The organism is Cytobacillus sp. FSL R7-0696 (assembly GCF_038006865.1).
In the GTDB taxonomy this organism is placed as follows: domain Bacteria; phylum Bacillota; class Bacilli; order Bacillales; family Cytobacillaceae; genus Cytobacillus; species Cytobacillus kochii.
The window spans coordinates 1-55,218 of sequence record NZ_JBBOWA010000002.1; the positions used below are offsets into that span (position 1 = coordinate 1).

Here is a 55,218-nt window from a genome sequence, read left to right on the forward strand (position 1 = left end):
AACATTGACTAAGGAGGCGAACGCAATTGCAATACGGAACATTTTTGCTATCAAAGGTAATTGACGCCAACGATCTGTCAGCCTTCATGCGCTTTGGCATCACGGAGCGCGACTTCCCAACAGAAAGCGAGCGAGCCGTTTTCCGGTTCGTTCGTGACTATGCGGAACGCAATCGGGGCCAGGCGCCAAGCATCGCGACAGTGGCGTCCGAGCATCCAACTTTTGCGGACTGGTATCAGCCGGAAATTAGCGACAGTTACGAACACTTGGCGGGAAAAATTAAAAGCGCGTCGGCTAAGGCGGAAGTTATTGAAATGGTTAATAGTGGCTGGCTTGAGCGCGAGTTGACCGAGAATGCGGACGGAAATGACGTAATTAAGAAGTTGCAAGAACGACTTCAACAAGCTATAATTAGAACAAACGTTCGATGTAAAGTGGGAACGGACGTTAAGCAGGACGCAACAACCTTCCTCGATGAATACCTTAAGCGTAAGGATGGCGAGTCATTCAAGATTTGGCGGTCAAAATTCGCGACAATTAATGAGCAAATAGGCGGTTACTTAAGCGGAAACATGTATACGTGGTACGGTCGATCAGGGCGCGGTAAATCCGTATTCACAATGGAGGAAATCATCGAATCCGCAGCGCAAGGAGCGAACGTGCTCGTTTGGTCAATGGAAATGTCGCGATTTGAATGGATGGCGCGGGCATATAGTTCCATTAGCGCAAGAGCCGGCGTGGCGGTTGAGCAGATAGGCGGAATGGACTATGAGGTAGGATTTGAGAACAAGCAACTGATAAGCGGCAAATTATCGGAAGAGTTTGAAGAGGGTTTACGCGTATTCTTGCAAAGGTTGGCAGAAGGCGAATATTTGTCGGGCAGTATTACGCTTAGAGCTGCGGATGATGTAGACTTTTATAAAAGGGACGTTAGGCAGTTGGAAGCCGACATACGCGCGACCAATGCAGACGTAGTATTAATTGATCCGATTTACCTTATGGATTACGAAGCGAACACGAGCAAAGTTGCTGGCGGCGATGTTGCGAATACCTCAAAAAAAATCCGTAGGCTAGCTGGCAATACGGGCTGTGTCGTGCACGTTATTACCCAGGCGGAAGAGGTTCGCGATGATGTAGACGAGGACGGCCGTCGAGAATTGCGAGCACCAAAGCGTGCCGAGATTAAGAAAACGAAAGCAGTATTAGAGGACGCGACAAATACATTCGGCATTGATTCGCTAGATGGCGAGGGAATAATCGAAATCGGCAAGGGACGGAATGGTGGTGAGGGAACGCAAGTTAACGTTTTATATCTGCCTAATTACGGCGTTGTACGTGAAATGGATAGTGGCGCAACAGCAGCGAGTCAGTTTAATTTTTAAATATTGGTAAATTTATATAACTATTTGACTATTGCGACAATAGGCGAAATTTGGGTATAATGGAATAGAAGAGGAGGACTTACGTATTATGCCATTTCATTTACGGGATCAGACGTTAGACATAGACGTTCGCTCCGAGCTTGAGAAATTCGAATGGACGCGTCCGACTTGGAACGCCGATAAGCTAATCGCAGCAAGTCCGTTTCGCTACGATAAGTCGCCGAGCTTTTTCGTCCGACTAGAGGACTATGCGGACTATCCAGCGGGTACATGGTCCGATAGCGGTGCGTACGATGACGAGTGGGCTTCGGGAAATATCGTCAAGCTGCTCGCGTTCTTGCGGCATGAAACGGTGGAAGAGGTCGAGGAATATTTAATTGACGCGTATGGCTATAGCGCGCTGCCGACTGACGACATTAAGTTGCGCCCAATTCGCGTAAAAGTTCAGCGGGATAGGAAGCCGTTGAGCGAGCAAGCATTGGCGGGCTACGGCGAACAATACGACTATTTAAAAGGGCGCGGCATTAGCGAGCAGACTCAGCGCCAGGCGGGCGTATTATATGATGCGAAAAGTAAAGCGGCAGTATTTCCTTGGCGCCTAGCTAACGGACGCCTGGCGAACATCAAGCATCGCCAAACGCGTGGCAAGGTGTTTTGGTACGTTAAGGGAGCGATTCCTATACGCGAATTGGTTTACGGCATGGAGAAAGCTGGCAGGCAAACGATAATATGTGAAGCGGAAATAGATGCGTTGAGCTGGCGACAGGCTGGCTATAGCGCAATTGCAACAGGTGGCGCGAGCTTTAATGAATATAAGCGGGATATGATCGTAAGGTCGGGCGTTGAAGAATTGCTGATTGCGACAGACAACGATAAGCCTGGCGAGAAGTTGCGGGAAGAGATTGAGCGAATGATGAATAGGCGAGTTAGGTTGCGACATGTTTACGTGGATAAGCGAGTTAAGGACGCGAATGAGGCGTTGGTCAAGCTGGGAGCTGAGTCGTTGCGTGAGAGTGTCGGGGTGTCGGAAGGCGGTCGATTCTTGTCCGTGAAATCACGGAGTTCAACGCTGGGTAAGTAACGCCTCTTACCCGTTGCGTGACGGCTTATCTTCGGGCAACCATTCGTAAAAGTCTTCAATACGGCAATCGAGAATATCGGCGAAGACTTTTGCGGTTGGTACTTTTAGTATATATCGGCCAGTCTCATAATCGCCAATCAATTTTACATAAACGCCGGATCGTTCGGATAATTGTTGCTGCGTTAATCCTCGCGCAAGACGTCGGTCCCGAAGCAAGCACCTTCCGACTCGTGTCGTAGTGTCTCACCTCATTATATAATTATTTACTGCTTCTGTTATCGTTTTTATTATCGGAAGTATCGAGTTTAATTTCAACTACTTTTTCAATAGGTACATTTAAATAAACGCAAATACTTGCGACTGTTTTTAAACTTACAAATTCATCTTTATTAATATTCGCTTGGGTACGGGAATTAAGACCTATTTCTTCTCGGAGGTCACTTAAGACTATCCCTTTTTCTTTCAACGTTTTTCTTAACGGATCAAAACTTAACATAAATTCACCTCTTAAATGTTTACTTTTTTAAACATTTTGCATATAATAATAATACTACGATATGAAGATTAAATCTCTTTTATGTAAATGTATCAAAAGTTTTTAGCATTATCAATAATTTTAGTGGGGGATTTTTCCAATGATATCAAAAGATATAGAAACAGTACTTGATAACTTAGGTAATAAAATGGATATAAAAGAACTATCTACATGCAGTGGCGTGCCGGAAGCAACTATTAGGCGCATTTTAAATCAAAAAGTGGAAACTAGCTTTATTAATTTATTTAATTTGTCTAACTGCCTGTTTGAAAGAGATAGCAAACTATTCAATTGGTGCTATGTCCTTGAATTACCTGGCAACATGAAGGCAGCAATGGAGTTTATGTTTTTGAAGAAAGAGTTTGGACAACTACGAAATTTTATTGACAACAGAGTTATGAAATCAAATAATAAATCAGTTAAAAAGTGGGCTAGAATATACTTGATAATATCAGAATACGAGGAATATTCTAAAGACCATTTTGAAACATTGAAAAGAATTAGAGAAATTTCTTATTCCGATAAAGAATCTGAAATATTATTGAAGTTAATAGAAGCGAATATTTTTTATCGCATAGTTTCAGATAGTTCTGCATATTTACATGAAATGACCAGAATTGTTAATGAAGTACAGGACCAAGTACAACATATAAAAGATAAGTTTCTTCAAGAAGCGTTTTTATGTAGAGTAAACGATCTACAAGGAAAAAGTTACTTGTATGTAAAATCTAATGCGGAGAAGGCTCGCGAATACGCGGAGAAAAACCTTCGTCAAAATATATGTCAGTTATTCAAAGGTAATTCGTTATATATAATAGGAAGGTCGTACAACTTCTCCGACTATAAGAACACCCGAGAATATGCAATTCAAGCGATTAATGTGTACCGTGAGAATGGTTACAGTTATTTCGCGGACGAAGTTGAGACGTATTTCCTTCCTTTTGTTGATGCTCATTTCGGGGAGAAAGTCGACAGCAGCGATATAGAAGGTAAGGCACATTATGAGTCAAAGTGGGGGGATAAACAAAAAGGACAAAAATATATAAATGAAGCAATAGACGAACGCGGAGAATGTATGTTTACACTCTATTACAAGGGGCTAGCATTCGATGACCCTGAAATACTTTTTAAATCATTTAGCCAGTTTTTACAAATTGGAGATAATTACTATGCTCAACTACCTCTAGAAGCGCTAAAAAAGTTCGAAACTTACTCCCGAATGGCAGAAATTATGTACAAACAATTTGTGAACTAAAGGAGAGATTGTATTGAAGAAAATTATAGCAGGTGTTGTCTTAGGTTTACTGGTAGTAGTTGGAGGAACGGTGTTATTTTCGGATCCGGTTAATTTAGCACATGTACCAAGGGGCGGATTTATTTTATTTAAATAAGAAGGTAATTATTCCGAGCGTCAGTATGGCGCTCTTTTTTTGTTTACATATATACACAATTTGACCTTGTCTAATTCATGTTAATTTTCCAAATTCAACCTATCAATTTAGTAATATAAGGATATAAATAAAAAAAGTTTAAAAAACTATGTCAGAAATTAATTGCTGATTCGTTATTTAAAGTATAAGGATAATGGAGGTTGAAAAATTGGAAAACACAAAATTAAATAGTTTAGTTGTAGAATATCAATCAACTCGAGATGAATTGGTCTTTAACAAAATTTATCAAGAAATTATGGAATCGATCATTAAAAATATTGAGTTCTCATCTAAACGACAAGGAATATCAAAGGAAGATATGGTTGCTATCTACGGAGACAGTTTATTAAAGGCAATTGACCTTTTCAAAGGAAATGGAGAATTTCGTAAATTATTCAATTCAATCGTAATCAAGAAACGCATTGACGCATCTAGGGCGGAAAAAACAAAAAGAAAGTATGAATTACATTTCGAAGAATTATCGGATTCCAGTGAAGAACCGAACGCGGCAACGTTCGAGATTTCAAGTGATTATATCCTAGATGAAGAAGTTTTTAAAAAGAAAGAAGCCGATCAGGTGGCACTGATCGACTCCTTAATATCCGAAGCAGATGAAATGACTACGGCAATAGTCAAAACATCGCTGACCTATATTCCGAAAAAAACGGCTGGCAGGCCGATGAAGCTCAAGTGGTACGTCGCTTCTAAACTCGGAATAGATAGGCGGACAGTTGAACGCAAATTCGAAAGCCTGGCCGGCAAATTCGATTCAAAGCAATACGGTGATTATACCGATTACCTTGTTGCGCAATAAATTATAAGCGGAGCTAAGTCACCTAGGAATCGCGACCTATTTCCGTTATCTACATTATAAAGCAAAATACGGTTTAGCGTACAGAGAAGTAACACAATTGTAATAATACACTAGTTCCGACAAATTTCGCAAATGGAGGTCGTTACCAATGAACGTTAATAAGCGTCAAACTCGCGCTTCTAATAATAAGTATGCCCAACCGGAGGATTTTAATACTGATTTCGAACGAAAGTTAAATCGTTATAAACGCGATGGCGTCCGCATGTATGACGCCAGCTACGCTAAACCAATCGAAGACGCGCTTCCTATTATAAAGGCGGTGCGTCTCGGATGACGGAATTTATTCTATTATATGGCGGAATATGTATCGTAGCTATAGTGCGCGCCGTTTGGAAAGCGAGTGGCGAGCGATGAAAGTCCTAAGCATGGCGGAAGTTAAGAAGCGAAAGATGATTGCGCAGTATGTTGCGTTTTACGGGACGGCTTATGCGGAAAGGACGGGGGTTAAGGCGAAGTGAATCTCGAAGGGTTGACGGAGAAAAGGAATCGTATGGGAGCGGTTTATTATGAGGACGCAGACGGGGAAATTGTCGCAAGACTATGTACGAAATGCGACGAAATAAAAGAGCTAGCGAATTTCTCGAAAGACAAACGAAAGTTAGGAGGCGTTCGTTCTTATTGCAAGGGTTGCGAGTCCAAACGTAGTCGAAAATACCGTGAAGAAAACCGAGAGAAAATAGCGGAACGTAATCGTAAATACCGCGAAGAAAACCGAGAGAAGATTGCGGAAAGTCAGCGTAAATATTACGAAGAAAACCGAGAAAAGATAGCGGAACGGCATAGTAAATATTACGAAGAAAACCGAGAAAATATAGCTAAATATTACGAAGAAAACCGAGATAAGATAGCGGAACGTATGCGTAAATATTACGAAGAAAACCGAGATAAGATTGCGGAAGTTAAGCGTAAATATTACGAAGAAAACAGAGATAAGATTGCGGGGTACCGACGTAAATTCCGCGAAGAAAACCGAGAAAAAGAAGCGGAACGAAGTCGTAAATATTACGAAAATAATCGCGAAAAATACTACATCTATGTTGCAAGACGACTAGCTAGAAAACGGTCACTTCCCGACACACTAACCGCCGAAGAATACGCTAAAACTCTAGCATACTTCGGAAACGCGTGCGCACTAACTGGCGAAACAACCGACTTGCATAGCGAACATGCGATACCACTCGCGATAGGCCGTGGCGGAACTATACGCGAAAACATGTACCCGATGGCAGGACGATTAAATTTAAGCAAAGGCGACCGCAACATTTTCGAATGGTTTGAGGCGAATAGGAAACGTTTCAAACTTTCGCAAGAACGATTTGACCGTTTGATCGAATGGCTCGGCAAAGCCAACGACATGACAGTCGAAGAGTATCGCGATTATGTGTACTGGTGTCACGATAATCCCGTAGAAATTGACGAAGAGGTGGCGATTTAATTATCGCCCGTCCGTCGGTGAATATTGAGGTAACGGTTAGGTAAGCAAGTCGCTAGGCTACGCTAAAACGCTGGCATAGTTTCCGTTACTATTCGATATTCAGTGACGGGCGCGGGATTTGCGTTCGACTATTAAAATATCAAGGAGGAAAACGGATGACAAACGTACACAATCAGTTTTTAGTAGGCGACGAGGCGGATGCGGCGCTAAGCGAAGAAGGCGGAAGCACAAAAGGCGCAAAGTTTTCATCGTTCAAGTCCGGCACAACTTACGCGGTCAAATTGATCGGCTTAAAGGATTACTTTCAGTTTTATAGCTACGGCATCTTTAACCAAGTCGATTCATTTTGCGCAGAGAATCCGTCTAAGAAAACTGCGAAAGGCTTTCCAGTCGATAACTTAACGCCATGGGATAAGGCTTTCCGTTACTACAAGGATTTGTCCGATGATTGGACTGACGCTCATTCGCAGGAAGCGCAAAAGTATAAGCCGAAATCACGTTTCGCGATGGCATTCTTCGACCTAACAAGCGGTGAGGTTATCGCAGTCGACCTAAGCGCAAAGCAACACGCAGCAGTTAAATCGGCTATCGAAAAGTACGCGAAGAAGAAAGATAAAATTGCGTTCGAACTGTCTAAGACGGGCGAAAGCACGGGCACGGTCGTCAGCTTAGCGCCAGTTCTCGATATGGACGAAGATATCACGGAACAGCAACGCGCTAACTTCGAGAAAGCTCCGACAGAAATCGATTTGACGCCATTCTTTAGCGCACCATATATCGCGGATGAGAAAGAGCAAATTGAAGCGTTGGTTAAAGCAGGCTTCGATATTAGCTTAATTGGATTGAGCGCAGGCAACGCAACTAATGACGCAAGCGACGGCGGAAATAATTACAACTTTTAAGGAGGCGAATTGAATGGCATCTTATACGGACACTCTTGGCGCTTACTCCGAACTGGTAGCCGAATTGGCGTTAATCGCTAACGGCTACACGGTTTCAACAACGCGAACATCGGAGGCCTACGATTTGAAAGCAACCGACCCATTAAATGGCGCCGAGCTAAAGGTTCAAGTAAAAACGATCCGCAAGCGCGGCGACCGTAACGGCGAACTGGTAGTTTATGCTACGAATGGCAGCGGTCAAAAATACTCTCAGTCCGACGTTGATGTTTTTATCGGCGTACTCGCGGAAGAGGGCGAAATGCCTCGCGTTTATATGTTCGAAAATAGGGACTTGCGCGAATACTGGGCGACAGAAGCGCGGGCAAGCAAGCGATGGGTCGAGTTGAGCCTTACGTTTAATCGAGCGCTTTATAAGGCGGAAATGGTTGCGCAATAAATTAAATATGACGAGGAGGCAATATAAATGGCGAAATTAGAAAACGTTAAAACAATCGATATGGTGAACGGTGAAATTACGAAGGTTGAATATAACGGAGATATTTACGTGAAGGTTGACGAGGGGCAAGGGACGGAGAATATCGGTGACATCGTAATTGGCAAAAAAGGAAAAGGACGCGATGATTCGTATTTTGAAATAGTAGAAATCAGTAGTTTTAACAGTTCAAGAAGTGGAAAGTTTTATGATGAGGACGACGACTTGGATGGGATGCTTTATTACGAAGTATTCCGTAAACAGTCCACGCCATCAGCTACCGCAAACCTAGACGAACGCGTCTCCGTACTTGAGTCGAAAGTTGCTACGCTTGAAGGCGAACCTGTTGCGCAGCCGTTGAAGGTCGGAGATTATGCGAAGGTAGTCGGTAGCTCAAACACGTTCGATGAGAAAGGAGCTATCGTTAAGATAGTCGAGGATGACGGGACGGACATTCCGTTTAAAAACGAACATCTGGACGGAAGTTATGCCGGATGGCAAGACGTTGAATCATTAGTCCGAGCAACCGACGAAGAAGTTGCGGAAGCAAAAGCGCAAGCAGCGTTGGAAGCAAAATGGGCGAAGATTGGACGCAAGCCTAACGAGTTTAAGAAAGGCGATATCGTTCACAGCGGAAATGGTTCCCCGGAGTTTACCGTGTTAGCAGAACACGAAATAAGTACAGGTAAAGTTGCGTTTGAATCTCGAAGGGTTGATTTAGATATAGTCGGGTTAGTTACGCCGGTAGAAAGCCGTTTTGACCGTGCCTAGTTGCGCGAAGTGTCAATCGGAAATACGCCACGGCAAGCTACACGTCGAGGACGATCAAGCGGACCTAACGTTTTGCGACGTCCAGTGCTGGCGCGAGTGGGCGGTCGATGACGGCGAATCATCCGTTTTGGACTATTACCGCGAAATGAACGTGCGGAGCGTAATCTACTAGGAGTGAAGGAAATCTCGACGAAGGAGAGTGATGCATATGGCGGCTAAGTTACGGCTAAACATCGGAAACGCGTCGGCAAGTGCGCAATCTGCTGAAGCCGTCAAGAAGGCGACAAAAAAGAAATCGGCGGCAACCGAGACAATTGACGAAGCATGGGCGCGCATACTGGCGATGAAATTAAACGACAAAGAACGCGCGCTAGTCCAGTTAGCGAAACAAGCGCCTACATCCGAAACGATAGGAAGGTTATCGGATAGCAAACTGACAAAAGAGAAGGCAATCGCGCTAGGCAGAAGCATAAAAGAGGATCGCGATAGAGTGCTGCGGCAACAGCGTATTCGCGAGACTCTAGACAGTAAGCCGAGCAATTACTTTATATTAACGCAGGATAGCCAATTGGCGGGCTTTATCGAACGAGTTCGCCAGGAGGTTCGCCTTCAACGCGAAAAATGGGCAAAGCGCTTCGAGAAATTGGGCGTAGAATCCATGACCGCGGGAGACTTTGAGGGAACAGGAATTGACGCTTATATTGATCTTTCAATTGGATTTTCTATATGGCTACCTTTGCTTGACGAGGGTTATTACCTTCCATACGGTCACGTTGAAATTGAAGGCACAGACCACGGCCATAAGGACACTGATTCGCAATTAACACGCTCGAAAGTTTTAGAAGTTATTACTCCGTATTTATCTCATTCCAAGCAGGGTAAGACGTTCCATATGGGAAGCGCCCGTTACGATTTACACATCGCACAAAATGACGGTTATACGATAAAAGGTTGCGTATGGGATACGTTGGATGCGATGCACTTAATGAACGAGCACGAAGATTCCTACGGATTGAAGCCACTAACGCAAAAGTATGGAAGGGACTTCGGAGTAGACGGTTCCGTTTATACCTTCGAGGACTTATTCGGAAATCGTTCGCCGGCGCCGTTTAATACGGAACTTGTGGGGATTTACGCGATAAACGACGTTAAGTATGGTTGGAAATTATTCGAATGGCAGTTCGATATTATGAAGAAAACTAACCGGCTTTTTGATTGTTATTGTGACGTCGATTCGGGCTTGCCGGAAACTGACGTTTTCTTAGAACGATGCGGATTCGAAATTAACCTGGATGGCATAAGACAACTTGAAGAGGAATTTGAGCCGAAAATAATAGAAGCAACTCAGCGCGTATTTGACACCTACGAAATAGACGACGCGTTCATACGAAAGATGGACCGGACAATTAACGCGAAGAAAATAGAAAAGTGGATTATCGCTCAGAAGAATCGCATTGATAAAACGCGCGAGAAAATATCTAAGAAAGAAACGAGAATAAGCGAAATTGAAGCGAGCAATAAAACGCACACAAAAATGTATACAAACGAAAAAGCGCAACTTGCGAAATATCAACGCGAGCTGTCCGAACTAGCGGAACCGATCATTGGTAACGCCCCGCAGTTAATAACGGAGTTTAGCATGACTAACGGAAATCACTTGGCGTATCTCATCTACGATCACTTAGGTATTGCGGATAAAACGTACAAGGTTGATAGGAACAAAAAGCGCTCGACTGCTGCGGACGTTCTCGCGATGTATTACGAAGATGAACCATCGCTGGAACCACTCGCGACAGTTGCGGAATATGAAAAGTTATTAAGCACGTATATTCGACCGTTACTCGGTCGCGGTGACTCGCCGTCAGTTATGGAGATTGACGGGCGTCTACACTCGAACTTTAAAGCAGGCGGAACGGCAACAGGTCGTTATTCATCTAGCTCATATAGCGCAAGGCCAATCGATATATTACGGAGGTGGTCAGATGGTTAATGTTACAGACGCGAATTACCACGACATTGTTAGAACGTTAATTGCCGATGACCGTAAAGTAAAGAAGGGCGTAAACTTGCAAAACATAGCGTCAAAGGGAGACGGTAAAAGGTTGCGTCACTGTTTCGTCCCTCGTGATGGATGGTTCTTCATCGGCAGTGACCTTGGGCAAATTGAGCCGCGAATACAGGCGCACATCATGTACGAAAAGTATGGAGATAATTCGATGCGTCAAATCTTCATCGACGGTGTGGATTTATATACGACGATGGCGATGAAAACGTTCGGGCTAGAAGAGAAATATTGCGTAGATAAAGCGTATGATCCGACGGGAACTTTCCAGCCAAGAAAGCTAATGAAAACGGGCGTTCTCGCCGTATCTTACGACCAGAAAGAAGATTCATTCGCACAGAAGATGAAAGTCTCGCGAGAAGTTGCTGCGCTATTCTTCACGAACTTTAACGAACAATTTCCATCGTTTAAGCCAATGGTTACAGATATTCGCGAAGGAATGAAACGAAATGGCTACGTCGAAACACTCTACGGAAGGAAGCGGAGGTTTCCAGACTATGAGAAAGTTGCAACGGAAGTTAAGCGAAATGAAAATCGCCTTATGCAATATTACATCGAGCGTAAACGGTTAAACGGCAAAAAAACGAAAACAGCGAAAGATAAGGCACGACTACTCGAACTGGCGGACTTAATTTCGCCACTAGCGGACAAACGTGGACTAGTAGCTTATTGGGAACGCGCAGCCTTTAACGCAGTTATTCAAGGAACTGGCGCAGATATTCTGAAAATGAACGGAAACCGCATGGCTCGCGAATGTATGGCGAGAGGTTGGGAGCTTAACGCGTCCATACACGATGAGGTCAAAATAAGCGTTCCTGCGAAAGACCTAACGCCAGATACGATCGATTTGATTAAGGACGTAATGACAAACACCGTGCAACTTTCCGTCCCACTCGTTACTGATACGGTGATTGAACCGCGTTGGATGGAAGAGTATGGAGAGGATGAGTGGGATTTCGAACTACAGAAACCGAAGGAGGAATCGGAATGAGGTTAGTATTAACGTTAGTAATTGCATCCTTGTCCGCTGGCTTAATAACATTGTTAGCGAAAATATTAAACAGTAGCTTTAATGACGTTGCTACGTTGTGGTTAATTGCCGGAAATGCTGCGTTATTAGTAGACTGCGTGTTGTTAGAGAAAAAGGAGGACGAGTAAATGGTATCTTATATAACTTTTATGAAGCACGCAGAAAAAGTGGCGAAAGCCGCATCTTCAAGTAGACCGGTATTAAAGGGAATTTACCACGCTGAAAATGGTGATGCGATAGTAACGGACTCACATCGTTTATATGTCGCTAATAACTGTCAGAGCGCTCAAGACACTTCAATTATCAATCCTAAAACTGGCGAGAAGATAGACGGAAGTTATCCAGACGTGTATCGATTATTGCCGGTAAATGATCCGGTCTATACGTTGTCTATCGATGTAAACGAAGCGCTAAAAGCGGCGAAGGCATTTAAAGCGCTACTACAATTTCCCGAAAAAACGATAAATACTACCGTTACCATCAGCGACAATAAGGCGTTATTAGCCGTCAATACTCCAGTTGTTTCCGCGACATATACACTTGGTGAAGTTGACGTTTCAAACGAAGTGCCTATCATAATGTTCAGTATTTTGTATTTTATTGAAGCGTTAGATATGTTTAAAGACTTAGGCGTAAGCACGATTACGTTAAATAATTACGGACAAAATCGACCGTTTACCTTGACGAACAATCACGACTTACTCGCGTTAATCATGCCAATTAGGACTGCATAAGGGGGACGAACAATTGACGATTAATATAAACGAAATTGCACAGGAATTTACAAAGGAACTTGATCGCTGGTACTCGCTACCCGAACAGTACGATAACGAACTTGACCGTCAGATACACGAATGGTATGCGAATCCACCTAACGTATGGCCTAAGCGTCCTTACTTTTCGCCGAGTAGCTCGAAAGCCTGCCCGCGCGAACTATACGTTAAAGCCAAGCGCGCTAAAAAGGATAGCTTTCCGAGCCAGCCTCACCAGGGCAGATGGCGCGAAATTGGTACGTCAATTGGCGATTTAATGCAGCGCACCGTTCTCGCAATGGAACGCAACTTGCCTGGCTGCCCATTCCGATTCGAGCGAACGCCTGATAACCGACCGATGTTCGAGGATTTCGCGAAGAAAAATAAACAGGTCGAGCATAACGGTCAATCATTCTATCTTTACGGAACAACGGACGGCATCATGCAGTACGTAAATGCTGACGGTGAAATCCTGCGCGTAGGGCTTGAGATTAAGAGTAAGCAGACGACGCCAGCACGAACGTCGCTTCATTCGATGCGCGAGGCGGAAGAGGGACACCGCAAGCAATGCGTCGCATATTCGATTATGTATGACGTTGACTACTTCATCATCCTTTATGTCAATGGCGCGAAAAAGTCGTGGGTTATGACGGAAGATGAATACGCAGCGACGCCGGATATACGTGCGTTTGGCTTTGAAATTACAGACACTGATCGCGCGGAGCTACTAGATAACTTTGCGGAGATTACGCGATGTATTAACGCAGAGACTCCGCCATCTATCGATTTGTCGCGTTGGACCTTTAATAACTTTAAGACGGCGTGCGCTGAATCGTTATCTGACGAGGAGTATTTGACGCTTAAGGCGCAAGTTAGGCGTATGATGCGATCGAGCTTGCCGGACTGGAAGAAGCAAAATTTTTATGAAGCGTTCGAGTTTATTAAAGAAGCGAGGGAGGCGGAATGATGAAGTATGCGAAAGTAGATGAAAACACGTTGAAGCAAGCAATGCATGCTATATATAAGCTACAGAGTTCGATCGGAATTGATTTATCCGATGAAGACGGTTATGGCGAAGTTTATTATGCACTAGAGGAAGCTGTAAAGGAGGCGGAATGATGTACGAAGTTATTTTATACGTAGAAGGAGATTCGCACTTCGCGAAAGTTGACTATGATGGGCTCGAGGAATTACGCGAAGGTTTAAATAACGACAACGCACCGACATTCGTAGAAGTCTTTTGTTTTGACGGTGATTGTGCATTCGGTATTAACCGTGAAAAGGTGGTTGCGTTTACCTATAAAGAGGTGTCCGAATGAGAGTCCTAGCGTTCGACATTAGCGCAAGCCCAGGCGTCGCCGTCCTCGAAGTAAAGGGCGGTAAGCCTTCGCTAGTCATCGCCGACTCTATCAAAACTAGCACGGAAAATAGCGATAGCGAACGCTTTGCTTATGTCGAAGCATTTGCCGTCAAAGCGATTCACGAGCACGGTCCATTCAACTTAACTATACGCGAACATTTCATTAAAGGCGGAAGCAAGCGTGCCACGCAGCTCGTATTCGGAAGCTGGTCGATGATTGACAGCGCGCTCGGCAAATACGGCTATGCGATCGATGGAGAGATAACGCCGACGGAAGTCAAGCGCGTAGTTGGCGGCAAAGGTACGGCGACAAAGGACGAAGTTGAGGCGGGCGTTCGGCGCTTGCTTAGGCTTTCGGAAGATTACAAGTTTAAGAGTAACGATGCGAGCGATGCCTGCGCGATAGGGCTTGCGTATCTAATTAAAAACGGAATTATTAAGGAGGCGGAATGATGGTAGCGATTATTATTTCTCTATTACTGGCGTTTATTTTACAATTAGCGATTTGGCAGGGCGTATTTTTAGGCGGCGTTTGGCTTCTAAATACGGTGTTTGATTTATCGGTTAGCTACTACTTGGTTGGCGGCGTCGTATTCGGTATTTGGGCGGTCGTTTTGACAATTCAAATTTTATTCATCTACGGTGCTAGCAAGCAATGAATCTAGCGCCAGCATACCGCAAGCTACTTGATCATAATGAAGCGGAGCTAAATGACATCGACAAACAACTCGAAAAGATGCTCGATAAGCTAATCGAATTTTATGACCGACGCGAACAGGTCGTTGAAAGTGTCGCGGAATTAAAGGAAATATTAAAAGACTTGGAGGCGGAAGAGTGCTAATCGCTTACTACTCGCTAACAGGAAATACTCGACGGTTTGTAGCGCGGTTAGTTCCGCCTGCTGACCGTCTTGAAATAAGCGTGCATAAGAGGGTGACCGAGCCATTCGTTTTAGTTACGCCTACTTATAATTTCGGCAATGTTCCCGCAACAGTTGAACGATTCGTAGATAATAACGCGGACTATATTGTAGGTGTAATTGGCGCTGGCAATCGAAACTGGGGCGACAACTTTGCGAAAGCTGGCCGAATTATCGCGCAACAATATGACGTACCATTGCTTGGCGTCATTGAACTAGCAGGCACGGAACAGGACGTTAAAACCATCACGGAAAGGGTGCGAGAGATTGAATAAATATATCGAATTGAACAACGAAATTATGCAACGGGATGCGGGCGGAATGTTGCAGCTCGACAAAGACCGCGAAGCAGCGTGCTCATACTTTCTAGACTACGTTAATCAAAATACCGTTTTCTTTCACTCACTTCGCGAAAAGTTAGACTATCTGATCGAGAATGACTATTACGAAAAGGAAATATTCGATATGTATAGTTTCGCGGAAGTTAAGGAAGTTTATCGTGCAGCATACGCCTTTAAGTTTCGATTTCCTTCGTTCATGGCTGCGTTCAAATTCTACAATGACTACGCGCTAAAGACTAACGACGGTAAGAAGTTGCTCGAACGTTATGAGGATCGCGTCAGTATTAACGCTTTATTCGCAGCAGATGGAGACGGAGTCAAGGCGATTGAGTTTGCGGAACTAATGATGCGACAAGAGTATCAGCCAGCAACGCCAACATTTCTTAATGCAGGGCGCAAGCGTCGGGGCGAGCTGGTATCGTGCTTCTTGCTCGAATGTGGCGATTCGCTCAACGATATTAACATGATGAATGCAACTGTCCGTCATCTATCGAAGCTAGGCGGAGGCATTGCCGTCAATTTATCTAAGACTCGCGCAAAAGGTGAATCGTTGATGGGTTACGAAAACGTGACGAGCGGTGTCGTACCAATCATGCGTAACCTCGATCAGTCTTTGCGTCACATTAATCAGGCTGGACAACGTAACGGTTCAGGCGCGGCTTATCTGCATATCATGCACGCGGACATTAACGATTTCTTGGATACGCGAAAAATAACAGCAGACGAGGACGTCATTGTTAAAACGTTATCTATTGGCGTCGTCATTCCGAACAAGTTCATCGAATTAGCTCGCGATAACAAGCCAGCTTACGTATTCTATCCGCACAGCGTTTATAAAGCGTATGGTGAACACTTTGACGAAATGGATATGAACGAAATGTATGACGTCCTAATTAACGACAGTCGTGTTCGTAAGGATCAAATTAATCCGCGCCAATTGCTGACGAAAATAGCAGCGCTTAGATTCGAGTCGGGCTATCCGTACATCATGTTTAGCGATAATGTGAACGATGCTCATGCGCTAGGTGGTACGGTGAAATTTTCGAATCTCTGTTCAGAAATCCTTCAGCAATCGAAGGTATCAACGTATACCGACTACGGTCAACCCGACATACTGGGCAGCGACATTTCGTGTAATCTCGGCAGCCTTAACATCGCGAACGTAATGAAGCACGGCAATATCGGCAACACGGTTCGACTGGCTATCGACTTCTTAACGCGCGTATCCGAATTTACTAATATCGCAAATGCTGCGGCGGTCGCTAAAGCTAATCGCGAAATGATGTCGATAGGGCTTGGCGCAATGAATCTGCACGGCTACTTGGCGCAGAGTGGTATACCGTACGAGTCCGAGGAAGCGCGCGACTTTGCTAATGTGTTTTTCTCGTTAATTAACTACTGGTCGCTGATTCGATCGAATGAACTAGCGAAGGAACGAGGCACGACGTTTAAAGGTTTTGAGAAGTCGAAGTATGCTGACGGTACTTACTTCACGGGATACTTCGGCAATGACGCTAATTTTCTTCCGAAAACTAACAAGGTAAAAGCGTTATTTGAAGGTATTGATTTACCGACAGTTGCCGAGTGGTTGGCGTTGTCTGAAAGCATTATCGAGCACGGCTTGTATAACGCATATAGGCTCGCTATAGCTCCGACCGGTTCAATATCTTACGTCCAGTCCGCGACAGCAAGTGTAATGCCGATTATGGAACGTATAGAAGAACGAACTTACGGAAATAGCAAAACGTACTATCCGATGCCGGGCTTATCACCGCAAAACTGGTTCTTATATAAGGAAGCGTACGACATGGATATGTTTAAAGTCGTCGACCTTATCGCAACCATTCAGCGACATGTCGATCAAGGCATTAGTTTTACGCTATTCGTTAAAGATACGATGACCACGCGCGAGCTTAACCGGATTGACCTTTACGCGCATCACAAAGGAATTAAAACGATTTATTATGCGAGAACTAAAAATACGACACAAGACGACTGCTTAAGTTGCGTAGTCTGACGGAAGGGAAGGCGACATATGACGATTACAGCCGCCAATTGGGCGAAACAAGACGATGACTTTTCGAAAATGTTTTTGGAGCAGAATATTAAGCAGTTTTGGCGACCGGAGGATATTGCGCTTCATGAGGACGTAAACCAATGGAAGCAGTTGCCGTCGGCGCAAAAAGAAACGTATAAACGCGTGCTTGGCGGACTGACGTTGCTTGATACGTTGCAAGGCGAGGACGGCATGACTAATATATCGCTCGCGGTTCCAGGCCATCAGCGTAAAGCCGTATTGAACTTCATGGCGATGATGGAAAACGTTATACATGCGCGATCATACTCGAATATATTCTTAACGTTAGCTAGTCGCGAGGAAATAGACGAGGTGTTCGCATGGGTGGAAGCTAATCCGCACTTGCAGAGAAAGGCGGAGATTATCGAAAAGTTGTACCGGGAATTATCCGCAAAGCCGGACGACGAAATCGTTTTATATAAAGCGCTTGTCGCGTCGGTAATGCTGGAAAGTTTCCTATTCTATTCGGGCTTTTATTATCCGTTATTGCTTGCGGGCGAAGGAAAGCTAACACATAGTGGCGAGATAATTTCGCTTATTATTCGCGACGAGTCAATTCATGGCGTATATGTCGGCTTATTAGCGCAGGAGATTTACGCCAAGCAATCGGCTGACATGCGACTAGAACTACGCGACTTTACAATCGACTTGCTCGTATCACTTTACGAAAACGAGAGCGCTTATACTGACGATGTTTATTCCGAGTTAGGGCTTGAGCATGACGTTCGAAAGTTTTTACGTTATAACGCAAACAAGGCGCTGGCAAACCTCGGATTCGATCCGTACTTCGAGGACGAAAAGCAAAGCGCGATTGTGTTAAACGGACTAAGCACGAAAACTAAGTCGCATGATTTCTTCTCGCAAAAAGGTAACGGTTATGTGCTGGCGACGGTCGAATCGTTACAAGATAGCGATTTTATTTTCCAATCTTAGCGACAGCAACGTTATATAAAAAAGAAGCCAACCGTTAGATTAGCTTCTTCATACCGCACTTACGACACTCGCGCAAGAACTTACCGTCGCCGACTCGCGATTCAAAGTGGCTACTACCGCAATTGTCGCAGCGCCCATTCGTCGTAAGTATAAACCTTGTCGGTGTCGTATCCGTTATATTTATCACCCGAAAGAGGAGGCGTTTATATGAACGTTAATATTAAGAAACTGCACGAGGACGCAGTAATACCGAAATATGCGCACGATGGTGATGCCGGCTTTGACCTAGTCGCGATAGAGGACGTCATTATAGAGCCGGGCGAAACGGCGCTAGTCAAAACGGGCTTGGCGTTTGAGTTACCGGACGGCTACGAGATGCAGATTCGACCACGATCGGGCATTACGCTCAAAACGAAGCTTCGCGTTCAGCTCGGCACGATTGACAGTCATTATCGCGGAGAAGTCGGCGTGATTGTCGATAACATTGCGCAGGTGAAAATTGACGAAATTGATTTAAACGAAAAAGAAGTAACTTATTGGACGCAACATCATCCGGAAAACATTGAAGGCGACGAGGAAACGAACCATTACCAGTGGGGAGGCTTCCCTCATGGAACGTACATCATCCGCAAAGGCGATCGCATAGCCCAAGCGGTAATCGCGCCGGTATCAAGAGCGCAATTTACCGAGGTTGAAACATTGGGCGAGACGGCAAGAGGCGAGGGCGGATTCGGTTCGAGCGGGGTGATGGCGGAATGAGGCTATTTATTATTTTATTTATCGCGATTATGGCGGGCGGAGCTACTCATGATTATATTTACGGATATTACGGATTCGCGACGTTTGAGTTGGTGTTAGCTATCGGATTGATTTACGAATTAATGATTAACAGGAGGACGAATAAATGAACGAAATTAAACACGTATTAGACAAAGGATATATTCGCCTAACTAACGTAATGGGGAGCGACCTGTCAGTCGTAAACTCGGCTCGCGTATCGTACGACAAGGAATCTAGCGAACTATCAGACGGAGATATTCGCCTCATTAAGTTTCTTGCTCGCGAAGGGCATACGTCACCGTTCCGACACGCTACGCTTCAATTCGAAATATATGCGCCGTTAATGGTTGCGCGTCAGCACTGGAAATATATCGTTGGTAGCGATCATACAATGGACGCTTGGAACGAAAGTAGTCGCCGTTACATCACGGAAGAGCCGGCGTTTTATATTCCTATGCCAGACGAATGGCGGTCAGCGCCGGAAAATACAAAACAAGGTTCGGGCGCACCAGTAGAATTTAAAACAGGGTTTGATATGACCGTAGAATTAGAGGAATTTATCGAAAAAGGAGAGCGCTTGTATAACGAAGCTGTGGCGCAAGGAGTCTGCGCAGAGCAAGCGCGCTTATTCCTTCCAGCATACGGAATGTATGTCCGTTATTACTGGACGGCTTCCCTTCAATCGGTCGCGCACTTCTTAAACCAACGATTGGCGCACGATAGTCAAGTCGAAATACAGGAATATGCGAAGGCTGTTCGCGAGTTCGCGAAGGAAAAGTTTCCGGTCAGTATCGAGGAATTAATTAAGCCGAAAGGGTGATTCGATCAATATTTTAACGACAACTTTACTAACTACGCAATTACTAACGGGACCAACCGTCGAGTCTGCCGAGCTTGCCGAAGTGGTAAGTCCGAATGCGCAAACATGGCGGCAGCAGGCGGTCGAGGAAGCGAAAGAAAACGAGGAACTACGAAAGAAAAACGCTGAACTAATCGAGGCAATCGACAGGCTGAATGAAACGGCGTGGCAACCGTTCGAGGCGACTGCATATACTGCCGGAGTTGAATCGACAGGGAAGTCCGTAGGAGATATTGGCTATGGAATCACTGCGAGCGGGAAAAGGGTTCGAGAAGGGAGAACAGTTGCGTGCCCGAAAAACCTCCCTTTTGGAACGACTTTATTAATTGAAAACGTTGGAGAAAGAGTTTGCGAGGATCGAGGTGGCGATATTAAAGAAGGTCGGTTAGATATTTATTTTGAGGATGAAAACAAAGCGTTACTTTTTGGAAGGAGGGTACTTCATGTCAAAATCGTACGATAATGAATCTTGGGTTTGTATATCTTTTGATCGGGCGTACTCAATATCTACAAAAGGTAGGGTGCGAAGTGTTAAGAGAGGTAAAGAACACATCCTTAAAACACATGTAAATAGATATGGGTATAACCAAGTCGGGCTGACTAACGAGGGAAAGGTGAAGCAGTACCTTGTTCATAGACTAGTAGCTGAACATTTTTTGATCAATCCGCTTAATAAGACGCAAGTGAACCATATTGACGGGAATAAACAGAACAACAGTATACAAAATTTAGAATGGGTAACTCCTAAAGAAAATATTGGTCACGCCTATAAATTAGGGCTTAAGACAAATGAGACACTAAAGTTGAATGGTATTAAGAACGCTAAACCGGTATCTCAAATAGACTTCCTTACCGGAAACATTATAAGGAATTGGTCATCTATAAATGAGATTGTCAGAGAGTCTGAGGGAGAGTTTGATAGTCGAGCGGTGAAAAGGTGTTGCACATTAAAAAAGGACACTCATAAAGGATATAGGTGGAGATACAAAGGTGAAGAAAATTTAAATTACGAAAGAAAGACTACGAAAATAAAAGCGCCTGTTGAAGTTGATTTCGGAAACTATTATGAAGTGTTTGAGTCTGTCGATGATGTTGCTGAAATGTTTGGAGTGAGTCGAAATTCCGTATATAGAGCTATCAATCAAAACAGGCGATTATTGCGAAAATATGTAGTTGAATATGCGTAAAAATAATCGAAAGAGGGGCGAAGTAGATGAGGCACTATATCGCAGACGAATCAATCGGAGGAATCGAGCGTGAGTACGTAGAGGTGGAAAGGAAGGCAGACGTTGGGGATTACGTAGTACATGGAAGCGCAGGAATTTACGGTATATTTGAACGTACTGATGGGATATTTGCCTTCGTTAACTACGACGGAAGTTATAACGGGAGAGACGCATGGTATCTTTCGAAAACAGTAACAGTAGAACCAACGGACATCGTCCGCATTGATGGCGAGCGTTATCGTCTAGTCAATCGTCAGGCAGAGGTTGGTGAGAAGGTTTTAATTATCGGTATTCACGGTGAGCATGAAGGCGATACGGGGGTTGTAGAATACTCGCACAATGACGGTAGCATTAGCATTAACGCAGGCGATGGGTTCGGATATTTCCCTTATGTATACGAAGAAGAGTACCTCGTACTTGAATCGCTAAAGCCCGTCGAAGCCGAGCCACTAACCGTTGACGAAACGCAAGCCAGTCCGCAAGTCATCGACATGCTCGCCAATCTAGCCCGACGCGTTACGCAACTTGAGGAGCAATTACGCGATACGCAACGAAACGTAGAGACATTCGCGCAATTAGCGGAATCTAACTCGGAGGACATTCGCTTACTTGGTGAGCGCACAACTTGCGACTGTACATCGAAATCAGGCGCAGAATTACTTGCGGAGGCATTCGGTGCGTTGACGCGATATGAAAAGCGAGGTGATCGCCAATGAAAACGGAAATTGAAGTTATCCGAAATTTCACTGGTGATTTTTATGAGAAATGATTATCGTATCGAGGACGGAATAGCTTATATCTCCTGCACATTTGAAGGAAAGACAGTCGAGGCGTTAATTGACGAGAATAAATTAGATATTGCGGAGTCCTACCCTTTAAAGTGGTACGTAAAAAGGAGCAGCAAAGATCATTATTATGTAACAGGGGTAATGAAAAGAGGTGGTAAGCAAAGAGTTATATATCTTCACAGACTCTTGACAGATTGCCCTGAAGGGAAAGTCGTTGATCACATAAATCACAACACTATAGATAATAGAATGTGTAACCTCAGGGTTGTTACTCACCAAGTAAATATCTTCAACACTAAGTCGCAGAAAGGTGTTAAGTTTCGAAAAGATTTAGGGAAATGGAGAGTAAGAATGCTTGTTGATGGGAAGGAAATGTTTTTCGGGTACTATTCAAGATATGAAGAAGCTCTCGCTGTAAGAAAAGAGGCCGAAAGAAAGTATCGTAAGGAGGCTTAATATGAGTAAATTTCCAGTACGAAAAGTCGCTATTTGCGGGCAGATTAGATCAGGGAAAGATTCTATGTCTAATCATCTCGTTGAAAGACATGCATTCCAAAAGTTCGCTTTTGCTGACGGTATGAAACGTCTTTTGCACGAACTATTTCCGGAAATTCCTTCGAGTCCAAAACCGCGTAGAGCGTACCAAGTTTTCGGAGAAGGTATGCGGTCTTTAGATATTCCTAACGCTCAGCACGTGTGGATTAACTCATGTATGCGGAAAGTGGATGCGCACATTTGGTGGCATAGCGAGGTAGATAATCGCGGGGCTAACGTTGTTATTACTGACTTACGAACCCCCGAAGAATACGAGCACTTAAGAGCTGACGGCTACACGATCATTCGCGTAACTGCACCGTTGGAAATACGAAAAGCCCGCGCAATAGCAGCAGGCGATAGTTTTGACGAAAAAGACCTCGACCATGAAACGGAAAGGCACATCGAAGGCTTTGACGTTGACTATGAAATCGTCAATGACGGCAATATTGACGAACTGTACGCGAAAGTTGACGCGGTTATGGACGAAATAGCGCGATAGGAAGGCGCTATTATTCGCTCAATTCAAAAGCACGCCAGCGGCTGCCATTTTCGTCAATCCAGCCTATGTCGTGAAACTTGACGGGCAATTCTTCGTGCGGCAGTCCTAACTTTTCACAGACGGATCGCCCAGCGCTCGCACCGAGGTAGCCGCGTTTGTCCATTTTTATTGCGGTAGCATTCGGCACCTTCGCAAGCTCTTGCTTAGCGACGCCAATGCGCTTGTTTTCGACGTCGACGCTAATGACGACGTATTGATACGGCTTGATATTTAATTCGCGCTGAGCTGGACGGCTGACGGTTAGACGCGACTGATTATCGATAGTCAGCGACAACTTGCCTCTACGCTCGGCGGCATTAATTTTTAACGGTTCGAACGCCATTTTAACACGCTCCAAACTTTGGTAATTTTGGCGTAATTATAACGCAAGTAGAGACGAAAAGCAAGGAAAATAGGAACGGAGGCGATTTAATGGGAAGCGTAAAAATTGACACGCATAGCAAAGAGCGCGCACTCGAATCGAAATATCCGGCGCTTGACAATCCGACCGGCGTACGCATTCTACTCGGCGACTACCATGCGTTGGTCAGCAGGCGTTACGCAGGCGATTATGATGCTTGCGTTATCCTCGCCGACTTAGGCACGGCGCGAGCTAAGGCGCAACTGACCGAACGGCAGGCAGACGCATTATATTACGTGTTCGAGCGCGACTTAACGCAAGTGCGAACAGCGGAACTAATGGGCGTAAGTAAGCAAACGGTGAATCGGTTGGTAAACGTGGCGCTGACGAAGATTGCTCGCGTGTATGAAGCGTGGAGTCGGCGCGGTGAGGGTTATGCGTTGAGCGAAACGGAGGCGATTTGATGTTTAATGCGGACTTCTATCCGACACCGGACGAGTTGATAAAGGATTTATTTGCGTTAAGCTGGACGAATATTCATCCGAGATTTAAAGATATCGACCGTTTTAATCTAAAAGGACGAATACTTGAGCCGTCAGCAGGAAAGGGAAACATCGTAAACTATATAAAGCAGAAAAGCCGTTCGTTAAAAATAGACGCAATCGAAATGGACCCGGAACTTTCAAGTTTTTTATTAGGCGCTGGTCATAACGTAGTCTGGTCGGACTTCCTTACGTTTGAAACATTCCGTGAATACGACTCGATTGTGATGAATCCTCCGTTCAGTGCCGACGATAAACATTTACTACACGCTATTAATCTCGCAAGCCGGCAAATTACGAAAGATTGCGAGATATATGCGATTATCAACGCAGAAACTATTAAAAACCAATTCAGCGTTACGAGGAAAGAGTTGGGGAGGTTACTTGAGCTACACAACGCGCGAATAAAGTTCGTCAGCAATGCGTTTAGCGACGCAGAAAGAAAAACTGACGTTGAGGTGGCGTTAATATACTTAAAAGTGCGGCGAGAAGATGCGAGTGCTGACTTATATAAGCGCACTGTTGATGCTGTATCAAACGCACAAAACCGCGACAGAGACGGGAATATAACTACAGCACTGAGTACGTTTGTTAAGCAACAGGAGGTACAAGAACGACTTGATGATATTTCACGACTAATCAACGAATATGAACAGGCTGTTCGATTAGTTCGCGAGGATTTCGAAACGACTAAGCGGAAAGCCGATTTTCTAAATTATATATCGAGTATTAATGGAGGAAAGATATTTACGCCAAGCGATACATCGTCAAAAGATTACGAAGAAGAGTTACAAAGGCTTCGGGCAACATATTGGAAGCTCATTCTCCAGACGGATGAATTCATGAAGAAGTTGACAACGGAGGCACAAGAAAAACTGAATCGGCAACTCGGATCGGCTGCGGAACTAGAAATAAACTCGACTAATATATACATGCTTCTTCACGCAATTATGGCGAACTCTTCCGATATGCTGATGAGTAGTGTCGTGAGTATTTTTGAAAAGATAACGTCGTATAGCCGCCGAGGCTTTTCGACTAATGTCCATTATTATAACGGTTGGAATACGAACGAGGCATATAAAATCGGCAAGAAAGTAATATATCCGTTTTTTACTAGCTTCGGAGATCGGGGCACGGGAGTTCGCGATAACAGCTTTAATAGCGTGGATTACCGTATTAAAGGATTCATATTCGACCTATTAAAGGCTTTCGAACCGTTTCGCGAAGTCAGTTACGATTTCGAAATGATCGGCAAGGGCGAGTTTAAGAACGACGTATTGCGCTTTAAGATTTTCATGAAAGGCACGGTTCACGTTTGGTTTAACGACCTCGTGTCGCTAAATAAGATTAATTACGTATGCGGACGGAAATTTAATTGGCTGCCTACGGATGAAGAATTGCGTAGTGACCCGAAAGCACGCGATTTTGTCGAGAAAGAATTCGGCGACATTGTAACGGACGTCAGTAGTCTACTGAGCGATAAAAATGAAACGGAAGGGGATCGATAATATGGCGAAACAATTACTAGGGGAACTCGAGTTAAATCGGATTTATCAGCGGGACTGTATCGAAGGGATGCGAATGATTCCCGATAAATCAATCGACATGATACTTTGTGATTTGCCTTATGGGACTACCTCCGCGAAATGGGACAGTGTAATCCCATTCGAGCCGTTATGGGCGGAATATCAACGAATCATAAAGGATAATGGAGCGATTGTATTGACTGCCGCTCAGCCCTTTACCAGCGCTCTTATAATGAGTAATACGAAGCAATTTCGATATCAATGGTATTGGAATAAAAACAAAGTGACGGGATTTGCAAACGCGAAAAAACAACCATTACGAAATGTTGAGGATGTCGTAGTATTCTATAAAAAACTTCCGACGTACAATCCACAAGGAATTATACGTGTCAATAAGATAAAACGCAACGGCGTGTCGGTCGGAGGTGAAACCCTGCGTTCTGATATTGAGGCGAGTGCCGGAAAAGGCTCTTTGAGAACGGCAGGAGCAGAATACACTCAAGAATTTACTAATTATCCTCGACAAACGTTATATGTTAAGTGCGAATCGAAAACGGTGCACCCGACGCAAAAACCATCGGAGTTGTTCGAATACCTCATCCGCACGTATACGAACGAAGGCGAAATCGTTCTTGACAACTGTATGGGATCCGGAACAACTGCGGTCGCCGCAACGCAGCTAAATCGTAACTTTATCGGATTTGAAACGGAGCCTCAATACGTAGAAATCGCAAACCAGCGCCTGGAATCAGTCGTGCGCGGTAGTAGTCTAACAGAAACGGAGGACACCGAATGAATAACGCACAGTTTAACGAAAGAGTAAACGAATTATGGGCGCAGACAAAGGCGGGCAATCTGCCTCGCCCTTCGCGCTTTGAAGCTATCGAAGCGTTGACGGAGCAATATTACGTTGCTAACGGCAAGATGCCGGATGCTGGCGCGCTTGATCGGCTGGCTACGCTTTGTCTATACGAAGAAGTGACGGATCCACATCCGGATAAGATGACGCGAGACGAGTATCCAATTATGAGCGATGAGCAGTACGCAAGAAGGACGGAAGGTAAACACGTAAAAAAGGGGGATTTCCCAAAAGGAGAAATAGCTTTAGGAGCGATTTCAAATTATGGAACGGACAATCGAGACCATAGACCACCTATACGCGCTAAAAGAACAGTAGCTGAATACTTACAGGTTGATTACGCTAACAAGTCCCGAAATAAAGAAAGGCAACGAAAATATCGTGAATTTACAAAAGTTCAGCCTGTTGTTAGGAGTGTTGTAAATGATTGAAGTATCACTCCCAGAGGAAATTATACAATTCAAGCGTTGGGAACTTGTTAATTATCGATATGAGATAGAGACAAAGGCTCGTAATAAAGGGATATATGTATTGCGAGGCAAAAATGATAAAGTCTTGTACGTCGGTAAGTCTATTCGATTATATAAACGACTTACGGATCACACGACTGGGAGAGGAGAATCACAGAGATTTTCTCATTTGATTGAGGATATAACCGTTTATTTTGTTGCGGAAGATTACGAGATTGATATATACGAATCTTTTGCGATTAATTTCTTTCAACCTAAATTCAATCGCGATAAAGTTTTCTACCGCAAAGTGGACGAGACTATTATAATCGAATATGACGAAGCTTGCGAACTTTTAGACGAAAAAGTTTCTGAGAGAAATTCGCTAAAAGAAGAGCGAAAACGGCTTACTCCTACGTTTGATGTGGACGATACGTTAGTTGATTCCGAGGAAAGAGACCATTATTTACTTGGAGAGTTCCTTCGGCTAACAACGTGTATCGACGAGTTAGATGTAGAAATTCAGAAACTTCGCGATAAATGTAAGAAATTATCTTTACTTTTAGATGTTTAGTTATCTTTACTAAGTGAACACCAAAAATTTACTATAACGCTCGCCATCACGGCGGGCAATTTTATTTTAAGGAGTTGCTGGCGAGCTTTATCCGTGCAAGCCGGACATATTCGAGCAGACTTACGAAAAGGTAGGCGATGGCGAATGAGTGAACGCCAAGTAAAAATAAACGGCGATTTGTGGTGTTCTGGGCATGTTCCTGTTAGCGGTGACGAAGTAAATGCGTCAGAATTAAAATTCTTTCCGTACGAAGGTGAAATACGAAGGGTCGATAACTTATCGGAGTTAATAGGCGATTATGACACGTCACAATTTCGTAGTTTTGCGAAGAAAGTCGAGGGAGGTGGCGAATGACCGTCTCCATTATCGATGAATTTACCGGCAAGATTATTCGGATAGAGGTCGTTAACACTTACGCTGAATATGACGTATTGGCGAAATCATTAGACGTTATGCAAGCAGCCGAAATGGCTTAATCATTAAGGGCGAGGCATAGTCAGTCCTTACTTATAAACGGAGGTTTTATAAATGAACGAATTCTACTATTGCTATTCGATGAAGTTGCACGCGTTTCTTAGCGAGCGCGGACAGCGTTATATTTGCGCAGGGCTGAACGAAAAAACAATGCGCAAGTTCTGGCAATATAAACGTACCGACGAACTACATCGACTATTGCGCGAGTGGGCAGAAAATAAGCCTGCTTAAGCGCGTTTAATTTAAATTCAATTCTTATAAACGGAGGAATATATGATATGAAAACAGGCAAATTTATGCACTATGCAAACGCGGCAAAACAGCGGAAAGAAAAGGCGTTAGACGTCGGAAAAAACGGCATGATACCGCACGATTTGTGGCGTCGTTTTATTCCTATCGCAATGGAATACGACAGGGGAAACGCTGATATGGCGCTCCTATATTCATACTTAATCGCGAAGGTGAACGGGCAACCGGACAATGACCGTTATATGAGCGCTTTTCCTAGCGTTGATCGCATTGCGGAGGACACGCGAATATCGAGGAATAGAATCGCGAAACTTTCTAACGCATTGGAAGCGTGCGGGCTGCTCGTAACTGCGTATGATTACGCCGCAAACAGGCGCGAAAAGTTATACTATCCGCAATATTATAGCGAGCTGACTGACGCTGAGGTTCGGGCTAACTTCGACAAATTGACGAGTTAAAAGCGTTAATCACCGTAGAGTGACTTAGGTAAATCACTCTAGAGGTACTTACCTAAATCACCGTAGAGTGACGGTAATAATAACAAACGTAATAATAACGAACTTAATAATAACAAACAAATACCTGCGCCACATATTCGCTAACGCTCATATCTGTCGCAAAGGTTTTATATAATAAATACTTATTCGCGAAAATGATATGCGTTATAGATATAAGAAAACAATAAGATAGCGCCCGACATTAGGCGTAAGACAACAATCGAAGGAGGTGACACTAATATGGCGAAACAAAGGCTAAATGAAAAGCAAATAGCTGCGATAGAGTTTTTAAGTTTACCCAAACGGGGTGGATTGACATACGCGGAGATAGCGAAAGAAGTAGGTATTGCGAAATCAACGTTGTTCGAGTGGAAAAAACAAGACGCGTTTAGTGACGCACTTAAAGCGGAAATAGTACGTAAAACCACTGATAGGCTTCCGGAAGTGTTTGACTCGATAGTCGATAATATCGTAGAAACCGGAAATGCTGCTGCATTTAGAACGTTGGTACAGATGCACGGATTACTAACAGACCGCATCGAGGTAGATACGAAAGGGAGTACAACAACAGATATGGACGCTATGAGAGCGGAAATAGACCGTATGAGAAAAGCGAGAGAGTCCGAATAGTATTATCGTTGTTCATATAATGGAAGGAAAGCGGATAAGGTCACGTTGATACACCGTACTATGTCGGTCTATAGAAGGCGCAAAGACCAGGCGACGGGCGCTGGCGCGTGACCCTCTTAACACTTTTGAGGCATTAACGCTATCTTATGCAGTATTTTATACATCGCGAAGGAACTGGCGAATGTTGCCAAACGCTATTATAGCGCGGTTTATACGAATGCATAAATGAATGCGAATGTTTATCGTTGAGATAACGGATACAAACGTTGATATAACGGCATTTGTTGCGACTTCCTAACGTAACAAACATCACTTCTGCTACATTCGATATTCGTACGATCGCATAATATATGCAAGAAATGTAGGCGCGAAATAGGGGGGCGTACCTCAAATCCAATCGGCGCTCCCTTGGTAGGGTTTAAACGCGGAAATTTAAAAATCACTTTGGCTTTATCGAGATAAAGCGTAGTTAGAACAAGGCTGTTAACGTAATGTTAACGGTCTTTTTGTATTTACGCAAGTATAACTAAGGAACGTCCCGGACTCCATCTAGCTAACGGAGGTCTACCGAATCTGCCACGGATGGGTCGTTCAATTTAACATTAGGCAGAAAACGAAAGGCAGGCGAACTTGTCGAAAGATAAGTGGAACCGAGGCGCTGGCAAATACCCTGATAAAAGATCAATTATTTCGGAAATATGGCGTAGATATCGCGAGGGGTTGCCTTTAAATTATAATGCAATTCATACTGAAGATGACGCACTTAGAAGAAGATGTACTTCCTTATTTGGAGGATATAGATACGCAGTGGAAGCTGCTGGGTTTACGTATTCTTCCGTAAGAATCGACACAGATATGGCATCATACTACGGGAATGTTTTCGAAAGTTTATTATGTGAGTTATTTACGGAATTGAAACTTCATTTCGAACAGTACGCACACAGTAAGTATAATCCGGACTTCGTCCTCAGTAATAACCGATGGGTTGACGCAAAATTATCGGAGTGGACGGTAACTAACCGTGATTGTGACACGGTGCAAAAATACGAACCTTACTGTAAAAGTTTAACTATCGTATATTTACGTGGAAGAGATAATGACCGTATGATTACTTGCAAGACACGTTTAATACATGTGAATAGATATATAAAGCAATTGCCGCGACATAAGCGCGGTTATTTTTATGCGAAGGTAAACGAAATAGAACGCAAACTAAACGAGGTAGAGGCGTCTTAAGCACACGCAAAAAAGCTACCGAAGTATTAAACCTCGATAGCTTCGTAAGCCTCGTCGATCTCATCCGAAGTGATTCCGATATACTTAAGCGTCATAGCGGGCGTTGAATGGCCGAAGATTTCCATGATACGCGTTATATCAATTCCGTTGTTGTAAAGTTGCCACCCGAAAGTCTTACGAGTTGAATGGCATCCGACATTGACGTTAAGACCTGCTCGCTCAGCAGCGGCATTTAATATGCGGTAAGCCTGAACGCGACTAATCGGCTTGTTATCGCCTTTGCGCGACTGAAATAAATAGTCGTCATCATCGCCGTCAAGCTTAGCGATCTCTTTTGCGACAGTATCGCTAATCTTAATGCGTCTAGGACGCTTAGAATGGCGCGTATTAGCCGTTTTCTTCTCGACGATACTTAGATGCGTCTTACCGCGCAAATCGCCTAATTTAAGCGTTAAAAGGTCGCTGATACGCAGTCCGAAGCTAACGCCAACGATAAATAGCAAACGATCACGCCCGTGAAGGGCTTTTTTCATGCGCTCAACTTCGCGCTTAGTTTTAAAAGCATCAACCGTATTACTCAACGTAATCACCTCGAATATTTGTTACATTCATTATAAACGCAAGTTATTGCGAAAGTCAAGACGAAAGGAGACGAAAATATGGCGTGGATAAACGACCGATGGGTTAGCCGTAAAGAGCGAACGGAGCTAATCGAAACATACAAATTATATCTCGCGGAAATTGACGCAGATTACCCGGACTTGGAATACATGGCCGAAGAGGTTGCGCTTGATTATCTCGAAAAAGCTGCGGAACTTGAGAGGCTGCAACGTATACAGCGCTGCGAAGGTAATCTGCTTGAGTTTTCGATTGAATACTTTTCCGACGCGCGCAATCCGGATAATGACGGAAATTGGGAAGGCTTCGATATTACTCGCGTTGAAGAGGCGCCGGAGTTTCATCAGGAAATTGCGGAAATTATGAATGATGTCTCTACTGATAAAACAAACGCAAAAATAGCGGTAGCCGCACCTCGGGGGCACGCGAAGTCTACTTACTTGTCAAAAGCCTTTCCGTTGTCTGAGCTGATTTACCGTAAGCGTAAATACGTATTAATGGTTTCAGAAACGCCAAAAGTTGCTCTTGCTAACTTGGATTGGATTAGGAATCAATTAAAATTTAATAAGAAATTACGAGAAGATTTCGGACCTTTACTATCTCCTAGGGATCAAGGTAATATTCGCGATAATAACGAGGGGTTTATTGCGCACGAGCCCCAAAAGGATTTAAAACGTCCTATTGCTTTATTAGAATCAGCCTCAACCGGTGGGGCAATTCGTGGGCGTAACTGGAATGGGTACCGACCGGATTTAATAATTCTTGATGACTTAGAGGACGCGCGTCAAGGTGGTAACGCTAATACGCAAGAACAACGAACAGCATTACGGGATTGGTTTTCTCAGTCTGTCATACCGTTAGGTGACCCGAAAGGAAAGAGGACGGCTTTCGTATACATGGGTACCACTGTCCATGCAGAAGCTCTTCTTATGAATGTTCTCTATAATAGGTCGGACTTCAAAACGAGGTTATATAGAGCCATTATTACGCAACCTGAACGAATGGACCTATGGGAACAGTGCAGAATGATATACGTTGATCGTGAGAATCCAGACAGAGCGGAACACGCGCTAGACTATTACCAGAAGCACGAGGAAGAACTTTTGAAAGGTTCTACAGTTTTATGGCCGGAAGGTCAGCCATTATGGAAGCTAATGACCTGGAAATGGGATAACGGAAGCAAAGCATTCAATACTGAGTACATGAATAACCCGATAGATGAAGAATCAATGATTTTTAATCCTACAACCTTTACGTATTGGAGCGATAACACTAAAGATTACGACTTTCTAAGCGGAGACTATATTGTTTCATTAGGATTAGATTTTGCGTTCGGGCGAGATAAAGGCGACTATTCAGCAGCGCATACTATCGCAAGGCATAAAGAATCCGGAGCAATTTATGTTATTGATTCGTTTATTCAACGTTTACTAATCGATGATTTCTTTGAAGTGGTAGTCGATAAAGTTAAGAAGTGGCAACCCGATGTTATTGCCGCAGATGCAAACGCAGCCCAAGAATTCTTAGCTACGCAACTAACTCGAAGGTTAGATGCAGAGGGGTACCCGGCAACTACGCGACTAAAACAAATTAAAAACAGGACGCGAAAAGAGTTGCGTATTGAGGCGATGAAGCCTGATATAGAAAACGGAACAATTCAATTTAATCGCAAGCACGCATTATTGTTAGAACAATTCGAACGATACGGGCAAGGGGCTAACGACGATGGTCCAGATAGTTTGCAAATGGCTATCGCGGTTGCGCTTAAGTCAACGAAAAGAAAAGCCGGAAATGCCGGCTCATATCGATACTAATACGAAAGGAGGCGGACGCCATCGTAATGATTGACCGAAATTTAATGAACCCGTTCGTTTTTCAGTCGCCAGCCGAGCTAATGATTGGAAGCGCAGAGTTCCAGCGGATTGCAGACGAAATCAAGTTGTATAGACGTTATGAAGGCTCGCTTAACGTATGGAGCGACTATGTCAAACCGTCAGACTTAGACTACACGCCTACGAATCTATCGATGAACTATCCACGCAAGCTAGTCGATACCATCGCGGCATGGCAATTCGAGAAGGAGCCGAAAGTTACTGTTCCGCCAGATGTGCTTGACGACCCTTCGCTTATGATGTCGCCATCTTACTCGCCTAGCGCGGAGCAGAAAGCGGAGAACAGTCGCGCCAAAGCAAAAGAGCGTTTGTTGCAGTGGGTATGGGACGATAACAGAATGCACGAAAAGCTATTAGCGGCGGCTAAAGATCGCGCAATCTCTAAGACAGGCGTATACGCGCGCTTGCATTACGATAAGAGGCGCGGAGAGATACGTATACTTTGGCATCCAAGTTACGAAGTCATTCCAGTTTATAACGAATGGGATACCGACCAGCTAGACGAAGTACATTTTACCGCATTTTTAGACGAGGACTCTACGAAGCTATGGAAATTATCATATTACCTCGTATGGAAAGGCGGAGAGGACGACGGCTACTACGACTGCGAAATAGAAGAGACGGTCAGTGATGAGAACGCAATTGTTACGGAGCAACGTGTTGAGCGGACTTCAATGGGATTGGATTTTATTCCGGTCGTTCACATTCCAACGGAGAAGTTATCCGGAGATTTGCATGGCTTTAGCGAATTAGAAAAGATGATCGAAGTAGCCGACGAGATTGACCGCAAGCTTAGCGATTATTCCGATGCTCTACGATTCGAAATGTTCGCGATTACCTTGTTGACTGACGTTGAAGAGGACCCAAAGAACCCATTAAAAGTAAGTCCAAGCGCAAAGTGGAACTTAGGAGACAGCGATAAAGATTCGGGAACGCCGGAAGCTAAGAAGCTCGAAAGCGGATTTAAATTTAAAGAAGCTATCGAAGGTTACCTCGATCGTATGTACGAAGCACTGCACGAAATCAGCGAAGTGCCAATCGTCAATACTGCCGACATGAAAACCGGAGGAATTAATGATATGGCTCTTAAGCTACTATTCTCGTCAATTATATCGAAAACGCAACGGTCATGGATTATATGGCAATCGCGTCTACAGACGTTGAACGAGTATATCCTACGATACATGAAAGCACGTCAGGACCATCCGAGATTTAAATACGATACGGAATGGTTGGCGCAAGTTGACGAGTATTATTACAGCAAGATTGTTTTCGGCTTACCTTTACCGCAGGATCAGGCGGCGCTAGTAACGCAGCTCGGCGAAGAAGTAGCGACACAAATCGAATCAATCAAAGGCGCGATTACTCGAAGCGGAAAAGAGAATGCAGAAGCAAAGCTTATGGAAATTATCGCAGAGCGCAACCTAATGCGACAAACGCAAGACCCTTACGCAGAATCAAGCGAATAATAGCCAACTGCCCGAACGTTAAGGCGTAAAACTAAACGGTCGTTATTATTCGTAATCTATGAGCGACGGCTCTAAAACGGTTATGGAGGTACGATATGAAAGAATTATTTTTACCGTTAAACTTACAACTATTTTCTGAAGATACGCCCGAACCAAACGGACAAACAACGGCTGATGAGCCGGCAAACAATACTGAAACATCGTCCGAGAAAACTTTTACGCAAGCTGATATCGACAAGATCATAGCGGATAGGCTAGAACGCGAAAAGAAGAAACAAGCGGAGACGGCCGAGAAGTTGAAGAAACTTGAAGAGTATGAGAAGGCGGAAGAAGAACGTAGGAAAGCGGAAATGTCCGAAGCTGAACGCTTAAAAGCCGACAAGGAAGAAGCGGCTAAGAAAGCTGAAGAGGCGGAGGAAAAGGCTAAGCAGGCGCAAGAGAAGGCAAATCAACGTATCGTGAACACGGAAATAAAATCGATTGCGCGCTCACTTAACGCGAATGACTTAAACGATGTTTTAGCGTTATTAGATAAGTCTGCAATTGAAGTGGACGAAGAGGGGAACGTAAGTGGCGTTGATTTAGCAGTACAAGCGCTGAAAGAAGCAAAGCCGTGGATGTTTAAGCAAGTTATTGGAGCAGACGCAGCGGGTGGATCGAATCCTGCGAAGAATCCTAGTATAAACGAGATTACTGCGAAAGAGAAAGAGTTAGAAGAAGCGCGGGAAAAGGCGTTAAAGGATAGTCGCTTTATGGGTACAGTGACGAAAATTTATAACGAGTTAATTGCTCTAAAACAACGAAAGTAACTCAGTCGCCAATAGGCGGCTTTTTTAATTAAAAAAACAATTCAAAGGGGATATGAAAAATGAATGTAGCAACTACTTATGATTTCCAACAACAAGTTCGACAAATGCAAGCGAATGTAGATTTAATCTTAACTAAAGCGCCAGTTCTTTTCGGTTTAATCGGCACAGGTGAAGGACTAACGCAAACTAAATTTGAATGGCAAAACGATTATTTAAATAGTGATACTGGAGAAGCAAACGTAGCAGCGGCTGTTGACGCAACTGCAATCGAATTAAAAGAAGGCGATGGTCGTAAATTCACAGTCAACGCACTTGTTCAAAACGGCTTAGAAGTACTAAAAGTAACTGCGGTTAACGGTGACTCAATCACTGTTCAACGTGGATATGACGCGACTGAGCCTGAAGCAATCGAAGCTAATGCGGAATTAAAGGTGATTTCTCGCCCGCGTCCAGAAGGCGAAGGAGTATTCGCGCACAATGAAATTAATGACCGTATCGCATCTTTCAACTATTCTCAAATCTTCTCACGTTACGCTAAGATTTCTCGTACTCAACAACAAGTTAACACATACGGTGTATCGAACGAACTAGATTACCAAGTTAACTTACGATTACAAGAAATGATTCGCGAAGTTAATAACACTTTGATTTACGGCCGTAAGTATGCGGGGGCTGGCGAATCTAACCCACGTACAACTGGCGGTTTATTTGCGTTCGCACAAGAGCAAGGTTCTGCGAAGTTTGATATGGGAGGCGAAGAAATTAATGCGAAGAAATTAAACGACGCTATTGAGGAGACTTTCAAGCGTGGTGGACGCGTTGATACTATCGTATGTGCGCCAAACGTTGCTCGTCAAATTACGAAGCTAGCTAGCGACACAATCCGTACAACTCGCGGAGAAGGTACTGTCGGACATCAAATCATGTCATTCATGAGCGACTTACCGGGCGGTACAGTTTCAAGCGTTGTAGTTGACCAGAATATGCCGAAAGACCGTGCGCTATTACTTGACGTTAATAACATCAAAGTTCGTTACCTACAAAACTTCTACGATCAAGATGCGACTGAAAACGGCGCTGACTACTTTGCTCGTGTTATTCGCGGTGAGCTTGGATTCGAAATCAAGAACGCTAAAGAATCCGTTGCAGTACTATCTAACATTTCTAAAACAATCGTATAATTAACGGCGTCCATTCGGGCGCCCTTTTTTAAGGAGGAACCCACAATATGCCGATTAATGAAACGGAAAAAGAACGACTAAATTTATCTATGCCTGTCGCAAATGACGTTAAGTTAGGCGATATCATCCAAGGCCTGCAAGAAAATACCGGCGGAAATACGTCTATAGCTTGGGGCGAAGTTACTGGCAAGCCGGCTTCATTTCCACCAAGCACGCACACACATAACGGAACCCAAGTAACTGTATCAGCGATCAGCGGTGTTACTGGTTCGAACGTGCAAACAGTTCTTGAATCGCTAGCAGCTAAAATCGCAGCCTTAGAAGGAGGCGGTGCTTAATGAAAATCGCGAAGTTTAAAGCTATTCCAAACTATGAATACAATCGAGGTGGAGTTTACGCTTTGTTTAACGGTGAAGGCGTACTTGTTACGAACGATGAAAAGGTAATTGCAGCGCTAGAAAAATCAAAGCCTTTTGTACAGTCGTTAGATAAGAAAACTGAAGCGGCAGAAGAAAAAGAAGCGCCAGCAAAACCTAAATCTAAGTCGAAAACCAAAGCAAAATAACGGAGGTGATGCCAATGGCGGTGTCAGAACGATTAGCTACGCGTTTAAATAATGTTCCGGGCGTCACTTCGGCTGATATTGTCGTTTGGGTTGCCGAAGCAGTTGCTGAATCAGATATAACGGAAGAAGAAAACGAAAACGCACTTTTATATCTTGCGCTCTCTATAGGGTACGAAGTAATTGCGTCAAATGCCGCGCACTACTTTAAGTATACAGACGGCGAGGAATCGGTTGATAAATCGAATGTCTACGATAACTATATGCAACTAGCGAAAGAGTCTCGAAAACAATATCGAAAATATAAGCGAGGAAATGGAGCTAGCCAATCGCATGTGGGAAGGGCAGACTGCCGATGAACAACCAAGACAAACTCGACGCACAACTAGAAAAGCTCGCCATGCAATACGGCAAACTTAACGATAAGCAAGTCGCATACGCCATTAAAGAAATCGGACGCATTCGGGGCGACTTAGCGGACTTGCTTGCGGAGTTTGCTGATAAAGACGGGATTATTAAGAAACAGCGGTTATCACGTTTGCTGCGGGAACTTAACGGTATTGAGAAGTTATTACGCGAATATGGAACGACTTCAATTGAGGAAATAATTCGCGAAACAGCCGAAAAAGGAACGGCAGGATTTAGCGGTGCGATTGTTGGTGTAGTTGGAACAGGCGCAATTGCCAAGGCGGAGCTTGAGCGTATTAACACGAACGTATTTAACTACGTTATTAAGCGCTATGGAGACGACGGTTTGGTTTTATCAGACCGCGTTTGGCGACTTAGCGGAGATATGCGCGATGAACTGTCGAAGGTACTGCGCGCGGACATTATTCGGGGTGAATCCGTTAGCGCTATGATCGCTCACATTCGCGAAGTACACGAAAACGAAACTTGGAAGATTAAGCGCTTAGTTGTAACGGAAGGCAATACGGCTTATCGAGTTGCATCGGCACAGAGCGCAAAGAATAGCGATGTAGTCGAATGGGTTAAGATTACGGACAACGGACACAGGCACCGACATCACAGTTCGCATCGATGTTATCAATTAGCGCGACAAGACCGTTATGGGCAAGGTGCCGGTATATTTAAGCCGACTGATAGCGAAATATACATGCCGCATCCGGGCTGTTCGAGCTACTTAACGTATGTGCTTGACGAGCGTTATTTGTAGAAAGGAGTTGAACGCGTTGCTCACTCCGGAAGATGTAGAATTTATGAAGAAAACGCGAAAAGAAATCGTAAGTCATCGAGAGCATCCGGTGACTCTTTTTTATGCGCTAGAGAGCGAGACTGATCCGGTTACGGGCGAGCCGATTGGCAGAGGGCAGGGCGAGATTTATACAAACGCAGTCGTAACGGAAATCGCATCGCAAGTAAAAATAGATCGTTATTTGTCTGACGGAATTGAAGTCGAAAAAGGCGATATATGGTTCAGTGTTTTTATTGATGACGTAATTGACATTTATGACTCGCTGATTAAAGTACGATACACCGACAAGCTTTACGAAATTATCTCGAAAGACAAAAAGGGAATTGGTGAAAGAAATCGAGCCGAGTGCGTCGGGAGGTTGATTACATGAGACGAGTTTTTCGCGTCAGAGTTGATACGAACGTAAACTTCAATACTAACGGATTGGCGAATAGCCTCGACCGAATAACTGAGACATATGCGCGTAAAATGGCGAATGATACAGCTCATGGAGCGCCAGTTGATACTGGTAAATTAAAGAACTCATTTCCTTCTAGCGTAAAAAAGGAAGGAACGGCGAAGTGGTCTTATGGCTCGGATTTACCTTATGCAGTGCGACAAGAATATGAACATCATGCGAGAAAAGGATTTATACGTAAAGCTATTTGGGATAATGAGACGGCTTATCGCGATCGAATACAGCAAGAGGTAGAGCGAGGTGTATAACGATGCAATTTGATTTAACACATTCGCTACGAACATATCTAGAAGTATCTACGGGAATTAAGTCGGTTTGGGTATTTGATGGCGTAAAACTTCCCGTTGAGCGCCCTTTAATTACTGTCGAGCAAATGCAGAACAATAACGAATTAATATCTAAGCAAGGTTCATTCGGCACTACATTTCGTTGGCAAGTTGGGCTAACCGCGACATCTATACGCGAAAGGTTGATTCTACAAGATACTATTCGCGAAAGATTGATGAAAAACATTGAACTAATTAGCGCAACGTCGAGCGATAAGCTCGGCTTTTTTAATGTGTTTATAACGGCCGAGACGCCAATCTCGCCGGATGATATAAGCGACAAATCGAGCTATCACCGGATTTATTTCGACGTAATAGTCGAGCAAACATTCACAAAATAGGGGGACGAAATATATGGCGGGTTTAGAGTACAAAGGTAAAGAGATTGTTTATGCTATCGAAATCGTAGATGAAGTGGGAGAAAACTTAATTAGACCATTTAACCAAACAGGCGGCTCTACAAATATCTCTTCAGATTCAGTTGAGCTGTCAACGAAAGATAAAACCGGTAGCGATTACGGAGACGTTACGCAAGAGGTGTCATTAGAAGGCATTATTACGGAAGGTGATCCGTTTGTAGACTTCATCAAAACAGCTATCCGTGCGAAAGAGTTCGTTAAAATTTACGAAATTAACACGCGTACTATGGAAGCAGAACATGGCATGTATCAAATTTCGTCTTTCGAGCGTTCTTTCGGAAACGGAGACTTTGCTACTTACACATTAAGCGGAGCATTGAACGGCAATGTAACACCAGTAACGCTTACTGAACTTCCTGGAGGTGCTGAATAATGGCGAGATTCGAAATTGAAGGTAATGAATATGAATTAAAGCTAACGTACGCTAGTGCCGCACACTTAGATTCGTTGTATGAAGGCGGGTCGCTTGCTTTAGTGGGTAAGGCGTTAACAGGCAGCTTAGATACGTTTAGTCATATTGTTCATGCGGCGTTATTCCATACCGAGCAGAACTTTTCTAAAGCGAAAGTAGATAAAGCGTTGGAACAAGCGTTTGAAGCAGAAAAGCTAGATTTGGATTCCGTTTTAAAAATCTCTAACGAAATTGTGGCTAAAAGTTTTTTCTACAAGAAGACAGTGGAGAGGCTGTTGTCGAAAGACCCGAAAGCGAAAAAAGCGTTCGAGGAATTACTGAAGTAGAGCAAGCTGTTTCCGATGGGTGGCGCTATCTTCGGCTTAAACCTAGCGAAGTCTATGCGCTAACTCATCGGGAATTTACGATACTTATGAAAGCTCAACGAGAGTATCAATACGACGAATATGAGCGACAAGCAAGCTTTGCTTTAATGCGAGAAAACGCGCATCGAACTAAGCGACCTAAACTATCGGACATCTATAAAAGACCTCCTGAGAACCATGACGAAGCAGGCTTTACGCGGAAAGTGGAAGAGGCGCAGCACACTGCCGATTGGCTATCGCAATTTCAATTCGTTGAAAGAGAGGAGGCAAAATAAATGGAACATAGCGTTGTAGTACAGGTTGGCGCAGATACTACTGAGTTAACGAGTTCTTTAGCGAGCGCTACACGTTCGGTGCACCGGTTTTCAGATGATACCGTCAGAGCGTTCGGTGCGTTAGGTAGTATCGGAACGGCTTTAACTGCATCTATGGCGGTTGTTACCGCAGGCTTTGGGGTTGCAATAAAACAAACCGTCGATTTCGATACAGCGATACGTAAAGCGGGCGCAATCGCCGGCGCAACAAAAGAACAGCTTGACGATATGAAAAACGCTGCTATGGACTTAGGCGCTAAGACTAGTAAATCAGCGTCAGAAGTAGCTAACGCGATGACCGAGCTAGCCGCGAAAGGATTTGACGCAAATCAAGTAATCGCCGCAATGCCGGGAATCATTTCCGCAGCAGAGGCATCGGGCGAAGATTTAGCGATGACTTCGGATACTGTAGCGTCTGCGTTAAATATATGGGGGATGGAGGCGCACGAAGCTTCGAAAGTTGCAGATGTTCTTGCGATGTCTGCGAATATGACGGCGGCAGGAATTGGCGATATGCAATTAGCGTTCAAATATGCCGGTGCACCTGCTGCTGCGTTAGGTATTGAAATGGAAGAGTTAGCCGGGGCAGTCGGTATCATGACAAATGCCGGATTACAGGGGGAGAACGCTGGAACGGCTTTGCGAGCGTCATTATTAGCGTTGAACAATCCGGCAAAAGCACAAGAAAAGATTATGAAGGAACTCGGATTTTCTATTAAGGATAGTTCGGGCGAAGCTAAAAGCTTAACGGATATCGTCGGAGACTTGAAAAAAGCAACCGAAGGCATGACGGCAGCAGATCGAACGGCTACTGTCGCAAAGCTAGTCGGAACTGAGGCAACTTCGGGATTCTTAGCGTTAATGGAAGCAGGTCCAGACGCAATCTCGAAAATGACGAAAGCGTTAGAAAATAGCGCAGGAGCGTCGGCAAAAACAGCGGAAGAAATGAAGGCAGGCATTGGCGGTGCGTTAGAGGAACTTTCCGGCGCATTCGAGACACTCGCTATCAATGTCGGGTATATACTTGCACCAGCGGTCATAGCAATCGCGAAAGGGATACAAGCACTCGTAAACTGGTTTAACGGACTTAGTGATGCGACGCAAAAGTATTTCGTTTATGGCGCAGCGTTAGTAACAATACTTGGGTTGATTGTCGGTCCATTACTACTATTGCTCGCTTTATTGCCTGCTATAGTTAGCGGGTTTGCAGCGATTGCAGGAGCAGTCGGCTTGACAAGTACAGCATTCGCACTACTTCTCGCTAAAATAGGACTTATCGTTGGCGGAGTCCTCGCTATAGTTACGGCGCTAGTCTACGCATATAACGAAGTAGAGTGGTTCAATAAAGCTGTTAACGCGGTATGGGACGGACTAGTTAACGCGACAAAAGCGGTCGGCAAAGCAATATCTGCGGCATTTGGCGCATCGCTATCGTGGATTGTCGCGAAGTTTGGCGAGCTGAAAGTTTTAACGGATGAAACACTTCCGAAAATTGCAGATTTCTTTAAGCAGTTAGGCGGTTCAATCAAAGATTTATCGTCGGCAGGCTTCGACTTAATAGTCGGGAAGCTTATCGAATTAAAGAATACGTTAAAGGATGCGTTCGGAGGCGATCCAAAAGCGCTAACTTCGGTTTTCTCCATGATAGCGCCGACTATTATTGGACTATTAGTCGGAGGCATTCCGGGAATTCTCATCGCTTCTTCGCGTTTCTTGCCTGCCATTGCTGACGGACTACAAATGAACATGCCGGCAATAACGGCGTCAATAGATAAAGTAGTAAACGGCATCGTTTCGTTTCTGGAGAACTCCTTCCCGACGTTTGTGCAAACGGGACTTGATTTCATAACGAACTTAATCCAAGGAATCTTAAGCGCAATACCGGCGGTTGTCGGCGTTTTAACTACGGTCTTATCGACGGTTATTGAAACAATTGCGACACTACTTCCAATAATTCTTAACGCGGGAATCACGATTTTAACAACGTTGCTTGCCGGAATAGTTCAGGCATTGCCTATGATATTTGACGCAATCATTATGCTAATAACTACGTTGGTAACGATTATCACAGAAAATCTTCCGGTCGTACTAGATTCGGGGATTAATATACTAATGGCGTTAATTGACGGCTTAGTTCAGGCGCTTCCATTGCTACTAGCGGCGGCACTCGGGTTAATCTTAAGCATCGTTACGGCATTAGTCGAAAATTTACCGAAAATATTAGCTGCCGGTATACAGATTTTACTCGCGCTAATTGACGGCATACTCACGATATTGCCGGTATTAATTGAAACTGCGTTAAAGCTGATTCTTCAAATCGTAATGACGCTCATCGAAAACCTACCGAAGATAATCGCTGCTGGCGTTAAAATACTTGTCGCACTCATCGAGGGAATTATTCAGATTATACCGCAATTGATCGCTACGGCAATAAAATTAATCGTTCAAATCGTCACTACTTTGGCGCAAAACTTGCCGAAAATATTAGCTGCTGGCGCGAAGATTCTTTACGAATTAGTGAAGGGTATTCTTAGCGTCGTATGGGAACTAGTAAAAGCCGGCGGAAAACTCATAGCTGAGTTAGTAAAAGGAATCGTAGACGGTTTCGGAAAAGTTTACGACAAAGGAGCCGAAATAGTTGGCGAAGCGATAGACGGAATAACGTCAACTATAAGCGACATGGTTTCAATTGGCGAGGATATGGTATCCGGAATTGTAAAGGGAATCGGTAACGGCTTTGGCTGGGTTAAGTCGAAGATTTCGGAGCTTGGCGGTAACATCACGAGTTGGGCAGCGAGCGTACTCAAAATCAAATCTCCGTCAAGGGTTATGCGGGATGAGATCGGTCGATGGATTCCGGCGGGCTTAGCTGAAGGTATTACGCGATATTCTGGCGTGGTTGTAGACGCAGCTAAAAGTTTAGCGGAAGAAGCGGTGCCGGAAGTTCCTGCTGTAAGTTTCGGATATAACACACCGAGCATGGCAGGCGCAGGAATGATGGCAAGCTTTAATAACGAACCTGCAATAACAACGCAACAATTCAACTTAGAGCGCATGTTTGACGGAGCTAATATCACGCTTGCCAACGGATATGATACTGAGCAATTTATGCGCGATTCTTGGCGAGTTGCACAAGACGAAAAGAGACGAAGGGGGCAAAGGTAGTGGAATCAAGCGTATGGATAGACGATAACGAACTGCAAGCGCTAGGCTTAACGGTCATGCTCGATTCAAGCGAGCCGATGTTGCCTTCGTTTCGCACAAATACGATGACAGTGCCGGGCAGACATGGCGCATATGATTTCGGCGCCTATATGGACGTAAGGCAGTTCGATTTAAACTGCGCTTTTAAGCGACAGTCATATACGGACTTAAAGGCGCAGATACGTCAATTCGTAAGGTTGTTTGTCGATGACTACGGGCGACCTAAGACGGTCAAGTTGCGCTTTGGCGATGAGCCGGATAAATATTATAACGTGAAAGTGGGCGGAGGCGTGCCGGTTGAAAGACTGGCTAACCTCGGCTTTTTTACTTTGCCGTTAATCGCGCATGATCCAATGGCGAAGTTTATCGTGCCGAGCAACGATATCGTAATGGGAAGCGATGTGCCGATACTCAGCGACGTTATGTGGGAGACGGGGTTTAGTGGACGCCGTATAACGATGCCGTCGACTTTCATTATAACTAATGAAGGAAATACATCAGTAAACTTTTCATTCGTTTTAGAGGGGCGCGGAGATAACGTTTCTATTACGATTGGAAACCAAGTCATGAGTCTAGGTAGCCTTAGCGGAGAGACTATTCAATTAAATGGCGATTCACTTATTTTGACCGAGAATGGCGTAAGTAATTTATCGAGGATGTCTGGGCAATTTCTAAAGCTACTACCCGGAAGAAATATCGTGAGAATAAGCGGTATAGGGTTAAATATTATGATGAGTGAAAACATTACGTATCGGTACGTATAACGCAAGGAGGAAAGTTAATGACAAACGCACCAAAAATTCTAAGTACAGATACCCTCCGTCAATCCTACCCGAAGTTAAATCAATCAATTGAAAATAGTAACAACGCTATTTCGTTTTCTAAACAGGCGTATACAAACTCAAATGATGCGAGGACACTAGTAGAGAATGTGAAAACTCAGTTAGAACAATTAGTGATTGAGGGAGATTCAAGTGTAGAAGCCGCGGCTGCTAGAGTTGACGAGTTTGGCACATCATATACTACGTTACAAGACAGGCTAAATGCCTTCGATAGTTATATGCGCCAAAACGAAATCAACGTTAAACAGCCACCTTTTAATTTGAAGGGTGACGGCACAGACGAAACTAGCGCCATTCAAGCAATATTTGACCTCGCGCAAACATCGGAAAACGTACGGATTTATTTTCCGGAGGGTACTTACGGAATATCTCAATATATAAGAATATACAAGAACACGACAGTACGTCTACACGGGCAGGCTACGCTATTGCGAATTGGTCTGACCCAACGATTGTTTGTCAACGGACCAGTTGGCGATCAATCATACGCGTCAGCATACGACGGGGACGGAAATATACACTTCTACGGTGGGGGAACAGTAGACCTAAACGCGGAAGGAGCGCCCTTAGCAACTACCGCAGGAATTAGCGCGTTTGATTTAGGACATGGCGAAAATATAACGTTTCAAGACGTGACAATAACAAATGGACAAAACGGACATTACTTTCAAGTAGCGGGTTGTAGAAACGTTGTCTTTGATAAATGTAGATTCCTAAATCAACGGCATACGAATACATCGTCTACAAATTTCGAATGTTTGCAGATTGAGAGTATAAACCAGAAAGATGCGAATGGTAATACGTCCTTTCCTACGTTTGGCTCTTTCGACGATACGCCTTCGATGAATGTGCGCGTTTCTGGTTGCGTGTTTGACAGAGTTATTAGGGCGGTGGGTACTCACGGCATAAATCAGAACGGTCAGCATTCGAAAGATATTTCGATTGAGAATTGCGTTTTCACTAACTCGTCTGACCATCCGATATACTTAGCGGGATATGATGGAGTATCACTGACCAATAACGTAGTTAGAGATTGCGAAGGGGCGGCGATTAGGGTCAATCAAGTTCGCGCTATAACGGAGTCAGGTACGCGTATATACAATCAAGCTACGTTCGGAGTTTACTTGGAAGGCATGACAGATTCGGTATTTAATGACTTGTTTATTCAAGACAGCGGAAAGAGCAGAGACTCCGGCATAACAGCAGAGTATCCAGCGATTCGTCTAGTGAGTTCGCATAATAACACGTTTTACAATCCGACTGTACGCACTGCTAAAGCTAACCATAGTTACGGATATTACGAGTCTGGTTCGATTAATAATCGCCTAATAAAACCGCGTATCGACCCCGGCTATGCTACTTACCTTAGCGGGAGGGTCTATTCGGAGGATTTTAACACGATAGTTTATGAGCGTGAAAGTGAAGTTCTATTTGACGGAAACCTGTCTTCGGATGGACAGTCGACAACTTTGTCGTACCACCTTCGCTCCTATAAAGCGATTGTTGTTTTCGCTAACACTACCGATAGTGACACAGCATGGATGACGCAGCTTTATATTCCAAAAGAAGCGCTAACCATAGGAAGTAACACGCAAAGGTACCGTATTTACCATGACTCTGGTTACTTAGGATTCAGCTTTCCAAATACGACAGGAATTCGTCGTGATGCTGGTACGGGCTATATTCGCAAAGTAATCGGAATTTCTTAAAGGAGGCGTTCGCCACGATTAAAATACTGAATCGTTCGCGCCAGCCTATCGCAATACTCGAAAATGCATATAGCGTATCGTACAAGAAGCGTCTCAACGAAATTTGGGGCGCTTCTTTTATTTTACCATTAGATGATCCGAAGAACGCCGAATGCCAGCCGTTAAACTATGTCGAGATAATCGACGATCTAACCGGTGAGTATATCGGTCTTTTTCGCATTGTGCCGTCGCAGACCACGAAGTCAGAAACGAATTACTCCATCAAGTACGAATGCGACCACGTTATCGCGACACTCTTGGACGACGTGCTATTCGAGTATCATCAGACGATAAATTGGACGACGAAACAAAATATCGAATATATACTTGCGCGACAAACGACGAAGCATTGGCGCCTAGGACGTTGCGACTTTACGCGATATTTTCATTATAAATGGGAGGACGAGAACGGATTGCTCGGTCCTCTTTTTTCTATTGCGCAACCTTTCGACGAACAATACGAATGGACGTGGGATACAACGTCTTATCCCTGGACGCTCAATCTCGTGCGACCATCTAACGCGACAACATGCGAAGTGCGTTTCGGCAAGAATCAGCGCGAGATACAGCGCGACATTGATCCGACGGGCATTATTAATCGTATCTATCCGAAAGGCTACGGCGAGGGCGTCAATCAGCTTACTATTCGCGAAGCTAACAACGGACGTCCTTACTTGGAGAACGCGGCATCTATCGCGAAATATGGACTGATTCCTTACGTTTGGGTTGACCGTCGATTCGAGGATATTAACTCGTTAAAAGCATCAGGGCAGGCGTTACTAGATGAGCGGAGCGTGCCGAAAGTTAGCTATCGTATTAGCGCCGTAGACTTGTCGAGCTTGACGGGCATGGACGTCGATAAGCTGCGCGTTGGCCGTATAGTACGCATAATCGACCCGGACCTCGGCACGTTTGAAGCGCGAATAGTAGGCGAAAGCAAGCCGGACATGGTCGGAAGCCCTGGCGACATTCAGTTAGAAATCGCAAACAAGACGGAGAATCTCGGCACGACGCAAGCGGACTTAGAGCGCCGTCAAGAAATTAACGAAGTTTACGCGCAGGGAGCAACGAACTTATTAACGTATCAATACAACGATAATGCTGACTCAAGCAATCCTGCTGAGTTTCGCTTTGAGCTACCGGAAGAAATGGTCCGGATAAATAAGTTATTGCTGACGTTTGAGACTTCGAATTTCCGAACGTATGGAAAGGCTACAGAAGGCGGAGGAGCAACGTCAACAACGACGAAAGGCGGAGGCGGAACAACGGCAACGAGTTCGAGCGGAGGCGGTACGACTGCGACTAGTTCAAGCGGTGGTGGCGTCAGTACATCAACGGCAAGTGGCGGAGGCAGTTCTCAGACTTCGAGTGGGGGCGGCGACCATGTGCATAAGATGTTTAACTATGCGGGTGATTCATCAGGCGTATCGAATCCAAAACGCGACTTTATGCCACAAGGCGGAACTAATTTTCGCGTAACCATGGAAGCGGCAAGCCCGTCTCATTTATATACTGCGGAGAGTAGTGGAAACCACAGCCATAGCGTTTCGATTCCATCACATACGCACAATTTCAGTGTACCTAACCACAGCCATAGTGTATCTATACCGAACCATACTCACTCAGTAACGATACCGGACCACACACATGACTTTACTTTACCTAATCACACGCATGAGATTCAACACGGAATATATAAATTGAGTTCCACGCCGTCACGGGTAACGATTAAGGTTGACGGAAACACGGTACCGCATACATCAACTTTCGGAACTAATATCGATTTGGTTCCGTACCTTCAAACGGACGATAGCGGAAAAGTAACGAGAGGTTGGCATACGGTAGAAATATCACCAAACGGACTTGGACGAATTAACGCGCAAGTAACGACGCAATTTTTTATGCAATCACGCGGAGGGGGAAGCTTTTAATGAAACTTAAAATAGCAACACATAGCGGACTTGAATATGAAACTTTGGCAGAAACGTTTGATCCACAAGCACTTGACGAGAAACTAAATGACACGGATGTTAATACGGTATTAATAGGGGACATCATCATCTCTCGCATTGATATTAAGTTGGTTATGCCAATAAAAGAAGAAGAAGTGGAATTAGATGTAACGGAATAAACGCAAAATTTTTCAAAATATTTTTCGTTTTATAGTTGCGTTTTTATTTACGTCGTAATATAATGATGGTAACAAATACCAAGGAGGAATTATTCGTTATGAAAAAGTTAATTGTTGTCGGCTTAGTTTTCGTGTTGGGGTTGTCGTTGGTTCTAGGGGTTAGCGCAAAAGCAGAAAGTGAAGCAGAGACGGCTTATAACGTAATGGTTAACGCGAAAAACGAAGGGCGACAATTGACTGCGGACGAAATCGTTGAAGTAGAAAAAGTCGCGAAATCTCTTATCATGTTTAACGATAATTTGACGGAAGTTGAAAAGGATCAGCATCGTGCCATTTCGGCAATGTATATAAATTATAAAATAGACGAAGTGTTTGACGAAGCTAAAAATAATTTCGATAAGATAGGCGCCAACTAAGGCGTCTTTTTTCATACGTAAAAATAGGAGGCGCCCATCATCGGGCGTCTTTTTCGCGTGCCTTAAAGGAGGTGAATCGCAATATGGCGGAGCCGACAGGACACGAGCTTAACGAGAAAATCGCAGACATACGCGAATGGCTCGTGCGGATTGACACGAAAGTTGACTATTTAAACGAAGTCAAGCATACGGCTGAACAAGCGGACGCAAAAGCGGACCAAGCGCTCAGCTTAGCGAAGGAAAACCGCGACGACATTCGCGACATGAAGGCGAACACGAAATGGGTATGGGGAACGCTACTAACGGTCGCGGGCTTATTAGTAACGGTTTTCATTGCGCTAATCAAATAAAAATACGAAGGGAAGCGGTAATATGGCAAAAGTATTTATTGACGCAGGACATGGCGGTAACGATCCGGGAGCAGTCGGCAATGGCTTGCGCGAAAAGGACTTGACGTTGACAATCGCTAAGCGTGTCGGAGCTATTCTCGCGAACGACTATAAAGGCGCGACTATTAAGTACAGCAGAACGGGCGACCAATCACTGTCGCTTAAGCAACGGACGGACTCGGCGAATGCTTGGGGCGCAGACTTATTTGTTTCCGTTCATATTAACGCAGGCGGAGGCACGGGCTACGAGGACTACGTTTATACGACAGTTGGCGCGGGCACGCAGAAGTTTCAGGACGCCATTCATAGCGAAATTATGAAACGTATTGACGGCGTTCGCGACCGAGGCAAGAAGCGCGCTAACTATCACGTTCTACGCGAATCACGCATGCCGGCAGTATTAACGGAATCCTTGTTCATCGATAAAGCAGCGGACGCGGCAAAGCTAAAGCAAGCGTCATTTATCGAAGCAGTTGCGCAGGGGCATGCAGCAGGCATCGCGAAGGCTTTCAAGCTAGCGAAGAAACAGACGGCAAGCAAGCCGAAGCCAGCGCCATCAAAAGGCAGCTTATACAAGGTTCAAATTGGCGCGTTCAGTAAGAAGGCTAATGCGGATGCGCTCGTCAAACAAGCGAAGGCTAAAGGTTTTGACGCGTTTGCATCGAAGGACGGCGCGCTATATAAAGTACAGCTCGGCGCGTTCAGCAAGAAAGACAATGCGGACGACTTGGCGGCGAAAGCGAAGAAAGCGGGCTATGCGCCATATATTGCGAAGGAGGCTAAATAATGAATAGGATTTCGGCAGGCACGGTCAGTAGATTCGTGCTTTTACTTTTGGCTCTAATTAACGCGGGATTAGAAATGGCGGGCTTAAGCGTGATTCCGGTCGACGAGGCGGGCGTGAGTGAGTTTATTTCGCTTGCTTTCCTCGGCGGGACTGCGCTTTGGAGCTACTGGAAAAATAACGACGTGACGAAGAAGGCGCGCGAAAAATAGAAGGAATCTCGCAAGGAATGGCGAAACTTTTCGCTTTTCTTTGCGTATACATATTTATCCTCGGATAGTATAATTAGTAATAAAAAATAGGAGGTCGGTCACTGTGAGTAACGAAAACGTAATTTCAAATGAGACGTTAATTATCGACGTTGAGAAGAAAAAGCCGTCAACATTCGCTTGGATCGGAAGAATATTCGCAATACTCGCAAGTTCAGTTCTGTTTCTAGTCGGGTTTTTACTTTGCATAACAATCATCGGTATTATATTTGGATACCCAATGATAATGTTTGCGGGGGCACTTTTCGCTCTTGGGCTCGGTTGGTATGACGTGAAGTGTCCGCATTGTGAGAAAAAGAGTTCCGTGATAGTTAATGCAGATAATTTAAAGTGTAAAAAATGCGAAAACTTAACAATAATCAACTGGAAATAATAAGGCGCCCCGGCTTGCGAGCTAGGGCGTCTTTTCTTCTTTCTACATTCCGAAATAATCATCCGGCGGATACCCTTCGCCTATCTCCTTTAAAGCCTTCTTAATCCGCGCTACTGTCGATATCTTCGGCGTATATTCCTTATCATTGCATAGTCGCGAAATTGTACGGCGACTTAGACCCGACTTCTCTTCGATTTCAATCTGCGTAATTTCCTTCTTATCAATCCATCGCCCAAACTTCGTACGACTCTTTCCTATACCGAAAAACGAAAACACTCCGATCACTCCTGCGCTCTATTTTTTCTCATTATTGACGAGCCAAAAGTTTTTTATTCGCAAAAAAGTAACATATAGGACATTCCGTTCGCCATACCTTTTAATATACCAATTAAAATTCCCATACAGAATTACGAAAAGAATAGGCGAAATGTTGACGCAGCAAGGCGCAAACAAGGCGCCGACTCTTCCGTTTAGGCGGAACTGTATTATATACAAAAGGTGGTGATGCGCATGTTATTCGAGCTACTTTCTTCGGCAGTTGTCGGCGGACTTATCGGTTACTCGAAATTATCGCAAAGGGGGTTAGGCGGAAATGATACGAATAATATTTCGCGAATTGCAGAAAACGCGGGCCTGGTCGCAAAGGACGGTACGAAAATACGTCCATACAGACGGACTAAGCAAGTAGACCATACCGAGTATGTTTTTCACCTACCGCAGGGCTTGTCGTCTAAGCAGTTTCGCGAAAAAGTAGACCGTTTCCAGGACGGACTAAACGCGAAAAAGAGTGTTCTCGACATATCTATCGCGGACTTAAAGGCGTTAAATTGGCGCAAGGATTTGCTGTCTCAATTGCGAAAATTAGCCCGCAAGAAACGGAAGCTACGAAAAGAGGTGGAAATTGAATTTGACGGCATGTTGAAGTTTCGCGTCTATAATGAAGCATTGACGGACTTTTTCGCCTTCGATCGCGAGTTGCTTAAGCGGTGCAATGGGTGGCAAATCCCGTTAGGCATGTCGCGAAAAGGCTTCGTAACGCATGATATGGAAAGCGGACATTTAATCGTAGCTGGCGCAACAACTTACGGTAAATCAGTATTTCTAAAGAACTTAATTACGTCCACCATCGCACGCAAGCCGGAGCATGTTCGCATGAGTTTAATCGATTTAAAAGGAGGCTTAACGTTTGCACGCTATCAGAGCGCCATACAGGTCGATAGCGTGGCGAAAGACATTTACGAGACATTAGATAGCTTGCGCGAAATAGACGCTAAAATAACGGCAAAGGAAGCGTTATATCTTGCGCAAGGATACGAAAATATTCGCGAAGCATGCGACCCGTATCGTCACTTTATTATTATCGATGAAGCTGCCGAGATAGCGAGCGCGGGCATTACTGACGCGGAAGAAAAGAAGGCGCGTGTTGAATGCGAAAGAATACTCGCGAGAATAGCGCGTATTGGTGCCAGTCTAGGATTCCGTCTTATCTTTTGTACGCAATATCCTACTGCCGATACATTGCCGCGTCAGATTAAGCAGAATGTTGATACGCGCGTTTGCTTTCGATTACAGACGAAAATTGCAAGCGAGGTTGTGCTTGACGAAGGCGGTGCGGATCAACTGCCGCGCATTAAAGGTCGCGCAATTTATCAGACGCCGGATGGTCGCCAAGTTGTACAAACGCCGTTAATTACAAACGAGCAAATTAGCGAAATCATTGGACCACATATTAATATTCGCGCAAGAAAGGATGACGATAATGCAAATGCAAACACTCATCGCAAAGGAACAACGCCAGGAACGTATACTCTTAAGCTTGAAAAAACTCGACTTTCTTAGTAGGTCGCAACTTCAACGCATGCATAGGCTCGGCGGTAATCGCAATGCTAATCGGATTCTGGCCAACATGAGCGACTATTTACATTCCGTACGCTTAGACGAAAAGGTTTACTACCTTAACGCATATGGTCGCGAAATGGTTGGTGCGAGCAAGGTCGTAAAGAAAACGACGCAAATTGAACATTACTTGATGCGCAACGATTTATACTTGGCATACGGCTGCCCGACTTCGTGGGAACAGGAAATAAAACTTACGGTCGCGGGCAAGGTTTCTGTAGTGGCTGACGCAGTATTTAACGTAGGCAATCGCTATCACATTTGCGAGATAGATAGAACACAGCGAATGACGGAAAATCATGCGAAGATTCATAAATATCGCGAGTTATTATCGCTTGGCGTATTCGAAATAAAGCCGAAATTTATCTGGCTAACAACGACGGAATATCGCCGTAAACAGCTTGCGAAAATGTGCGAAGGACTAGACGTTAAGATTTATGTAGCGAGCGAATTTAAATAAGGAGAGTGGACGGTATGTTTAAACGTAATAAAGTAGAAACGATGTCTATTTCGGAGTTTATGTCGCGTGATTATAAGAAGGAGGAAAAACGCGTCAATTGGAAAACTGTCGCGAAAGTAACGACAATAGCGGGCGTCGCGGTAATATCGCTCGGCTTTGGTGACGTTAGCTTTGCGGCTGCTGGCGCGATTAATGGAGCAGTAACGGCGAAAGTAGTGAACGCGTTTGATCCGATTGTAGAACTCGTTAAGGCTATTAGTTACCCTATCGCGTTAATCATGATGCTTGGCGGAGGGATATTCGTAATGATCGGCAATAGCGACAAAGGATTATCGCTCATTCAGAAAGCGGGCTTAGGTTACGTGCTCGTTCAAATGCTGCCGATACTTATGGACTTACTCGTAGAAATCGCGAAGTCTCTTTAATCTTTACTTGTTCGGAATAACTCATTGGGTTCGTGTAAGTCTAACGCAACCATAATCTTTTCTAACGCGTCTTTAGGGTATCGTTTAAGTTTGTTATTTGCCATTTCGCTGATCGTTCTCGTAGTCAATCCTGTCAACTCGACGAGGTCTTTCTGTTCCATTCCGCGTTCCCTTAATAGTTCCTTTAATCTCAACTCTAATCGCATAATATCACCGCCTTAAAAAGATTATAACTTGTCCTTGACAATTACGCAAGACGTAATTTATAGTTACATTAAACGTAAATTACGGGAGGCATAAACTGATGCACTATCTATCGGACTATCAAACTTTCAATTCGACGCAGGAATTAAACGCAAATGTAGACGCACATTTAAAGAGTAACGCGTTCAGCCTTAATGATACGGATCGCGCTGCCCTTAATACTATCGCTCGCTATGCGGTCAAGTTCGCAGGCGCTGCGCATTTAAAAGCGACAACATTAGCGAAACTAATCGACAAAAGCGAAAAGACGGCGCGCCGCATCGTTAATAAGTTGGCGGAGCTGGGCATTATCGAAAAGGTTGCAACCATGCGAAAAGTAAACGGAGGCAAGGGCGCTAACATACTCCGCGTCCTTCCTTTTAAGCGCAATGAGCTGCGTGCTACTCGCAATGACCAGTCGACTTTGTCCAATCGTGAGAAACGCGAAAAGCCTACGGAGACAACGGCGCAAACGACGAAAAATGAAAACGAACCTTTTAATTCTATTAATCTTTCAAAAAACAACGTATTAGATACGTCAGTCATTCCTTCGCAAGCATTGAAAAGCTCGCTGCCAAGTGAAATATATGACGCAATGGAACGATACTTTGACGCTGAAGGAATCTATAAATATTACGGCATATTGCTTCGCGCTAAACGATCAATACATAACGACATCATCATCGAGGATAACGCTACGCCGTTTGTAGAAACGTTCTTTAACGCGATATTAAAGTACAAGCAGCGCAAATTACGCAGCCTAGAAAATTATTTATATCGCGCATGGCAGACGACAACATCGCAAGTATTGCGTCAGAATGCTTCCGTAGAGCCTTCGCCAGTGCCGGATTACGATTGGCTGAACGATTGACTAGGAACATTTGTTCGTTTATAATTAGCGGTAAAAGAGCGCCGGTTTAAGTGGACGCTCTAAAAGGGAGGCGTTAATATGTCGTTAAAAGATCGCGGCATTAAAAAGTGGCAAGGCTTCTTTATGCCGGAGCATGTAACGGAGCTGGGCGTCATGCATGCCGAGCTGGACCACGTAGCAAAGCCGATAATTGACGAGCATCAACAAGCGGAGTTTGACGCGAGAATAGCTTACGCGATGGAATTTAATTTGGCGTTGAAAATATCGATATGGCAGGCGGGCAGTATTACGGAGATAGTTGGGCGGTCACATTACGTTGACCACGTCCACCAAAAGATACGCTTAGTGACACTGGATGGTGCGTCTGCTTACGTTGAGATGGCGGAAGTGGTCGGTGTGGAATTGGCGTAGAGGGTACGGCTTTAATGACTTGCAAGGTGGCGCTCCTAGCGATATAATTTGACTTAACGGATGACTTGTACGTGTTAAAAACTTAATAATACCAACGTCTGACTTACCGTTGACTTAGCGACTGACTTATCGAATACCTTGACAGGGTAGAGGTCGCTGGTTCGAACCCAGTCGGAATCATACTCGATGAAATTGACGGCAGTAAACGTTGGTATTATAGCGTTTCTGCCGTCTTTTT

77 protein-coding genes are annotated in these 55,218 nt (G+C 44.4%); 71 read left to right on the forward strand and 6 right to left on the reverse strand.

All coding sequences use genetic code 11. From position 1 onward, the window contains the following. Positions 1-26: 26 nt before the first annotated feature. A complete protein-coding gene (locus MKX29_RS23945; RefSeq protein ID WP_341108406.1) occupies positions 27-1,382 on the forward strand; it encodes a DnaB-like helicase C-terminal domain-containing protein in 1,356 nt (451 codons plus the stop codon). 88 nt (positions 1,383-1,470) lie between these two features. Continuing rightward, on the forward strand, positions 1,471-2,463 hold the full coding sequence (locus MKX29_RS23950) for a toprim domain-containing protein (RefSeq protein WP_341108408.1): 993 nt from the start codon (positions 1,471-1,473) through the stop codon (positions 2,461-2,463). Between the two features lie 6 nt (positions 2,464-2,469). Here the strand turns inward: MKX29_RS23950 and MKX29_RS23955 are convergent, their stop codons facing one another. Together MKX29_RS23955 and MKX29_RS23960 are read right to left on the reverse strand one after the other, a co-directional pair. Then, positions 2,470-2,679 carry a helix-turn-helix transcriptional regulator gene (locus MKX29_RS23955; RefSeq protein ID WP_341108410.1) on the reverse strand — a complete coding sequence of 70 codons (210 nt, stop codon included), beginning with the start codon at positions 2,677-2,679 and terminating at the stop codon, positions 2,470-2,472. Between the two features lie 43 nt (positions 2,680-2,722). After that, positions 2,723-2,959 carry a helix-turn-helix domain-containing protein gene (locus tag MKX29_RS23960; RefSeq protein WP_341108412.1) on the reverse strand — a complete coding sequence of 79 codons (237 nt, stop codon included), beginning with the start codon at positions 2,957-2,959 and terminating at the stop codon, positions 2,723-2,725. A 139-nt stretch (positions 2,960-3,098) separates the two neighbouring features. On the opposite strand from MKX29_RS23960, the gene MKX29_RS23965 reads away from it, so the two are divergent. The 29 genes from MKX29_RS23965 (at position 3,099) to MKX29_RS24105 (ending at position 23,045) form a co-directional block, all read left to right on the forward strand. Beyond that, positions 3,099-4,253, forward strand: a complete 1,155-nt coding sequence (locus tag MKX29_RS23965) for an AimR family lysis-lysogeny pheromone receptor (RefSeq protein ID WP_341108414.1) — start codon at positions 3,099-3,101, stop codon at positions 4,251-4,253. Positions 4,254-4,266: 13 nt separating this feature from the next. Beyond that, the gene (locus MKX29_RS23970) at positions 4,267-4,389 is read left to right on the forward strand and encodes a hypothetical protein (RefSeq protein ID WP_341108416.1); all 123 of its coding nucleotides are present in this window, start codon (positions 4,267-4,269) and stop codon (positions 4,387-4,389) included. Between the two features lie 208 nt (positions 4,390-4,597). Next, complete coding sequence (locus MKX29_RS23975; RefSeq protein WP_341108418.1) at positions 4,598-5,242, forward strand: hypothetical protein; 645 nt, start codon at positions 4,598-4,600, stop codon at positions 5,240-5,242. Between the two features lie 148 nt (positions 5,243-5,390). Further along, positions 5,391-5,576, forward strand: a complete 186-nt coding sequence (locus tag MKX29_RS23980; protein ID WP_341108420.1) for a hypothetical protein — start codon at positions 5,391-5,393, stop codon at positions 5,574-5,576. Positions 5,577-5,756: 180 nt separating this feature from the next. After that, positions 5,757-6,737 (forward strand): hypothetical protein, encoded by a 981-nt coding sequence (locus tag MKX29_RS23985; RefSeq protein WP_341108421.1) that lies wholly within the window; start codon positions 5,757-5,759, stop codon positions 6,735-6,737. Between the two features lie 155 nt (positions 6,738-6,892). Next, a complete protein-coding gene (locus tag MKX29_RS23990) occupies positions 6,893-7,639 on the forward strand; it encodes a hypothetical protein (protein ID WP_341108424.1) in 747 nt (248 codons plus the stop codon). Positions 7,640-7,652: 13 nt separating this feature from the next. Next, positions 7,653-8,075, forward strand: a complete 423-nt coding sequence (locus MKX29_RS23995; protein WP_340978895.1) for a hypothetical protein — start codon at positions 7,653-7,655, stop codon at positions 8,073-8,075. 27 nt (positions 8,076-8,102) lie between these two features. After that, positions 8,103-8,882: a hypothetical protein gene (locus MKX29_RS24000; protein ID WP_341108427.1), complete on the forward strand. Its 780-nt coding sequence runs from the start codon at positions 8,103-8,105 to the stop codon at positions 8,880-8,882. A 208-nt stretch (positions 8,883-9,090) separates the two neighbouring features. Beyond that, entirely contained in the window at positions 9,091-10,872 is a 1,782-nt protein-coding gene (locus MKX29_RS24005) for a DNA polymerase (RefSeq protein WP_341108429.1), read from the forward strand. After that, positions 10,865-11,935, forward strand: a complete 1,071-nt coding sequence (locus tag MKX29_RS24010; RefSeq protein WP_341108431.1) for a DNA polymerase — start codon at positions 10,865-10,867, stop codon at positions 11,933-11,935. Before MKX29_RS24005 ends, MKX29_RS24010 begins: the two co-directional genes overlap by 8 nt. Beyond that, positions 11,932-12,102 (forward strand): hypothetical protein, encoded by a 171-nt coding sequence (locus MKX29_RS24015; RefSeq protein ID WP_341108433.1) that lies wholly within the window; start codon positions 11,932-11,934, stop codon positions 12,100-12,102. Before MKX29_RS24010 ends, MKX29_RS24015 begins: the two co-directional genes overlap by 4 nt. Next, positions 12,103-12,708, forward strand: a complete 606-nt coding sequence (locus MKX29_RS24020; RefSeq protein WP_341108434.1) for a hypothetical protein — start codon at positions 12,103-12,105, stop codon at positions 12,706-12,708. It abuts the gene before it with no gap. Between the two features lie 13 nt (positions 12,709-12,721). Next, complete coding sequence (locus MKX29_RS24025) at positions 12,722-13,693, forward strand: hypothetical protein (RefSeq protein WP_341108436.1); 972 nt, start codon at positions 12,722-12,724, stop codon at positions 13,691-13,693. Next, positions 13,693-13,845 (forward strand): hypothetical protein, encoded by a 153-nt coding sequence (locus MKX29_RS24030; RefSeq protein WP_341108438.1) that lies wholly within the window; start codon positions 13,693-13,695, stop codon positions 13,843-13,845. The genes MKX29_RS24025 and MKX29_RS24030 overlap by 1 nt, the downstream gene beginning before the upstream one ends. Next, a complete protein-coding gene (locus MKX29_RS24035; protein WP_341108440.1) occupies positions 13,845-14,045 on the forward strand; it encodes a hypothetical protein in 201 nt (66 codons plus the stop codon). Before MKX29_RS24030 ends, MKX29_RS24035 begins: the two co-directional genes overlap by 1 nt. Continuing rightward, the gene (locus MKX29_RS24040; protein ID WP_341108442.1) at positions 14,042-14,539 is read left to right on the forward strand and encodes a crossover junction endodeoxyribonuclease RuvC; all 498 of its coding nucleotides are present in this window, start codon (positions 14,042-14,044) and stop codon (positions 14,537-14,539) included. Before MKX29_RS24035 ends, MKX29_RS24040 begins: the two co-directional genes overlap by 4 nt. Beyond that, positions 14,539-14,745, forward strand: coding sequence for a hypothetical protein (locus MKX29_RS24045; RefSeq protein WP_341108443.1), 207 nt, complete (start codon positions 14,539-14,541; stop codon positions 14,743-14,745). Before MKX29_RS24040 ends, MKX29_RS24045 begins: the two co-directional genes overlap by 1 nt. Further along, complete coding sequence (locus MKX29_RS24050; protein ID WP_341108445.1) at positions 14,742-14,927, forward strand: hypothetical protein; 186 nt, start codon at positions 14,742-14,744, stop codon at positions 14,925-14,927. The genes MKX29_RS24045 and MKX29_RS24050 overlap by 4 nt, the downstream gene beginning before the upstream one ends. After that, complete coding sequence (gene nrdI / locus MKX29_RS24055; protein WP_341108447.1) at positions 14,921-15,280, forward strand: class Ib ribonucleoside-diphosphate reductase assembly flavoprotein NrdI; 360 nt, start codon at positions 14,921-14,923, stop codon at positions 15,278-15,280. Before MKX29_RS24050 ends, nrdI begins: the two co-directional genes overlap by 7 nt. Continuing rightward, positions 15,273-17,363, forward strand: a complete 2,091-nt coding sequence (nrdE, locus tag MKX29_RS24060; RefSeq protein WP_341108449.1) for a class 1b ribonucleoside-diphosphate reductase subunit alpha — start codon at positions 15,273-15,275, stop codon at positions 17,361-17,363. Before nrdI ends, nrdE begins: the two co-directional genes overlap by 8 nt. Positions 17,364-17,381: 18 nt before the next feature. After that, complete coding sequence (gene nrdF, locus MKX29_RS24065) at positions 17,382-18,356, forward strand: class 1b ribonucleoside-diphosphate reductase subunit beta (protein WP_341108451.1); 975 nt, start codon at positions 17,382-17,384, stop codon at positions 18,354-18,356. Positions 18,357-18,563: 207 nt separating this feature from the next. Further along, entirely contained in the window at positions 18,564-19,115 is a 552-nt protein-coding gene (locus MKX29_RS24070; RefSeq protein WP_341108453.1) for a dUTP diphosphatase, read from the forward strand. After that, entirely contained in the window at positions 19,112-19,264 is a 153-nt protein-coding gene (locus MKX29_RS24075) for a hypothetical protein (RefSeq protein ID WP_341108456.1), read from the forward strand. Before MKX29_RS24070 ends, MKX29_RS24075 begins: the two co-directional genes overlap by 4 nt. Continuing rightward, entirely contained in the window at positions 19,261-19,956 is a 696-nt protein-coding gene (thyX, locus tag MKX29_RS24080) for an FAD-dependent thymidylate synthase (protein ID WP_341108458.1), read from the forward strand. The genes MKX29_RS24075 and thyX overlap by 4 nt, the downstream gene beginning before the upstream one ends. Before the next feature lie 82 nt (positions 19,957-20,038). After that, complete coding sequence (locus MKX29_RS24085; protein ID WP_341108460.1) at positions 20,039-20,458, forward strand: 3D domain-containing protein; 420 nt, start codon at positions 20,039-20,041, stop codon at positions 20,456-20,458. After that, positions 20,439-21,182 (forward strand): HNH endonuclease, encoded by a 744-nt coding sequence (locus tag MKX29_RS24090; RefSeq protein WP_341108462.1) that lies wholly within the window; start codon positions 20,439-20,441, stop codon positions 21,180-21,182. The genes MKX29_RS24085 and MKX29_RS24090 overlap by 20 nt, the downstream gene beginning before the upstream one ends. A gap of 26 nt (positions 21,183-21,208) precedes the next feature. Then, the gene (locus MKX29_RS24095) at positions 21,209-21,937 is read left to right on the forward strand and encodes a hypothetical protein (RefSeq protein ID WP_341108464.1); all 729 of its coding nucleotides are present in this window, start codon (positions 21,209-21,211) and stop codon (positions 21,935-21,937) included. A gap of 42 nt (positions 21,938-21,979) precedes the next feature. Further along, positions 21,980-22,465 (forward strand): HNH endonuclease signature motif containing protein, encoded by a 486-nt coding sequence (locus tag MKX29_RS24100; RefSeq protein WP_341108466.1) that lies wholly within the window; start codon positions 21,980-21,982, stop codon positions 22,463-22,465. Position 22,466: 1 nt separating this feature from the next. Then, positions 22,467-23,045 (forward strand): hypothetical protein, encoded by a 579-nt coding sequence (locus MKX29_RS24105; protein ID WP_341108469.1) that lies wholly within the window; start codon positions 22,467-22,469, stop codon positions 23,043-23,045. 10 nt (positions 23,046-23,055) lie between these two features. Here the strand turns inward: MKX29_RS24105 and MKX29_RS24110 are convergent, their stop codons facing one another. Continuing rightward, positions 23,056-23,427: a hypothetical protein gene (locus MKX29_RS24110; RefSeq protein ID WP_340978861.1), complete on the reverse strand. Its 372-nt coding sequence runs from the start codon at positions 23,425-23,427 to the stop codon at positions 23,056-23,058. A gap of 89 nt (positions 23,428-23,516) precedes the next feature. On the opposite strand from MKX29_RS24110, the gene MKX29_RS24115 reads away from it, so the two are divergent. The 11 genes from MKX29_RS24115 (at position 23,517) to MKX29_RS24165 (ending at position 30,481) form a co-directional block, all read left to right on the forward strand. Then, complete coding sequence (locus tag MKX29_RS24115; protein ID WP_341108471.1) at positions 23,517-23,909, forward strand: sigma factor-like helix-turn-helix DNA-binding protein; 393 nt, start codon at positions 23,517-23,519, stop codon at positions 23,907-23,909. Continuing rightward, positions 23,909-25,495 carry a DUF4942 domain-containing protein gene (locus tag MKX29_RS24120; protein WP_341108473.1) on the forward strand — a complete coding sequence of 529 codons (1,587 nt, stop codon included), beginning with the start codon at positions 23,909-23,911 and terminating at the stop codon, positions 25,493-25,495. The genes MKX29_RS24115 and MKX29_RS24120 overlap by 1 nt, the downstream gene beginning before the upstream one ends. A 1-nt stretch (position 25,496) precedes the next feature. Next, on the forward strand, positions 25,497-26,309 hold the full coding sequence (locus tag MKX29_RS24125) for a DNA-methyltransferase (RefSeq protein ID WP_341108475.1): 813 nt from the start codon (positions 25,497-25,499) through the stop codon (positions 26,307-26,309). After that, a complete protein-coding gene (locus MKX29_RS24130) occupies positions 26,306-26,803 on the forward strand; it encodes a hypothetical protein (RefSeq protein WP_341108477.1) in 498 nt (165 codons plus the stop codon). The genes MKX29_RS24125 and MKX29_RS24130 overlap by 4 nt, the downstream gene beginning before the upstream one ends. After that, positions 26,796-27,395 (forward strand): GIY-YIG nuclease family protein, encoded by a 600-nt coding sequence (locus MKX29_RS24135; RefSeq protein WP_341108479.1) that lies wholly within the window; start codon positions 26,796-26,798, stop codon positions 27,393-27,395. The genes MKX29_RS24130 and MKX29_RS24135 overlap by 8 nt, the downstream gene beginning before the upstream one ends. Positions 27,396-27,539: 144 nt before the next feature. Next, on the forward strand, positions 27,540-27,749 hold the full coding sequence (locus MKX29_RS24140; protein ID WP_341108482.1) for a hypothetical protein: 210 nt from the start codon (positions 27,540-27,542) through the stop codon (positions 27,747-27,749). Beyond that, positions 27,746-27,871 carry a hypothetical protein gene (locus MKX29_RS24145; RefSeq protein WP_340725654.1) on the forward strand — a complete coding sequence of 42 codons (126 nt, stop codon included), beginning with the start codon at positions 27,746-27,748 and terminating at the stop codon, positions 27,869-27,871. The genes MKX29_RS24140 and MKX29_RS24145 overlap by 4 nt, the downstream gene beginning before the upstream one ends. Before the next feature lie 52 nt (positions 27,872-27,923). Next, complete coding sequence (locus tag MKX29_RS24150) at positions 27,924-28,100, forward strand: hypothetical protein (RefSeq protein WP_340725653.1); 177 nt, start codon at positions 27,924-27,926, stop codon at positions 28,098-28,100. 47 nt (positions 28,101-28,147) lie between these two features. Then, entirely contained in the window at positions 28,148-28,576 is a 429-nt protein-coding gene (locus MKX29_RS24155) for a helix-turn-helix domain-containing protein (protein ID WP_340725652.1), read from the forward strand. A gap of 279 nt (positions 28,577-28,855) precedes the next feature. Beyond that, positions 28,856-29,245 (forward strand): phBC6A51 family helix-turn-helix protein, encoded by a 390-nt coding sequence (locus MKX29_RS24160; RefSeq protein WP_340725651.1) that lies wholly within the window; start codon positions 28,856-28,858, stop codon positions 29,243-29,245. Positions 29,246-29,875: 630 nt separating this feature from the next. Beyond that, the gene (locus MKX29_RS24165; RefSeq protein WP_340725650.1) at positions 29,876-30,481 is read left to right on the forward strand and encodes a hypothetical protein; all 606 of its coding nucleotides are present in this window, start codon (positions 29,876-29,878) and stop codon (positions 30,479-30,481) included. 26 nt (positions 30,482-30,507) lie between these two features. On the opposite strand, the gene MKX29_RS24170 is transcribed toward MKX29_RS24165, so the two are convergent. Further along, positions 30,508-31,062, reverse strand: coding sequence for a tyrosine-type recombinase/integrase (locus MKX29_RS24170; RefSeq protein ID WP_340725649.1), 555 nt, complete (start codon positions 31,060-31,062; stop codon positions 30,508-30,510). Between the two features lie 399 nt (positions 31,063-31,461). Here MKX29_RS24170 and terL point away from each other — a divergent pair, with 399 nt between their 5' ends. From terL to MKX29_RS24290, 24 genes are all read left to right on the forward strand, one after another. After that, on the forward strand, positions 31,462-32,913 hold the full coding sequence (terL, locus tag MKX29_RS24175; RefSeq protein WP_341108485.1) for a phage terminase large subunit: 1,452 nt from the start codon (positions 31,462-31,464) through the stop codon (positions 32,911-32,913). A gap of 26 nt (positions 32,914-32,939) precedes the next feature. Next, complete coding sequence (locus tag MKX29_RS24180) at positions 32,940-34,460, forward strand: phage portal protein (protein ID WP_341108487.1); 1,521 nt, start codon at positions 32,940-32,942, stop codon at positions 34,458-34,460. A gap of 95 nt (positions 34,461-34,555) precedes the next feature. Next, positions 34,556-35,269 carry a phage scaffolding protein gene (locus MKX29_RS24185; protein WP_341108489.1) on the forward strand — a complete coding sequence of 238 codons (714 nt, stop codon included), beginning with the start codon at positions 34,556-34,558 and terminating at the stop codon, positions 35,267-35,269. 59 nt (positions 35,270-35,328) lie between these two features. Further along, positions 35,329-36,450 (forward strand): SU10 major capsid protein, encoded by a 1,122-nt coding sequence (locus tag MKX29_RS24190; RefSeq protein WP_341108491.1) that lies wholly within the window; start codon positions 35,329-35,331, stop codon positions 36,448-36,450. Positions 36,451-36,497: 47 nt separating this feature from the next. Continuing rightward, the gene (locus MKX29_RS24195; RefSeq protein ID WP_341108493.1) at positions 36,498-36,788 is read left to right on the forward strand and encodes a hypothetical protein; all 291 of its coding nucleotides are present in this window, start codon (positions 36,498-36,500) and stop codon (positions 36,786-36,788) included. After that, positions 36,788-37,015, forward strand: a complete 228-nt coding sequence (locus tag MKX29_RS24200) for a hypothetical protein (protein ID WP_341108495.1) — start codon at positions 36,788-36,790, stop codon at positions 37,013-37,015. Before MKX29_RS24195 ends, MKX29_RS24200 begins: the two co-directional genes overlap by 1 nt. A gap of 14 nt (positions 37,016-37,029) precedes the next feature. Continuing rightward, on the forward strand, positions 37,030-37,371 hold the full coding sequence (locus MKX29_RS24205; RefSeq protein WP_341108497.1) for a hypothetical protein: 342 nt from the start codon (positions 37,030-37,032) through the stop codon (positions 37,369-37,371). After that, positions 37,368-38,186 carry a hypothetical protein gene (locus MKX29_RS24210; RefSeq protein ID WP_341108499.1) on the forward strand — a complete coding sequence of 273 codons (819 nt, stop codon included), beginning with the start codon at positions 37,368-37,370 and terminating at the stop codon, positions 38,184-38,186. The genes MKX29_RS24205 and MKX29_RS24210 overlap by 4 nt, the downstream gene beginning before the upstream one ends. A 16-nt stretch (positions 38,187-38,202) precedes the next feature. Continuing rightward, the gene (locus MKX29_RS24215) at positions 38,203-38,595 is read left to right on the forward strand and encodes a hypothetical protein (RefSeq protein ID WP_341108501.1); all 393 of its coding nucleotides are present in this window, start codon (positions 38,203-38,205) and stop codon (positions 38,593-38,595) included. Continuing rightward, entirely contained in the window at positions 38,592-38,930 is a 339-nt protein-coding gene (locus tag MKX29_RS24220; protein ID WP_341108503.1) for a hypothetical protein, read from the forward strand. Before MKX29_RS24215 ends, MKX29_RS24220 begins: the two co-directional genes overlap by 4 nt. Positions 38,931-38,932: 2 nt before the next feature. Then, positions 38,933-39,349, forward strand: a complete 417-nt coding sequence (locus tag MKX29_RS24225) for a hypothetical protein (protein ID WP_341108505.1) — start codon at positions 38,933-38,935, stop codon at positions 39,347-39,349. Between the two features lie 13 nt (positions 39,350-39,362). Next, the gene (locus tag MKX29_RS24230; protein WP_341108507.1) at positions 39,363-39,800 is read left to right on the forward strand and encodes a phage major tail protein, TP901-1 family; all 438 of its coding nucleotides are present in this window, start codon (positions 39,363-39,365) and stop codon (positions 39,798-39,800) included. Next, the gene (locus tag MKX29_RS24235) at positions 39,800-40,165 is read left to right on the forward strand and encodes a tail assembly chaperone (protein WP_341108509.1); all 366 of its coding nucleotides are present in this window, start codon (positions 39,800-39,802) and stop codon (positions 40,163-40,165) included. The genes MKX29_RS24230 and MKX29_RS24235 overlap by 1 nt, the downstream gene beginning before the upstream one ends. Positions 40,166-40,251: 86 nt before the next feature. Continuing rightward, a complete protein-coding gene (locus tag MKX29_RS24240) occupies positions 40,252-40,479 on the forward strand; it encodes a hypothetical protein (protein WP_341108511.1) in 228 nt (75 codons plus the stop codon). Positions 40,480-40,632: 153 nt separating this feature from the next. Next, positions 40,633-43,683, forward strand: a complete 3,051-nt coding sequence (locus MKX29_RS24245) for a phage tail tape measure protein (RefSeq protein ID WP_341108565.1) — start codon at positions 40,633-40,635, stop codon at positions 43,681-43,683. Beyond that, positions 43,683-44,486, forward strand: a complete 804-nt coding sequence (locus MKX29_RS24250) for a phage tail domain-containing protein (protein WP_341108513.1) — start codon at positions 43,683-43,685, stop codon at positions 44,484-44,486. Before MKX29_RS24245 ends, MKX29_RS24250 begins: the two co-directional genes overlap by 1 nt. A gap of 17 nt (positions 44,487-44,503) precedes the next feature. Beyond that, the gene (locus tag MKX29_RS24255; RefSeq protein ID WP_341108516.1) at positions 44,504-46,273 is read left to right on the forward strand and encodes a right-handed parallel beta-helix repeat-containing protein; all 1,770 of its coding nucleotides are present in this window, start codon (positions 44,504-44,506) and stop codon (positions 46,271-46,273) included. 53 nt (positions 46,274-46,326) lie between these two features. Then, entirely contained in the window at positions 46,327-48,243 is a 1,917-nt protein-coding gene (locus MKX29_RS24260) for a phage tail spike protein (protein WP_341108566.1), read from the forward strand. Beyond that, the gene (locus tag MKX29_RS24265) at positions 48,243-48,443 is read left to right on the forward strand and encodes a hypothetical protein (RefSeq protein WP_340978826.1); all 201 of its coding nucleotides are present in this window, start codon (positions 48,243-48,245) and stop codon (positions 48,441-48,443) included. Before MKX29_RS24260 ends, MKX29_RS24265 begins: the two co-directional genes overlap by 1 nt. A 98-nt stretch (positions 48,444-48,541) precedes the next feature. Then, on the forward strand, positions 48,542-48,859 hold the full coding sequence (locus tag MKX29_RS24270; protein WP_341108518.1) for a hypothetical protein: 318 nt from the start codon (positions 48,542-48,544) through the stop codon (positions 48,857-48,859). 83 nt (positions 48,860-48,942) lie between these two features. Then, a complete protein-coding gene (locus tag MKX29_RS24275) occupies positions 48,943-49,209 on the forward strand; it encodes a hemolysin XhlA family protein (RefSeq protein WP_341108520.1) in 267 nt (88 codons plus the stop codon). A gap of 22 nt (positions 49,210-49,231) precedes the next feature. Beyond that, the gene (locus MKX29_RS24280; protein WP_341108522.1) at positions 49,232-50,035 is read left to right on the forward strand and encodes an N-acetylmuramoyl-L-alanine amidase; all 804 of its coding nucleotides are present in this window, start codon (positions 49,232-49,234) and stop codon (positions 50,033-50,035) included. Then, complete coding sequence (locus MKX29_RS24285; RefSeq protein ID WP_341108524.1) at positions 50,035-50,244, forward strand: phage holin; 210 nt, start codon at positions 50,035-50,037, stop codon at positions 50,242-50,244. Before MKX29_RS24280 ends, MKX29_RS24285 begins: the two co-directional genes overlap by 1 nt. Before the next feature lie 103 nt (positions 50,245-50,347). After that, positions 50,348-50,674: a hypothetical protein gene (locus tag MKX29_RS24290; RefSeq protein ID WP_341108525.1), complete on the forward strand. Its 327-nt coding sequence runs from the start codon at positions 50,348-50,350 to the stop codon at positions 50,672-50,674. A gap of 42 nt (positions 50,675-50,716) precedes the next feature. Here MKX29_RS24290 and MKX29_RS24295 read toward each other — a convergent pair whose 3' ends face one another. Next, positions 50,717-50,959, reverse strand: coding sequence for a helix-turn-helix domain-containing protein (locus MKX29_RS24295; RefSeq protein ID WP_341108527.1), 243 nt, complete (start codon positions 50,957-50,959; stop codon positions 50,717-50,719). Positions 50,960-51,184: 225 nt separating this feature from the next. Between MKX29_RS24295 and MKX29_RS24300 the strand changes: the two genes are divergently transcribed. Genes MKX29_RS24300 through MKX29_RS24310 form a run of 3 tightly spaced genes read left to right on the forward strand, consistent with a single transcriptional unit; the run spans position 51,185 to position 53,455 of the window. Next, entirely contained in the window at positions 51,185-52,513 is a 1,329-nt protein-coding gene (locus MKX29_RS24300) for an FtsK/SpoIIIE domain-containing protein (RefSeq protein ID WP_341108529.1), read from the forward strand. A 19-nt stretch (positions 52,514-52,532) separates the two neighbouring features. Further along, positions 52,533-53,030: a replication-relaxation family protein gene (locus MKX29_RS24305; RefSeq protein WP_341108569.1), complete on the forward strand. Its 498-nt coding sequence runs from the start codon at positions 52,533-52,535 to the stop codon at positions 53,028-53,030. 14 nt (positions 53,031-53,044) lie between these two features. Then, entirely contained in the window at positions 53,045-53,455 is a 411-nt protein-coding gene (locus MKX29_RS24310) for a hypothetical protein (protein ID WP_341108531.1), read from the forward strand. On the opposite strand, the gene MKX29_RS24315 is transcribed toward MKX29_RS24310, so the two are convergent. Continuing rightward, positions 53,452-53,661 carry a helix-turn-helix domain-containing protein gene (locus MKX29_RS24315; protein WP_341108533.1) on the reverse strand — a complete coding sequence of 70 codons (210 nt, stop codon included), beginning with the start codon at positions 53,659-53,661 and terminating at the stop codon, positions 53,452-53,454. The genes MKX29_RS24310 and MKX29_RS24315 overlap by 4 nt on opposite strands. Before the next feature lie 98 nt (positions 53,662-53,759). Here MKX29_RS24315 and MKX29_RS24320 point away from each other — a divergent pair, with 98 nt between their 5' ends. Both MKX29_RS24320 and MKX29_RS24325 read left to right on the forward strand, forming a co-directional pair. Then, positions 53,760-54,569: a helix-turn-helix domain-containing protein gene (locus MKX29_RS24320; protein WP_341108536.1), complete on the forward strand. Its 810-nt coding sequence runs from the start codon at positions 53,760-53,762 to the stop codon at positions 54,567-54,569. A 78-nt stretch (positions 54,570-54,647) separates the two neighbouring features. Further along, a complete protein-coding gene (locus MKX29_RS24325; protein WP_341108538.1) occupies positions 54,648-54,980 on the forward strand; it encodes a YolD-like family protein in 333 nt (110 codons plus the stop codon). Positions 54,981-55,218 lie beyond the last annotated feature (238 nt).

Coding starts and splice junctions, on each gene's coding strand:
- MKX29_RS23950 (WP_341108408.1), top strand. CDS start 1,471: ATGCCATTTCATTTACGGGATCAGACGTTAGACATAGACGTTCGCTCC.
- MKX29_RS23960 (WP_341108412.1), bottom strand. CDS start 2,959: ATGTTAAGTTTTGATCCGTTAAGAAAAACGTTGAAAGAAAAAGGGATA.
- MKX29_RS23965 (WP_341108414.1), top strand. CDS start 3,099: ATGATATCAAAAGATATAGAAACAGTACTTGATAACTTAGGTAATAAA.
- MKX29_RS23980 (WP_341108420.1), top strand. CDS start 5,391: ATGAACGTTAATAAGCGTCAAACTCGCGCTTCTAATAATAAGTATGCC.
- MKX29_RS23990 (WP_341108424.1), top strand. CDS start 6,893: ATGACAAACGTACACAATCAGTTTTTAGTAGGCGACGAGGCGGATGCG.
- MKX29_RS23995 (WP_340978895.1), top strand. CDS start 7,653: ATGGCATCTTATACGGACACTCTTGGCGCTTACTCCGAACTGGTAGCC.
- MKX29_RS24000 (WP_341108427.1), top strand. CDS start 8,103: ATGGCGAAATTAGAAAACGTTAAAACAATCGATATGGTGAACGGTGAA.
- MKX29_RS24005 (WP_341108429.1), top strand. CDS start 9,091: ATGGCGGCTAAGTTACGGCTAAACATCGGAAACGCGTCGGCAAGTGCG.
- MKX29_RS24010 (WP_341108431.1), top strand. CDS start 10,865: ATGGTTAATGTTACAGACGCGAATTACCACGACATTGTTAGAACGTTA.
- MKX29_RS24015 (WP_341108433.1), top strand. CDS start 11,932: ATGAGGTTAGTATTAACGTTAGTAATTGCATCCTTGTCCGCTGGCTTA.
- MKX29_RS24020 (WP_341108434.1), top strand. CDS start 12,103: ATGGTATCTTATATAACTTTTATGAAGCACGCAGAAAAAGTGGCGAAA.
- MKX29_RS24030 (WP_341108438.1), top strand. CDS start 13,693: ATGAAGTATGCGAAAGTAGATGAAAACACGTTGAAGCAAGCAATGCAT.
- MKX29_RS24035 (WP_341108440.1), top strand. CDS start 13,845: ATGTACGAAGTTATTTTATACGTAGAAGGAGATTCGCACTTCGCGAAA.
- MKX29_RS24040 (WP_341108442.1), top strand. CDS start 14,042: ATGAGAGTCCTAGCGTTCGACATTAGCGCAAGCCCAGGCGTCGCCGTC.
- MKX29_RS24045 (WP_341108443.1), top strand. CDS start 14,539: ATGGTAGCGATTATTATTTCTCTATTACTGGCGTTTATTTTACAATTA.
- MKX29_RS24050 (WP_341108445.1), top strand. CDS start 14,742: ATGAATCTAGCGCCAGCATACCGCAAGCTACTTGATCATAATGAAGCG.
- nrdF (WP_341108451.1), top strand. CDS start 17,382: ATGACGATTACAGCCGCCAATTGGGCGAAACAAGACGATGACTTTTCG.
- MKX29_RS24070 (WP_341108453.1), top strand. CDS start 18,564: ATGAACGTTAATATTAAGAAACTGCACGAGGACGCAGTAATACCGAAA.
- MKX29_RS24075 (WP_341108456.1), top strand. CDS start 19,112: ATGAGGCTATTTATTATTTTATTTATCGCGATTATGGCGGGCGGAGCT.
- thyX (WP_341108458.1), top strand. CDS start 19,261: ATGAACGAAATTAAACACGTATTAGACAAAGGATATATTCGCCTAACT.
- MKX29_RS24090 (WP_341108462.1), top strand. CDS start 20,439: ATGTCAAAATCGTACGATAATGAATCTTGGGTTTGTATATCTTTTGAT.
- MKX29_RS24095 (WP_341108464.1), top strand. CDS start 21,209: ATGAGGCACTATATCGCAGACGAATCAATCGGAGGAATCGAGCGTGAG.
- MKX29_RS24100 (WP_341108466.1), top strand. CDS start 21,980: ATGAGAAATGATTATCGTATCGAGGACGGAATAGCTTATATCTCCTGC.
- MKX29_RS24105 (WP_341108469.1), top strand. CDS start 22,467: ATGAGTAAATTTCCAGTACGAAAAGTCGCTATTTGCGGGCAGATTAGA.
- MKX29_RS24110 (WP_340978861.1), bottom strand. CDS start 23,427: ATGGCGTTCGAACCGTTAAAAATTAATGCCGCCGAGCGTAGAGGCAAG.
- MKX29_RS24115 (WP_341108471.1), top strand. CDS start 23,517: ATGGGAAGCGTAAAAATTGACACGCATAGCAAAGAGCGCGCACTCGAA.
- MKX29_RS24120 (WP_341108473.1), top strand. CDS start 23,909: ATGTTTAATGCGGACTTCTATCCGACACCGGACGAGTTGATAAAGGAT.
- MKX29_RS24125 (WP_341108475.1), top strand. CDS start 25,497: ATGGCGAAACAATTACTAGGGGAACTCGAGTTAAATCGGATTTATCAG.
- MKX29_RS24130 (WP_341108477.1), top strand. CDS start 26,306: ATGAATAACGCACAGTTTAACGAAAGAGTAAACGAATTATGGGCGCAG.
- MKX29_RS24135 (WP_341108479.1), top strand. CDS start 26,796: ATGATTGAAGTATCACTCCCAGAGGAAATTATACAATTCAAGCGTTGG.
- MKX29_RS24140 (WP_341108482.1), top strand. CDS start 27,540: ATGAGTGAACGCCAAGTAAAAATAAACGGCGATTTGTGGTGTTCTGGG.
- MKX29_RS24145 (WP_340725654.1), top strand. CDS start 27,746: ATGACCGTCTCCATTATCGATGAATTTACCGGCAAGATTATTCGGATA.
- MKX29_RS24150 (WP_340725653.1), top strand. CDS start 27,924: ATGAACGAATTCTACTATTGCTATTCGATGAAGTTGCACGCGTTTCTT.
- MKX29_RS24155 (WP_340725652.1), top strand. CDS start 28,148: ATGAAAACAGGCAAATTTATGCACTATGCAAACGCGGCAAAACAGCGG.
- MKX29_RS24160 (WP_340725651.1), top strand. CDS start 28,856: ATGGCGAAACAAAGGCTAAATGAAAAGCAAATAGCTGCGATAGAGTTT.
- terL (WP_341108485.1), top strand. CDS start 31,462: ATGAATGATGTCTCTACTGATAAAACAAACGCAAAAATAGCGGTAGCC.
- MKX29_RS24180 (WP_341108487.1), top strand. CDS start 32,940: ATGATTGACCGAAATTTAATGAACCCGTTCGTTTTTCAGTCGCCAGCC.
- MKX29_RS24185 (WP_341108489.1), top strand. CDS start 34,556: ATGAAAGAATTATTTTTACCGTTAAACTTACAACTATTTTCTGAAGAT.
- MKX29_RS24190 (WP_341108491.1), top strand. CDS start 35,329: ATGAATGTAGCAACTACTTATGATTTCCAACAACAAGTTCGACAAATG.
- MKX29_RS24195 (WP_341108493.1), top strand. CDS start 36,498: ATGCCGATTAATGAAACGGAAAAAGAACGACTAAATTTATCTATGCCT.
- MKX29_RS24200 (WP_341108495.1), top strand. CDS start 36,788: ATGAAAATCGCGAAGTTTAAAGCTATTCCAAACTATGAATACAATCGA.
- MKX29_RS24205 (WP_341108497.1), top strand. CDS start 37,030: ATGGCGGTGTCAGAACGATTAGCTACGCGTTTAAATAATGTTCCGGGC.
- MKX29_RS24210 (WP_341108499.1), top strand. CDS start 37,368: ATGAACAACCAAGACAAACTCGACGCACAACTAGAAAAGCTCGCCATG.
- MKX29_RS24220 (WP_341108503.1), top strand. CDS start 38,592: ATGAGACGAGTTTTTCGCGTCAGAGTTGATACGAACGTAAACTTCAAT.
- MKX29_RS24225 (WP_341108505.1), top strand. CDS start 38,933: ATGCAATTTGATTTAACACATTCGCTACGAACATATCTAGAAGTATCT.
- MKX29_RS24230 (WP_341108507.1), top strand. CDS start 39,363: ATGGCGGGTTTAGAGTACAAAGGTAAAGAGATTGTTTATGCTATCGAA.
- MKX29_RS24235 (WP_341108509.1), top strand. CDS start 39,800: ATGGCGAGATTCGAAATTGAAGGTAATGAATATGAATTAAAGCTAACG.
- MKX29_RS24240 (WP_341108511.1), top strand. CDS start 40,252: ATGAAAGCTCAACGAGAGTATCAATACGACGAATATGAGCGACAAGCA.
- MKX29_RS24245 (WP_341108565.1), top strand. CDS start 40,633: ATGGCGGTTGTTACCGCAGGCTTTGGGGTTGCAATAAAACAAACCGTC.
- MKX29_RS24255 (WP_341108516.1), top strand. CDS start 44,504: ATGACAAACGCACCAAAAATTCTAAGTACAGATACCCTCCGTCAATCC.
- MKX29_RS24265 (WP_340978826.1), top strand. CDS start 48,243: ATGAAACTTAAAATAGCAACACATAGCGGACTTGAATATGAAACTTTG.
- MKX29_RS24270 (WP_341108518.1), top strand. CDS start 48,542: ATGAAAAAGTTAATTGTTGTCGGCTTAGTTTTCGTGTTGGGGTTGTCG.
- MKX29_RS24275 (WP_341108520.1), top strand. CDS start 48,943: ATGGCGGAGCCGACAGGACACGAGCTTAACGAGAAAATCGCAGACATA.
- MKX29_RS24280 (WP_341108522.1), top strand. CDS start 49,232: ATGGCAAAAGTATTTATTGACGCAGGACATGGCGGTAACGATCCGGGA.
- MKX29_RS24285 (WP_341108524.1), top strand. CDS start 50,035: ATGAATAGGATTTCGGCAGGCACGGTCAGTAGATTCGTGCTTTTACTT.
- MKX29_RS24300 (WP_341108529.1), top strand. CDS start 51,185: ATGTTATTCGAGCTACTTTCTTCGGCAGTTGTCGGCGGACTTATCGGT.
- MKX29_RS24305 (WP_341108569.1), top strand. CDS start 52,533: ATGCATAGGCTCGGCGGTAATCGCAATGCTAATCGGATTCTGGCCAAC.
- MKX29_RS24310 (WP_341108531.1), top strand. CDS start 53,045: ATGTTTAAACGTAATAAAGTAGAAACGATGTCTATTTCGGAGTTTATG.
- MKX29_RS24315 (WP_341108533.1), bottom strand. CDS start 53,661: ATGCGATTAGAGTTGAGATTAAAGGAACTATTAAGGGAACGCGGAATG.
- MKX29_RS24320 (WP_341108536.1), top strand. CDS start 53,760: ATGCACTATCTATCGGACTATCAAACTTTCAATTCGACGCAGGAATTA.
- MKX29_RS24325 (WP_341108538.1), top strand. CDS start 54,648: ATGTCGTTAAAAGATCGCGGCATTAAAAAGTGGCAAGGCTTCTTTATG.